This window comes from Ruegeria sp. CG3, assembly GCF_056537205.1.
Map to the genome: position 1 here is coordinate 343,360 of NZ_JBQFRC010000004.1, position 42,593 is coordinate 385,952.

30 protein-coding genes and 1 tRNA gene (1 of these 31 running past the window's edge) are annotated in these 42,593 nt (G+C 61.7%); 13 read left to right on the forward strand and 18 right to left on the reverse strand.

Annotated elements, in window-relative coordinates; genetic code table 11:
• On the reverse strand, positions 1-3,090 hold the 5' portion of the coding sequence (locus tag ACR0NB_RS17160; RefSeq protein WP_480776353.1) for an Ig-like domain-containing protein. It extends 735 nt beyond the left edge of the window; 3,090 of the gene's 3,825 nt are visible here — the first part of the coding sequence; its start codon is at positions 3,088-3,090; the stop codon falls past the left edge of the window.
• Between the two features lie 229 nt (positions 3,091-3,319).
• Here ACR0NB_RS17160 and ACR0NB_RS17165 point away from each other — a divergent pair, with 229 nt between their 5' ends.
• A complete protein-coding gene (locus ACR0NB_RS17165; protein ID WP_480776354.1) occupies positions 3,320-5,359 on the forward strand; it encodes a dockerin type I domain-containing protein in 2,040 nt (679 codons plus the stop codon).
• A 185-nt stretch (positions 5,360-5,544) separates the two neighbouring features.
• Here ACR0NB_RS17165 and ACR0NB_RS17170 read toward each other — a convergent pair whose 3' ends face one another.
• A complete protein-coding gene (locus tag ACR0NB_RS17170) occupies positions 5,545-6,420 on the reverse strand; it encodes a MurR/RpiR family transcriptional regulator (protein WP_093963099.1) in 876 nt (291 codons plus the stop codon).
• Between the two features lie 95 nt (positions 6,421-6,515).
• On the opposite strand from ACR0NB_RS17170, the gene ACR0NB_RS17175 reads away from it, so the two are divergent.
• The 7 genes from ACR0NB_RS17175 to ACR0NB_RS17205 all read left to right on the forward strand — a co-directional run bounded on the left by ACR0NB_RS17175 (position 6,516) and on the right by ACR0NB_RS17205 (position 14,400).
• Entirely contained in the window at positions 6,516-7,310 is a 795-nt protein-coding gene (locus ACR0NB_RS17175; RefSeq protein WP_480776355.1) for an N-formylglutamate amidohydrolase, read from the forward strand.
• 16 nt (positions 7,311-7,326) lie between these two features.
• Positions 7,327-7,845, forward strand: coding sequence for a TRAP transporter small permease subunit (locus ACR0NB_RS17180; RefSeq protein ID WP_170365895.1), 519 nt, complete (start codon positions 7,327-7,329; stop codon positions 7,843-7,845).
• Positions 7,845-9,170 (forward strand): TRAP transporter large permease, encoded by a 1,326-nt coding sequence (locus ACR0NB_RS17185; protein WP_480776356.1) that lies wholly within the window; start codon positions 7,845-7,847, stop codon positions 9,168-9,170. The genes ACR0NB_RS17180 and ACR0NB_RS17185 overlap by 1 nt, the downstream gene beginning before the upstream one ends.
• A gap of 70 nt (positions 9,171-9,240) precedes the next feature.
• A complete protein-coding gene (locus ACR0NB_RS17190) occupies positions 9,241-10,272 on the forward strand; it encodes a TRAP transporter substrate-binding protein (RefSeq protein WP_480776357.1) in 1,032 nt (343 codons plus the stop codon).
• A gap of 86 nt (positions 10,273-10,358) precedes the next feature.
• Positions 10,359-11,711: a glutamine synthetase family protein gene (locus ACR0NB_RS17195; RefSeq protein WP_170372531.1), complete on the forward strand. Its 1,353-nt coding sequence runs from the start codon at positions 10,359-10,361 to the stop codon at positions 11,709-11,711.
• 94 nt (positions 11,712-11,805) lie between these two features.
• Entirely contained in the window at positions 11,806-13,188 is a 1,383-nt protein-coding gene (locus tag ACR0NB_RS17200) for an aldehyde dehydrogenase family protein (protein ID WP_480776358.1), read from the forward strand.
• 66 nt (positions 13,189-13,254) lie between these two features.
• Entirely contained in the window at positions 13,255-14,400 is a 1,146-nt protein-coding gene (locus ACR0NB_RS17205) for an iron-containing alcohol dehydrogenase (RefSeq protein ID WP_480776359.1), read from the forward strand.
• A gap of 43 nt (positions 14,401-14,443) precedes the next feature.
• Here ACR0NB_RS17205 and ACR0NB_RS17210 read toward each other — a convergent pair whose 3' ends face one another.
• Positions 14,444-16,411 (reverse strand): RiPP maturation radical SAM C-methyltransferase, encoded by a 1,968-nt coding sequence (locus ACR0NB_RS17210; protein WP_480776360.1) that lies wholly within the window; start codon positions 16,409-16,411, stop codon positions 14,444-14,446.
• A gap of 6 nt (positions 16,412-16,417) precedes the next feature.
• Positions 16,418-16,699 (reverse strand): Os1348 family NHLP clan protein, encoded by a 282-nt coding sequence (locus tag ACR0NB_RS17215; RefSeq protein WP_170341400.1) that lies wholly within the window; start codon positions 16,697-16,699, stop codon positions 16,418-16,420.
• 151 nt (positions 16,700-16,850) lie between these two features.
• On the opposite strand from ACR0NB_RS17215, the gene ACR0NB_RS17220 reads away from it, so the two are divergent.
• Complete coding sequence (locus tag ACR0NB_RS17220; RefSeq protein ID WP_480776361.1) at positions 16,851-19,727, forward strand: ATP-binding protein; 2,877 nt, start codon at positions 16,851-16,853, stop codon at positions 19,725-19,727.
• Positions 19,728-19,777: 50 nt separating this feature from the next.
• Here ACR0NB_RS17220 and ACR0NB_RS17225 read toward each other — a convergent pair whose 3' ends face one another.
• The 14 genes from ACR0NB_RS17225 to ACR0NB_RS17290 form a co-directional block, all read right to left on the reverse strand.
• Complete coding sequence (locus tag ACR0NB_RS17225) at positions 19,778-20,536, reverse strand: maleate cis-trans isomerase family protein (RefSeq protein ID WP_170596281.1); 759 nt, start codon at positions 20,534-20,536, stop codon at positions 19,778-19,780.
• Positions 20,533-21,615 (reverse strand): pyridoxal phosphate-dependent aminotransferase, encoded by a 1,083-nt coding sequence (locus ACR0NB_RS17230; protein ID WP_480776362.1) that lies wholly within the window; start codon positions 21,613-21,615, stop codon positions 20,533-20,535. Before ACR0NB_RS17230 ends, ACR0NB_RS17225 begins: the two co-directional genes overlap by 4 nt.
• Complete coding sequence (locus ACR0NB_RS17235; RefSeq protein ID WP_480776363.1) at positions 21,612-23,261, reverse strand: hydantoinase B/oxoprolinase family protein; 1,650 nt, start codon at positions 23,259-23,261, stop codon at positions 21,612-21,614. Before ACR0NB_RS17235 ends, ACR0NB_RS17230 begins: the two co-directional genes overlap by 4 nt.
• Complete coding sequence (locus tag ACR0NB_RS17240) at positions 23,258-25,357, reverse strand: hydantoinase/oxoprolinase family protein (RefSeq protein WP_480776364.1); 2,100 nt, start codon at positions 25,355-25,357, stop codon at positions 23,258-23,260. Before ACR0NB_RS17240 ends, ACR0NB_RS17235 begins: the two co-directional genes overlap by 4 nt.
• A gap of 224 nt (positions 25,358-25,581) precedes the next feature.
• A complete protein-coding gene (locus tag ACR0NB_RS17245) occupies positions 25,582-28,242 on the reverse strand; it encodes a molybdopterin-dependent oxidoreductase (RefSeq protein WP_480776365.1) in 2,661 nt (886 codons plus the stop codon).
• Entirely contained in the window at positions 28,242-28,574 is a 333-nt protein-coding gene (gene nirD / locus ACR0NB_RS17250) for a nitrite reductase small subunit NirD (RefSeq protein WP_170582698.1), read from the reverse strand. The genes ACR0NB_RS17245 and nirD overlap by 1 nt, the downstream gene beginning before the upstream one ends.
• Positions 28,571-31,006, reverse strand: a complete 2,436-nt coding sequence (gene nirB / locus ACR0NB_RS17255; protein WP_480776366.1) for a nitrite reductase large subunit NirB — start codon at positions 31,004-31,006, stop codon at positions 28,571-28,573. Before nirB ends, nirD begins: the two co-directional genes overlap by 4 nt.
• A 4-nt stretch (positions 31,007-31,010) precedes the next feature.
• The gene (locus ACR0NB_RS17260; RefSeq protein ID WP_170365870.1) at positions 31,011-32,690 is read right to left on the reverse strand and encodes an ABC transporter ATP-binding protein; all 1,680 of its coding nucleotides are present in this window, start codon (positions 32,688-32,690) and stop codon (positions 31,011-31,013) included.
• A 5-nt stretch (positions 32,691-32,695) separates the two neighbouring features.
• On the reverse strand, positions 32,696-33,778 hold the full coding sequence (locus tag ACR0NB_RS17265) for an ABC transporter permease (protein WP_480776367.1): 1,083 nt from the start codon (positions 33,776-33,778) through the stop codon (positions 32,696-32,698).
• A 72-nt stretch (positions 33,779-33,850) separates the two neighbouring features.
• Positions 33,851-35,218 carry a CmpA/NrtA family ABC transporter substrate-binding protein gene (locus tag ACR0NB_RS17270; protein WP_480776368.1) on the reverse strand — a complete coding sequence of 456 codons (1,368 nt, stop codon included), beginning with the start codon at positions 35,216-35,218 and terminating at the stop codon, positions 33,851-33,853.
• A gap of 294 nt (positions 35,219-35,512) precedes the next feature.
• Positions 35,513-36,682, reverse strand: coding sequence for an ABC transporter substrate-binding protein (locus ACR0NB_RS17275; protein WP_480776369.1), 1,170 nt, complete (start codon positions 36,680-36,682; stop codon positions 35,513-35,515).
• Entirely contained in the window at positions 36,679-37,263 is a 585-nt protein-coding gene (locus ACR0NB_RS17280; RefSeq protein WP_170341425.1) for an ANTAR domain-containing response regulator, read from the reverse strand. The genes ACR0NB_RS17275 and ACR0NB_RS17280 overlap by 4 nt, the downstream gene beginning before the upstream one ends.
• 192 nt (positions 37,264-37,455) lie before the next feature.
• Positions 37,456-37,532, reverse strand: a tRNA-Pro gene (locus ACR0NB_RS17285).
• Positions 37,533-37,637: 105 nt separating this feature from the next.
• Complete coding sequence (locus tag ACR0NB_RS17290) at positions 37,638-38,750, reverse strand: THUMP domain-containing class I SAM-dependent RNA methyltransferase (protein WP_480776370.1); 1,113 nt, start codon at positions 38,748-38,750, stop codon at positions 37,638-37,640.
• 298 nt (positions 38,751-39,048) lie between these two features.
• Between ACR0NB_RS17290 and ACR0NB_RS17295 the strand changes: the two genes are divergently transcribed.
• The 4 genes from ACR0NB_RS17295 to ACR0NB_RS17310 form a co-directional block, all read left to right on the forward strand.
• Entirely contained in the window at positions 39,049-40,392 is a 1,344-nt protein-coding gene (locus tag ACR0NB_RS17295) for a Na(+)-translocating NADH-quinone reductase subunit A (RefSeq protein WP_480776371.1), read from the forward strand.
• Between the two features lie 5 nt (positions 40,393-40,397).
• Positions 40,398-41,606 carry an NADH:ubiquinone reductase (Na(+)-transporting) subunit B gene (locus tag ACR0NB_RS17300; RefSeq protein WP_480776372.1) on the forward strand — a complete coding sequence of 403 codons (1,209 nt, stop codon included), beginning with the start codon at positions 40,398-40,400 and terminating at the stop codon, positions 41,604-41,606.
• Positions 41,599-42,414, forward strand: coding sequence for a Na(+)-translocating NADH-quinone reductase subunit C (locus ACR0NB_RS17305; protein WP_480776373.1), 816 nt, complete (start codon positions 41,599-41,601; stop codon positions 42,412-42,414). Before ACR0NB_RS17300 ends, ACR0NB_RS17305 begins: the two co-directional genes overlap by 8 nt.
• Positions 42,414-42,593 (forward strand): Rnf-Nqr domain containing protein (locus ACR0NB_RS17310; protein ID WP_480776374.1); only part of this gene is annotated, 180 nt, incomplete at its 3' end. The genes ACR0NB_RS17305 and ACR0NB_RS17310, both read left to right, overlap by 1 nt.

The window sequence follows — 42,593 nt, forward strand, 5'->3', positions numbered from 1 at the left end:
GGTGTTTTCGACCTCGGATCCCGTGTCATAGGTCGCGACCGCGGGGTCAAAACCCAAGTTGGCCGTGAAAGCCATCCCGCTGGATATGTCCCGGTCCGCATCGGCATGTATTTCGAAAGCTATCGTCGACCCGCTCCGGCCTGCCTCGGAGATGAAATAGGCCGCTGGAACGTGAGCCGTCGCCTGGTCTGTCGCGGGTAGGGGGTTCGGTCCTCCGGTAACCGTCGCTGAAACCGAAAAATCCAAAAGGTCACCCGCCGTTGTACCCGAAAACGCCGTGGCAGGTACGTTCAGGCTCCACGTGCCGTTGGCCGCGACCGTGGCTGTTCCAACAGAGACCGAGTTCAGCATCACCTCAACGGTTTGTCCTGCGCCGAGACCTATGGATGAACCGCTGACCGTCAGGCCGCTGGATTGCGCGTCACTCAGCGAAACCGCGTCGTTGGTACCGACCTCATTCAAGGTCAGGATGGGTCGGTAGTCGGTGGTCACCGAGGCTGCCGCCTGAGAAGCGGGGTTGCCAGCCATGTCCGAAACCGATGCGGTGATAGAATAAGTTGCTCCGTCAGAAAGAGCGTTCAGATCAGCCGTAGGAATGGTGGTCGACCAGACCCCACCCAAAGCGGTGGCAGTATAGGTCTGCCCGTTCAGCCCGACAGTAATGGTTTGCCCGTCTTCGGCTGTCGTTGTCCCCGATACTGTCAGGTCGCTTTCCTTCTCGGTGACGTCTAGAACCGATCCAGTTCCCAGGGGGTTCAGTGAGATGGTCGGGGCGCTGAAATCGGTGTTGAACCCAGTCGAAGTCGTCTGTGTATTTCCGGCTGCGTCGCTGACTGACGCGGAAATCGTGTAGGATTCGGCATCTTGCAGGCCGCTAAGGTCGAGGGGTGAAGCGGTGTAGGTCCACGCGCCACTTGTCACTGTAGCGGTGCCTGAGACATCCACAGTCCCGTCCGCTCGTTGAACCTGGATCGAGACGACCGTTCCATCAGACGCGTCGGAAATGCCAGAGACCGTCATTCCGCCGGATTGCTCTGCCAGGTTCATGGTGCCCCCGGACGATACCGTCGAGATTGACAGAGTGGGGGCCGTAAAGTCCGTGTCGAAGCTGCCAGTGGCCTGTGCGGCCGGGTTCCCAGCAAGGTCCGAAACATCGGCGGTCACGGTGACGGTGGCTCCGTCGGAGAGGCCGGCCAGATCGGCTGCGGGAACGCTGACAATCCAGTTTCCACCTGAAACGGTAACGCTGTAGGTTTGGCCGTTCATTCCGATGGTCACGGTCTGGCCGTCTTCGGCGGTCGTCGTTCCGGATATACTGAGGTTGGTTCCCTGTTCGACCGCGTTCATGACCACGCCGTCCGAAAACGTGTCGATGCTGATCGTTGGGGCGGTCGCGTCTTTGGAAACTCCTGCACTCGCCTGCGGGGCCACGAGGCCATCGGCATCCGCCACGTCGGCGGTGATGGTGAAAGTTGCGCCGTCGGCCAGGGCAATCAAATCCGCGCTCGGCACGGTCACGCTCCACGTCCCTCCGGACACAGGGCCCGTGTAGGTCTGACCGTCCAAAGTTACGGTGACTGTCTGGCCATCGGTGACATTCCCGGTTGTGCCGCTGATCGTCAGATCTGCTGCGGCTTCGGCCGCGTTCAACACCGCACCGACGGATAAAGGCGAAATCGAGATGGACGGTCCGCTCAGGTCCACGGGCACCGAAACCGCAGCAGGCGTGGCCGGGTTTCCGGCGGCATCGCTGATCGCGGCACTGATGCTGATGGGGCTGCCACTGACCAGAACGCCGAGGTCGGCTGCGGGAACTGTCACACTCCAAACACCGCCTGAAGCCCTGCCGCTGTAAGTCTGGCCATTGAAGGTCAGCACAACCGGTTGGCCATCTTCGCCGGTCGTCGTGCCGGTAATCGTCAGGTCCGATCCGACGTCTACAAGATCGATCTGGCCGCCTGCGACAGGGTCTATTGTTATGGCTGGGGCGGAAAAGTCAGTATCAAAGCTGTTGGTGGCTTGAGCCGCCGGATTGCCTGCCCGATCCACCACATCAGCGGTCACAGTGACGGTCGCGCCATCGGGCAGAGACGCCAGATCGGCGGTCGGAACCGTGACGCTCCAAGTGCCGCCGGACACGGTTGCGGTATAGATCTGACCGTTCAACCCCACAGTCACCATCTGACCGTTTTCCGCATCGGTCGTACCACTGATTTCCAGATCTGACGCGCTTTCGGCCGCATTCATGACCGCCCCGTGGGAAAATCCTGTTATCGCGATGGCCGGAGCGATGGTGTCGATGTTGAACGTGGCTGTTTCGACAGCGATCTCACCTCCGGCTCCATCCAGGTGCCGGATCGTCACGGATGTGACCCCCTGAGGCAACCCTGCCGCCTCGATTTGGCTCAGCGAAACGCTCCAACTGCCGTCCGGCCCCGCTGATACGGTTTTGGTGACCGACCCGATGGTTACTTCGACCGAAACGGTGCCATCAGGTGCTGACGCCTTGGCGGTGGTGCTGTTGAGCGAATTTCCCTGCAACTGTGACAGGTTCAGACTGGGCGGGCGCGGAGATTCCTCGGGCGTCGCGGCATCTTCGCCGCCACCGCCGCCAGCGGCGGCCGCACCGGCCAGACCCAGACCACCCAGCACCGCGCCTGCGGCTCCCATGCCGCCACCACCAGCTGCCGCTGCTCCGGCGGCTTCAGCGGCCACTGCAAGCTGCGCGACTTCAACGGCCACGTCTTCGGCAATCATGATCGAACCGTTTTCCAGAACGTGCACGTTTTCTGCGGAAACCAGGACTGTGCGACCGTCCAAAAGCTTCAGTTGAACGTCGCCGTTTGGCAGCAGTTTGACCGACTGGACACCGGGCAGGACATCGGCAAACTGAAATGTGCTCAACTCCTCCTCAGTGGCTTGGGCCAGCGCCGGCAAGGCCAGAAGGGCAGAGGCCAAACCACCGCCGACGCCCGATCCGGCCCATCGGCGCAGACGCGCTTTGACCCATCTGCGGACATGCTTCTCATGCCCTGCATCTGGTGAGTCCTTCTGGATGGAGACTTCGTGCGAAACAGGTTTCATCGTCATCATGTCCTCACAATTGGTGGCCGCGGATACCCGCGCGGCAAGACCGAAGAAGCCAAGTTCTGTTCTTCTTTCCTGCTGCCGAGTTATTCATGCGGTCGGACCCTGAAAAATTGAGTTAATCTGGAGCCGAATTCCTCGTTTTCACCACAATTTCGTTCTCGTCTTTGCCTTGGCACCGCGTCACCCTTGAAAGGACTGCCAGCGATGGCATTGGGGGTGATCTGAGTTGATGCTTCAGTTCGAAAGAGTGGTTGCAACGGGGAGTCCGGCGCTCGATTCAGGTATCGGCGATACGGCTTTAAAAACGTTTAACGGTGTTACGTATCTGTACAGCACGACCCGGGCTGGCGGCGGCATCGTGGTCTGGCAGCTTGTGGATGGTGGGGCTCCGCAATTCCACGACGATCAGTATTTCAGCGGCACCATATCGTTGCAGGTCGGCAGCCTTGGCGCTCTGGTCGCATTGGGCGCAAGCGATCTGTTGGCACTGGACGTCGATACAGCCACGGGCCTTGTCGGGTACGAGTTGAATACGGATGGCACGATCGGGGCGCTGCAGGAAACGGCGGCGATTCCCGGAGGCGGTGATGTCACCGCATTGGCCCAGTACTCGGTGGGGGCGGTCGACTACCTGACGGTGGCCCATCAGGACAGTGGGCTCATCGGCACCTACGTGGTGAACTCGAATGGTTCGCTTAGTCATGTGGGCTCGGTCGCGGGTAATGCCGGGGCGATGCAGACCGCGGCGGTGGGCAGCAACCAGTATGTCGTCACCGCCAATGCCACCGACAATGCGATCCGGGTGTTCAGCGCCGATCAGGGAAGCGGGACGCTGATCGAGTTGGACAACACGGTAACCCAAACGCTTGGGATCAGTTCTCCGACAGCGCTGGAGACGGTTAATGCGTATGGACACACCTGGGTTCTGGTGGCCGGGTCCAGCAGCAACTCCATCAGTATGATGGAGCTGCGCGCAGACGGAACACTGATTCCACAGGATCATGCGTTGGACACGTTGGGTACCCGTTTTGGCGCAGTTCAGGACATGAAGGCCGTCGAAGTCGATGGACGTGTCTTTGTCGTTGCCGGTGGCGGAGATGACGGAGTGACCCTGCTGACGATGACCCCTGATGGCAAGCTGATCTACCTAGACAGCTTTGCGGATACGCTGGATAGCGGTCTTCAGAATGTTGAGACCATCGAGGTGGCCCATGTTGGCGACGACCTTCAGATCTTTGTGGCATCGCAGCAGGATGCAGGGCTAACCCAGCTGACAGTGTCTTTGGACTCCTTGGGCAATGTCATCGAGGGGAATGGAATCGTAACTGGAACCGCTCAGGACGACATGCTGAGCGCCGGCGTTCTGGACACTGATTTGCAGGGCGGTGCCGGTGACGACATTCTGATTGCCGGTCGCAGTGAAACCACCGTGCAGGGCGGTTCCGGCGCGGACATCTTCGTTATGCGATTCGGCAGTGGATTGACGACGATCACGGATTTCGAGGCCGGAACCGATCGGTTGGATCTGTTCGACTACCCGATGTTACGCAACCCCGGGCAGCTGACCGTGACGTCAACGGCACAAGGGGCTCGGATTGAGTTCATGGATGAAACCGTCGAGTTATGTTCGGCCGACGGTGGCACACTCACCAGCGCCGAAATCTTCGGGTCCGGTTTTAAGGGGCCGGATCATATCCCCGTTGACTTTGGCGTGCTCACGGAGCCCGAGGCCTCGGCCGGTGTGACGGGTCCAGTCACGGTAGAGTCTTCCGGTTCAAACCCCGCGCTGAGCGATGCTAAGATCGTGTTCAAGCCAGTTGGAAACAGCCCGATATCGGTACAGGCCGACGATCATGGCCAATTCGATCTTGATTTGCCATCAGGTTCGTTGCCGGGTCATGTGGACATCATCAAGTCCTATTCACATGCTAGCGGAGAGATCACGGCCCTCGATGCGCTGCAGGTTTTGCGGATAGCGGTCGGCTTGGGACCAACCTGGGGACCCGCAGCCCCCGAAAACCTCATCGCGGCCGATATCACCCAAGATGGCACCGTCAATGCACTGGATGCCCTGGCGATCCTGCAGGTTGCCGTTGGGTTGCCCACCGCACACGAGCCGGAATGGGTCTATCTGGACCAGAACGCCGATCTTTCCTCAATCACGCCCACGAATGTCGACTATCAAACCGGCGCTGCGGTTGCCGCCCTAGATGGGGTGTTCAGTGTGGACATGACGTCGATCCTGCTTGGGAATCTAGAGGCGGTGTGAGCTGGCTATTCGTGGAAGGCAAAACGTTAGCCAAAAGGTATCGTGCCTCCACGCAGACGTAGGCAAATCTTAGCAGAACAGCCTAGCTCGGTTTTTCTAGAGATTCCCCAATGACGTCCGCAATGTCGACCAAGCAGATGCGGGATTTCCAGCCAAAATCCGGATCAAAGGCGGTGGTTCGTTCGTCACGCCTCGTGGCTGCGGAAAATCCGTGTGGTCGAGAAATAGCGTTCCAACTCCTCTATACGCTCTTTGCTTTCTTCCCAGCGCGCTTCCTGAACCTCGGCGATCAGGGTTTCCGAAATGAGTTGAAGGGCGATCGTTGAATCCCAGCTTGATGGAGCTTCGACCAGAGCGTGAAAGGTATAGTTGGCCGATTTGCCGATGGGTGACCCCCATTGGTCGGTGAACAGCACGACGGTCACTCCGCGATCGGACGCAACTTGCGCCAGCTTCTCCAGATGCGCTTCGTAGCGGCGGATGTCGAAGATGACCAGAACCGAGCTTTCGTCCATGTCCAGCAGGTATTGCGGCCATACGTTGGCCGAGTTGCCCAGCATCGTCACGTTGGGCCGGATGATCTGCATGTGGTTGAACAGATAGTCGGCATTCGAGCGGGTGATGCGGCCGCCCACGACATACAAATGGCGCTCGGTATCGGCCAGCAACTGCGCCACCGCGTCGAACATCGACTTGTCCAAACGCTCCAGCGTGTGGCGCATGTTGGTCCATACGGCTTGGGCAAAACGCGTGATCGGATGCTCGGTTTCATCATCCACGATCCAGGCATCGCGTTTCGAAATCGGCTTTTGGATCTGTGCCGCAACTTCTTCGCGCAACGCCTCCTGCAACGCCGGAAACCCATCGAAACCCAGTTTTCGCGCCATGCGAATGACCGTTGGGGTGGACACTTGCGCCGCCGCTGCCAGCTTGGTGATCGATTGCAGCCCACCCATCGGATAATCCTGCAACAGGACCGATCCCAGCTGCCGTTCCGAGCGGGTCAGGCCTTCAAGTTCGTCCTGAATGCGTTGTTTGACCGTTTTGGCGACAGAGGCCATCGGCGCCCTCATATTATTCAATTTGCTACAGGATATGAGTGATTGTAATTTTGTCTACAGAAATTTTCTTGACAGGCCCAAGGCCGCTGTAACAAATGCTACGCATGCAGTCCAAGACCGAGTCATCCCTGTTATCCCCGCTGGAAGCGCCCGCCGCACGTGTGTTGAACGCGCGTGGCGTGGCGCGCGCGGTTTTGGTGTGCGAACACGCAAGCCGGTTCATTCCTGCGGCTTTGGATGGGCTGGGGCTGGACGACGTGGCGGCCCGTTCACACGCGGCCTGGGATATTGGAGCGCTGGAGGTTGCGGTTGAACTGGCCGGCGCCCTGGATGCACCTCTCGTACACTCGCGGGTTAGTCGGCTGGTCTATGACTGCAATCGTCCGCCCGAACGGGAAGACTCGATGCCGCCGCGCAGCGAGGTGTTTGCTGTGCCCGGCAATCAGGGTCTGACGGCGGAACAGCGCACCCAGCGAGTTCGCGACATTTATGAACCGTTCCGGTGTCTCTTGTCGCAAACGCTGGACCGCCGCCCAGAACCGCCTGTCCTGATTACGATCCACAGTTTCACACCAATCTACAACGGCAAGACCCGGGCGGTCGAACTGGGGATATTGCATGACTCTGATGAACGTGCGGCTCAGGTCATGCTGAACCATGCGGCGCATTGCGGGCTGAGAGTGGCGTTGAACGAACCGTATTCGCCAGAGGATGGTGTCACGCACACTCTGCGTGAGCACGGTATCGCGCGGGGCTTGCCCAACGTGATGATCGAGATCCGCAATGATCTGATCGACACGCCGACCGGGGTCAATCGGATCGTCGGGCTGTTGACGCCAATTTTGGCCGCCACGGTCGAAACCTTTTCCGACGCAGGGCAGAACACATGAGGGCAGGGGTGCAGGTATGAGTTTCATGCGGGGATATATTGCGGTCATCGACCGCATGAACCGCTGGATCGGGCGGGTCGTGATGTACGGTATCTTCGTGATGATGGGCATCCTGCTGTGGTCGTCGATCTCGAAGACCTTTTTCCTTCCGTCGCTCTGGACGCTCGAAGTCGCGCAGTTTGCGATGGTCGCCTATTACATTCTTGGCGGACCGTATTCGATCCAGATGGGTTCGAACGTGCGGATGGACCTTCTCTACAGCGAATGGTCGCACCGGCGCCGGGCCTGGACCGATGCGATCACCGTGCTGTTCCTGATCTTCTACCTGGGCGTGATGATCTATGGCGGGTTCGACTCGCTCAGCTATTCCCTGCAATATGGCGAACGCAGCCCGACCGCGTGGCGCCCTTATCTGTGGCCGATCAAGGTGATCATGGTCGTGGGGCTGATCCTGATGCTGCTGCAGGCCATTTCCGAGCTTTTCAAAGATATTCTGCGCCTCAAGGGCGATGACATCCCGCGCGAGGTGATCTGATGTCGTATGAGTTGATCGCCATCCTGATGTTCTCGACCATGATGCTGATGCTGCTGACCGGTCAGCGCGTGTTCGGTGCCATCGGTTTCGTGGCCGTGGTGGCGGCGCTGCTGCTGTGGGGCGACCGCGGCGGCTATGACATCGGCTTTTCGGCCGCGATGAAGCTGATGAAATGGTACCCGCTGCTGACGCTGCCGATGTTCATCTTCATGGGCTATGTTCTGGCCGAGTCCAAAATCGCTGACGACCTGTACAAGATGTTTCATGTCTGGATGGGTGGACTGAATGGCGGGCTGGCCATTGGCACGATCGGCTTGATGGTGCTGATTTCGGCGATGAACGGGCTCAGCGTGGCAGGCATGGCGATCGGGGCCACGATTGCGCTGCCCGAACTGCTCAAGCGCGGCTATGACAAGAAGATGGTGACCGGGGTGATCCAGGCCGGGTCGTCGCTGGGCATTCTCGTGCCGCCGTCCGTGGTGCTGGTTCTCTATGCGATGATCGCGCGTCAGCCGGTGGGTCAGCTGTGGCTGGCGGGCATCCTGCCGGGCCTGATGATGGCGGGGATGTTCATCCTGTACATCGTGATCCGCTGCCGGATAAACCCGGAACTCGGCCCGGCCCTGTCGAAGGAAGAGCGCGACGTGCCGATGGAGGAAAAACTGCGGCTGCTGCGCGCGGGACTGCTGCCGCTGGCGATTTTCGCGGCGATGATGGTGCCCTTCGTCAACGGCTGGACCTCGCTGGTCGAAAGCTCGGCCATCGGTGCGCTGACGGCTTTTGCCGCCGCCGTGCTGAAAGGGCGGATGACGCGCAAGGTGTTCGAGGTCTCGGTCCGCTCGACCCTGGGCATCACCTGCATGTTCATGTGGATCATCCTGGCCGCGCTGGCCTTTGGTGCGGTGTTCGATGGGCTGGGCGCGGTGCGCGCGATCGAGACCCTGTTCACCGAACGGCTGGGCCTGAACCCCTGGGTGATCCTGATCCTGATGCAGCTGAGCTTCATCGTGATGGGCACCTTCCTGGACGACACCGCGATGCTGGTGATCGTGGCGCCGCTGTACGTGCCGTTGGTGGGGGAACTCGGTTTTGACTTGATCTGGTACGGGGTGCTGTACACGATCACCACGCAGATTGCGTACATGACGCCGCCCTTCGGCTATAACCTGTTCCTGATGCGGGCCATGGCCCCGCCCGAGATTTCGCTGCGAGACATCTATGGCTCGATCCTGCCCTTCGTGATGGTGATGACGCTGGCGCTGGCCATCATCATGACCTTCCCGCAGATCGCGCTGTGGCTGCCCGACTACATCTACAACAAATGACCCCGGACATACCGGGGCACCTGCGAGAGGTTGGTCTCTCGCCCATCGAAACCGACAACGGAGAGAGAAGATGACGAACAGACGCACATTCCTGAAAGGGGCCGCCGCAGCCCCGGCAGCCGCGCTGGCCACGCCCGCGCTGGCGCAATCCACGATCCGCTGGCGCATGCAGACCTATGCCGGCCCCGCATTGGCCGAGCATGTGATCGATCCCGCCATCAAGATGTTCAACCAGATCGCCGGCGACCGGATGCAGATCGAGCTGTTCTATGCCGATCAGTTGGTGCCCACGGGCGAGCTGTTCCGCGCCATGCAGCGCGGCACGATCGACGCGGTGCAGTCGGATGACGACTCGATGGCATCGCCCACCGAAGTAACCGTGTTCGGCGGCTATTTCCCGTTTGCCTCGCGCTATTCTCTGGACGTGCCGGTCCTGTTCAACCAGTACGGCCTGAACGAGATCTGGGACGAAGAATATTCCAAGGTGGGCGTCAAGCACATCTCGGCCGGCGCATGGGACCCGTGCCATTTCGCCACCAAAGACCCGATCAACAGCCTGGCGGACCTTCAGGGCAAGCGGGTGTTCACCTTCCCGACGGCGGGCCGGTTCCTGTCGCAGTTTGGTGTGGTCCCCGTGACCCTGCCGTGGGAGGACATCGAGGTTGCCGTGCAGACCGGCGAGTTGGACGGCATCGCCTGGTCGGGCATCACCGAGGACTACACCGTCGGCTGGGCGGATGTGACCAACTACTTCCTGACCAACAACATCTCGGGCGCTTGGGCCGGGTCGTTCTTCGCCAACATGGACTGTTGGAACGAACTGCCCGAAGATCTGCAGACCCTGTTCCGCGTCTGCACCGACCAGTCGCATTACTACCGTCAGTGGTGGTATTGGGGCGGCGAGGCATCGCTGCGCGTGAATGGCGACAAGATGAAGCTGACTTCGATCCCCGATGAAGAATGGGCGCAGGTCGAAGCCGCCGCAGTGGCCTTCTGGGATGAGATTGCAGCCGAGTCCGAGACCAAGGCCAGGGTTGTCGAGATCATCAAGAAGTACAATGCCGACATGCAAAAGGCTGGCCGTCCCTACCGGTACGGCTAAGGTGAAACCGGCCTGCCCTCATACCGGGGGCAGGCCGTTGAAAACGTCAGTCCGGCAGGTGGCGCCGGCGCAGAAATAGGTGGCTCATGCTCAACTTCGACACGCTCAAGACCCAGGTTGCCGAAGGCTCGGTCGATACGGTTCTGGTCTGCATGGTGGACATGCAGGGCCGCTTGATGGGCAAACGATTCCACGCGGGTCATTTCGTGGCCGGGGCCTGGGAAGAAACCCATTGCTGCAACTACCTGCTGGCCACCGATCTCGAGATGGCGACGCCGGACGGCTATGCCTCGACCAGCTGGGAGCGCGGCTATGGCGACTATGTCATGAAGCCCGACCTCAGCACCCTGCGCCCGGTGCCGTGGCTGGAGGGCACGGTGATGGTGATGTGCGACGTGCTGGATCACCACACGCACGAGGAGGTGCCGCACGCGCCTCGGTCAATTTTAAAGGAGCAGGTCAACCGGCTGAAGGCCATGGGCTATGACGCGATGTGCGCCACCGAGCTGGAGTTTTTCCTCTTTGAGAAGAGCTTTGACCAGATACGCAAGGAAGGTTTCCGCGGTCTGGAACCGATCTCGGGCTATAACGAGGATTACCACATCCTGCAGACCACCAAAGAAGAGCATGTGATGCGGCCGATCCGCAATCACCTGTGGGATGCGGGCATTCCGGTCGAAAATTCCAAGGGCGAGGCCGAGGCCGGGCAGGAAGAACTGAACATCAAATATGCCCCGGCCATGCAAACGGCCGAGTATCACTCGATCGCCAAGAACGCGGTCAAGGAGATCGCGTGGCAGTACGGCCATGCAGCGACCTTCCTGCCGAAATGGCATCATGACCGGGTCGGGAGTTCGTCACATGTGCATCAGTCGCTGTGGACGGACGGGCAACCGGCCTTCTATGACCCGGCCGATCCGCTGGGCATGTCGGACCTGATGAAAAACTACATGGCGGGCCTGTTGAAATACGCGCCCGACTATACCTGTTTCATGGCGCCGTACATCAACAGCTACAAGCGGTTCATGAAGGGCACCTTTGCGCCGACGCGCATCATCTGGTCGGTGGACAACCGCACCGCGGGGTTCCGGCTGTGCGGGGATGGCACCAAGGCCGTGCGGGTGGAATGCCGGATTCCGGGCTCGGACATGAACCCCTATCTGGCCATCGCCGGAATGCTGGCCGCCGGAATCGCGGGCATCGAGGAGGGGCTGGAGCTGCAGCCGCCCACCAAGGGTGATGTCTATCAGGGGGATACCGGCATGATTCCGGGCAATCTGCGCGCGGCGCGGGATGCGTTGCACGGGTCGTCCATGCTGCGGGCGGCCATGGGCGATGATGTGGTGGACCACTATGTGCGCGCCGCCGAGGTCGAGATCGAGGAATTCGAGCGTGTGGTGACCGATTGGGAGATTGCCCGCGGGTTCGAGCGGGCGTAGAGGGCGGATGTGAGGGGCCAGCCCCTCACGCTCCCCGGGATATTTTTGGCCAGATGAAGCAGCGGGCCTGCTTTGCTTGAGGATGGAGTGACCAATGGGTCAGGTGTTGAAATGTATCTCGCCGATCGACGGATCGGTGTTTGCCGAGCGGAACACGCTGGATCGTGACGCGGCATTTGCCGCAGCGGGCCAGGCGCGGGCGGCGCAGGCGGATTGGGCAGCGCGGCCCCTGCAGGAGCGCATCGATCTGGTGATGGCCGGCGTTGCCGCCGTGGGTGCGATGAATGACGAGATCGTGCCGGAACTGGCCCGGATGATGGGGCGGCCGGTGCGTTATGGCGGCGAGTTCGGCGGTTTCAGCGAACGCGCGACCTATATGGCGGGCATCGCGCGCGATGCGCTGGCTGATATTGCCGTGGGCGAGGACGAGACGTTCAAGCGATACATCAAGCGCGTGCCGCATGGCGTGGTGTTCGTCGTGGCGCCCTGGAACTATCCGTACATGACGGCGATCAACACTGTGGCGCCGGCCTTGATCGCGGGCAATACGGTTGTGCTGAAACATGCCACGCAGACCTTGTTGGTGGGCGAGCGGATGGCGCGGGCCTTCCACTCGGCTGGCGTGCCCGAGGACGTGTTCCAGAACCTGTTCCTGAGCCATGACGTGACCAACGATCTGATTGCAGGCAAGGCGTTCGATTTCGTGAATTTCACCGGCTCGGTCGCCGGAGGGCAGGCGATGGAGCGGGCGGCGGCCGGTACCTTTACCCCCGTCAGCACCGAGTTGGGGGGCAAGGACCCGGGCTATGTCATGGAGGACGCCGATCTGGACGCGGCGGTCGACACGCTGATCGACGGGGCCATGTTCAACTCGGGCCAGTGCTGCTGCGGGATCGAGCGGATCTATGTGCATGAAAGCCTGTATGACGATTTCGTCGCCAAGGCGGTCGAGATCGTCAGGGGCTACAAGCTGGGCAACCCGCTGGATCCGGAGACGACGCTGGGGCCGATGGCCAACGTGCGTTTTGCCGACGAGGTGCGCGCCCAGATCGCCGAGGCCGTGGCCACCGGTGCAGTGGCGCATATCGAGACCTTTGCCGGAGATGACGGCGGCGCCTATCTGACGCCGCAGATCCTGACCAACGTCACGCACGACATGCGCGTGATGCGCGACGAAAGCTTCGGCCCGGTCGTGGGGATCATGAAGGTGTCTTCGGATGACGAGGCCATTGCCTTGATGAACGACAGCGAATTTGGCCTGACCGCCTCGCTGTGGACGCGCGATGTGGCGCGGGCCGAACGCATCGGAGACCGGATCGAAACCGGAACCGTGTTCATGAACCGGGCCGACTATCTGGACCCGGGTCTGTGCTGGACCGGCTGCAAGAATACCGGTCGTGGCGGCGGCCTGTCGATCATCGGATATCACAACCTGACACGTCCCAAATCCTACCACCTGAAAAAGGTGACGGGCTGAGGACGATTTGCCTGCCCCGGACCGACCCCCTCGCCGGGGCAGGCCTTAGACACAAGGAAAGCTGACATGAGTCTTGTTGGAAACTGGTCCTATCCGACCACGATAAAATTCGGCGCGGGCCGCATCAAGGAACTGCCCGAGGCCTGCGCGGCGGCTGGGATCAAGCGCCCGCTGCTGGTGACCGACCGCGGCCTTGCCGATCTGCCGATCACCGCCGCGACGCTAGACATTCTTGAGGTAGCAGGGTTGGGCCGGGGTCTGTTCAGCGACGTGGACCCAAACCCGAACGAAAAGAACCTCGAGGCCGGTGTGGCCGCCTACAAGGCGGGGGAACATGACGGTGTGATCGCGTTTGGCGGTGGTTCGGGGCTGGATCTGGGCAAGATGGTTGCCTTCATGGCCGGTCAGAGCCGGCCCGTCTGGGATTTCGAGGACATTGGCGATTGGTGGACCCGCGCGGATGCCGAGGCGATCGCGCCGATCATCGCGGTGCCGACGACGGCCGGCACCGGCTCGGAAGTCGGCCGCGCCAGCGTCATCACCAATTCGGAAACCCATGCCAAGAAGATCATCTTCCACCCCAAGGTGCTGCCGACCGTGGTGATCTGCGACCCTGAACTGACCGTGGGCATGCCGAAATTCATCACCGCCGGGACCGGACTGGATGCGTTCGCGCATTGTGTCGAGGCCTATTCCAGCCCGCATTACCACCCGATGAGCCAGGGCATCGCGCTGGAAGGGATGCGGCTGGTCAAGGAGTACCTGCCGCGCGCCTATGCGGACGGCACCGACATCGACGCCCGCGCCCAGATGATGAGCGCGGCCGCCATGGGTGCAACGGCTTTCCAGAAGGGGCTGGGCGCGATCCACGCCATGAGCCACCCGATCGGCGCGGTGTTCAACACCCATCACGGCACCACCAACGCGGTCTGCATGCCTGCGGTTCTGGAGTTCAATGCGCCTGTAATCGCCGACCGTTTCGAAGCAGCCACAGCCTATCTGGGCATTTCGGGCGGGTTCGACGGGTTCCGGGCCTTCGTGCAGGAGTTCAACGACTCGCTGGGTATCCCGCGCAAGCTGTCCGATCTGGGCGTGACCGAGGATGCGATCCCGGAGCTGGTCAAGGGTGCGATCATCGACCCCTCGTGCGGTGGCAACCCCATCGAGTTGACCGAGGAAAACCTGACCGGATTGTTCAGGGCCGCTCTATAAGTGTTAGTCGGATCCGGGGAATTGATACGCTCCGGGTCCGGTCTCATTCCGCGGGTTGTGGTCCCGCTACCTGTTCACTTGCGAATTCTGCGGGAAATTGAGCGGCGAAAGCACGTTCTGGCTCATTGCGGATCTCGGACCAGGTCGGCGCCCGCTGGAAGCCAGGAGATCTGAGGGCCAGGGACAGCACGGATTTGTCCTCGACATAAATCAGCCCAAGCTTCTCAAGGCGGTCCATCGCAGAGTCAAAAGCGTCCACCCCGTACAAGTCGGATACCTGATCACCAAGAAGCGCCCTGCCGATGATCACTGGGCTCAGGTCAAGGATGGCCCGAGCCGCATCGTCCAATTGGTGAACAACGCGTTTGCCTGACGCTCGCCGGTCGATCACCGTGTTGCCCTCGACGTAGAGGGCTGACGTACCGGCCTCGCTTTGCCATGCAGAAAGAGCATCCAGCGTCGACGCCGCGCGCTGCGCTGGCGGGCTTGGACCGTTGTCGACGATGTCGAAATGGTAGGCGAAATTCCAGACTTCTTCGGGCGGCAGGTCGAATATGAAGGAATACGGCTTCGCTGGTTCGACTTCGACCCCAAATGCTTCGGGGTGTTCAAAATACGGGCTGAACCGATCCGCTCGCACGGGTCCAATCGAGCCGGGTGGTTGCAGGTGATGCAGCAGCGGAATGAGCTTTGCCATCCGTTCGAAGGCCTCGGGGCTTTCTCCGGGAAACCCGTAGAGGAAACACCACTCGACAAAAACTCCGGCCTCGGCACACAGCTTCAGCGTCTGGATGTTCTGAATTCCGCTGACCCCTTTCCTCATATGCGCAAGGGTCGGAGTATCGAAGGTCTCGATCCCCGGCTGGATCTTTCGAACGCCGGCGTCGGCCAGACGGGCGATCACGGTCGGCGAGAGGTTTGATTTGACCTCGTAATGCATCAGGAATGGTCTCGTGTCCTGCGCAAGTTTCGGGATCAGGGTCTTGAGGTAGCGGTGATCCAGAATGTTGTCGACCACGACAAGATCCGGGCCATAGAGATCGGCAAGCGTGCAGAATTCGGCATAAGCCCGCTCGGCTGACTTGCTCCGGTAGGTCATCGATTGGCCGTTCAGCCCGCAGAAAGTGCAATGGTGTTTCGCTCCCCACCAGCAGCCACGCGATGTTTCGATCGTAGCAGATGGCACAAGGCGCTCTGATAGTCCCGTAGTGTTTTGAAATTGATCAAAGAAGGCGTTGAAGTCCGGTATGGGCAGCTTGTCCAGATCCGTGGTCAGGCGCGGTCGAGACTCCTCCAGCGGGTTATCCAATTGGCTCCGGTTCAGAAACCCCTCGACCACGGGCAAGGGTCTGCTTGGCCCCAGGGCTTTCAGAAACTCGGGAAAGGCATGGTCGCCTTCGCCAATGCAAACCGCGTCCAGTTCAGGATGTGCCTGTATAAGCGCGCGCCCGAGCGGCCCCTCGCAATTAGCGCCGCCCATCACTATGATCACGTCGGCTGACCGTTTCCGCACAGCCCGGGCCAGTGCGATCGAGGCCATGACCTGTTGGAACGACGACGTAATCCCGATCACGGTCGGGTTCTGTTCCACCACCGCATCGGCGCAACGTTCGACAAACGCTCCGGCTTGCTTTCGGGCTGCGATGGCGTTTTGCATGAACGCCAGCCACTCGACTCCGGATACATAGTCACCAAGCACCGTGGTCAGGTAGTCCATCGCGTCCAGATCGCTGCGCGGGTAGATCAGATCGCTGAATATCCATTCACCCAGCAGCGCCTGATAGCAACGGCCATCAGACAGCATGAAATACTCGTCGAGGCCGATCACCTCGGCATAGTCGAAGCTGAAGTACTTCTCGGTCGTCGCAAAGCCGTTGTCCCGCGCCAGTTGCGCGAGGAGGGACATCCCAAGCCCGGGATGTTGCAGGGAAGAAAACGGCATGGACACCAGACACAGCTGATGCAGGGCTGCGCCTTGGTCGTGACTGGAGACGGCCGCGCTTTCGCTCATGCGAAGTTACGCGCAGCGGGGCCGGATCACACCGTCGGACGTATCTTCGTAGGCATTCTTGATGTCTTGCATCGCCGACTTCAGGTCGGATTCACCGGAAAAGACGTTCCCAATCGCGGCCAACAGCTTGCGCGCCTCGCCATCCTGATCGAGCGAGATTCCCAAGCGGTTTACTACGCCTTCGGGGTTGTCGATGAATTCTTTTCGAAAGGCCTCGTCAAGGATGCCGCGGCCAATGATCTGCTGAACATCTTCCAGGGTCAAACCCCGAGTATGGTGGTCACTCATAATTGTTCCTTTCGCAATACAAGGCCAATTGTTAATAGTTTTTTTACTCAATATCAATGCCGTGGATGGTTCGCGCCACCCTTGCGTGGTGTCTGGAAAAAGGTCGGGATCAGCGACATACTGAACTCGGGCAGTCGGGGGGCGCTTGAACATGAGGAAACAGGTCCAGATCGAACCGACCGAGCGCAGAATGTGCACGGTTCTGTTCGCCGACATTGTTCGTTCGACCATGATGATCGGCAGTTTGGATCCCGAAGACGCCGTCAGCCATCTGGGCCCTACCATCGAACTGATCATGTCGATCTGCGAAAAGTTTGGCGCAACCACGTTGTTCACCGGCGATGGCGCGCTCGCGGTTTTTGGATCACCGAACGCGGACGAGGATCACGCGGTCAAGGCAATAGCCAGCGCCCAGCGGATCATCGACCGCATCGGCAAGCTGGACGATCGGCAGTTGGATGTGCGGGTTGGCGTTCATTCCGGCGAACTACTGGTGGGCCAGTTGCAACATACCCTCGGGGAAGAGCAGGCCTTTCTAGGGCCAGTCATGAACATCGCCAGCAAGATCGAGGCCGCCGCCAGAAAGAACGTGGTCACGGTTTCCGGTCAGGTTTTGGAGAATGCCGGTGATCTGTTCGACCATACACATGTGGGCGATCTCGAGCTGGACGGGGGTGCGGGGCCGATCCAGCTGTTCGAAATCACCGGCCGCAAAGAACAGGTGTCGCGCTGGATGGCGCGGGCGCGTCGCGAACGTTCGCCATTTGTCGGACGCGAAAGGGAACTGGCCGAGCTTGTTGCGGCGTGGAATCAGGCGCGTGACGGCAAAGGCAACTCGGTTCTGTTGCTGGGGGCGGCCGGCGTAGGCAAATCCCGGCTGCTGCATGAGCTGGTCGAGAACTGGCCCCTGGGCACGCACCAGGTTCTGGAGTTCAATTGCTTTTCGCTGGATCAAGAAGCTGCGTATCTGCCGATCACCCGCGTGATCAATGCCCGGTTGGGACTGTCGGACACCAAATCCGATGCCGAACTGGACCAAAAGCTGTCCGAGGTTCTGGGCGGGACCAAGTTCCTCGATGCGCATACCCGATCGGCCTTGTATTCGCTGTTCAGCCGTTTCCAAACGGAACCGGCGCTTTCGGCTGTAGATCCGTCTCGCCGACGGAGGCAGTTGAACCAAATGCTGTCGCGGCTGGTTCTGTCGATGAAACAGGACAAGCCCCTGCTTCTGTTGTTCGAGGATTTGCATTGGGCCGACCAGGGAACTCTGGACGTCATCGACAACCTGCTGGGTCAGGTGCGGGGAACGAATGTTCTGATCCTCCTGACATCGCGCAACGCGAACCTGTTCACGAACGACCCGATGGGCTTGCTCAAGGTCGTTCCGGTCGCCCCGCTGGGCGAGGCGGCTTGCAAGGACCTGATCACGCGCTTGCTGGGCCAGAGCGACATCGATGGTCAGTTGGGCTCATACATCGAAGCCATGAGCGGCCGCACACCGCTTTTCGTTGAAGAATTCGCTCACCACATGCGGGACCGCATGTCGCAAGCCGGGTTCAAGGACGGAGCGATGGACAGCCTGGGCGACATCGAGATCCCCGCCCGGGTTCAACCGTTGATCGCCTCCCGGATTGATGCCCTGCAAAGCGAGGACCGCAAAGCTCTGCAGCTGGTTGCCGTCGGCGGGTTGCAGTGGACGTGGGGCGTTCTCGCCGACACGCTTCAACGGCTGGGCTTCGACGCCAAAGCCCAGATTTCGACCTTGGTGGAACGCGGTTTTCTTGAACTGCCGGAATCTCAGGACGGCCAGCAGCTGCGGTTCAGTCATGCGTTGGTGCAGAAGGTCGGGTATCGCAGTATTCCACGCCAGCGCCGCGCAAGGCTGCACCGTGCGATCCATGAAACTCTGCTGAGCCGCGGCACATCCGACGATTTGGACGTGGCACAGTCCATCGCCCGTCACGCGGACAAAGGCGAGTTATGGCTGGAGGCCGCCGAGGCTTATACGCGGTGCGGCGAGATGTCGATCAAGCTGTTTTCATTCGAGGCTGCCGTTTCATATTTCGAAAACGCCCTGCGGTGCATCGACCAAGTTCAAAAGCGGACCGGTACTCAGGTGGCTGTTGACCTCGGGCTACGTGCCCGACGCGGTCTGCGCGTTTCGCTGGTCGCCAGCGGCAACTTCAACCGCATCCTGACCATCTCACGCGAGGCGGAAGCCTTGTCCGACGCGTTGGGGGACACATCCGCGCGCGTTGCGTTTCAGGTCGACCAGGCGATCATGCTGACGATCTTGGCGGATGTGCGGCAAGCAATGGAGGTGTCTGAGCGCGCGCTGCGAACCGCAACCGACGCCGAAGATCCGCGCCTGCAGGCAAACGCGGCCTTTGCACTGGCGCAGGCTGCGTGGTTTCACGGCAACTTCGCGGCCGCACGGGCGGCGATTGATCAACATGCGGATCTGTTCCAGACGATGTTCCGTGTGGCCGAAGCGGGCACCACCGGGTCGATTTCGGTGCTCGGGCTTGCGACCCGTGCCAACGCCAACAGCATGATGCATCGGTTTGACGAAGCGGATACCGGTATCCGCGAGGTGCTGTCGATCGCCGAAGAAACCGGCAAGGCCTATGACCTGAGTTTTGCGCTGATCGCGCGGGGGATCTGGTGCTGGCAGCGAAACGAACCGGCTGACGCCGCCATTGCGTTGCGCCGCGCCTTGCGCGTGTCGGACGATGCTGGAATCGATGTTCTGTGCTGTTTCGCAGCGGCTCCCCTGGCTCGGGTGCAGTCGGTGTTGGGTGAACTTCCGGATGCCCGGCTGGTCCTGAACCGAGGTCTTGAACTGGCGCGTGACATGGAGATGGAAGCCTTCGTCGCCTGGCTGCTGTCGGCCGAAGTGCAGGTTCTGGTGCAGGAAGGCAGAACGAAAGAGGCCAAGGAACTGCAATCCGATTTGAACGACCTGTGTGACCGCAACGGGTATTTTCAGCACGAGCAATCCAAGGCATTGAGGGCGTTTAAGATTTGAACACCCCAAAAAGCCTCGGCTGAAAATACTGCGCATTCTGGCGCTCGACCTCAGCGTTGCAGGTTCAGCATCAGCCGGCCAAATCCGGCCGGTGGTGTGGTGATCCCGGCCATTTGCATTGCTTGGAATGCCATCGCCTGATTTGAAGTTAGAACGGGCTTGCTAACAGTTTTTTCAAGCCGGTCGATGATTTCCACGCTGCGCATGTCCGTACAGGACAAAACCAACACCTCGGCCTCGGGGCAGTCTGCGGCCAAACCCAGGTCAAACACCGCCTGCGGGGTCAGGGCGCCTTGGCCGTAATTGTCCAGCTGGCCTGTCACTTCGGACCGCGACACGGTTGAAATGCCAGTCTCGGCCAGGAACCGGATTGCCAAGTCATTGATGTCTGCGACATAGGGAGAGGCAAAGCCGATGCGTGTCGCCTCCAGCGTATGCAGTGCATGCACCAAGGCGCCCGCGGCCGTAACGGTCTGCGCCCCGCTGCTGGTCCTGATACGGTCGGCAAGTTCGCGATCGAAGGCCGGGCCATGGGTCAGCGTTGCCGAGGTACACCCATAAAGAATGACATCCGGCCGGACACCATGCAAAAGCCTGAGCGGCTCATCCAGATCGGCGGCGCCAAGACCGTGCATTTGGGCAGCATCGGGTATTTCTTCCTGATCATAGCCACCCATTCGGGCAAAGTGCAGTGAAACGCCCTCGGGCCGCAGCATCGTCATGTCGGGTTCGAGATTGGTGTTCGTGAACGGCACGAGAATACCGAAACGGGACCGGCCCCTAGATGGGTGGAAATTTCTCTGCGTCATGGCTGAAACTCCTCGGCCCAACGTTCCAGAACCGCGGCCATGAGTTCGAGGTCTGCAGTCTGACCGATGGTGGCACGTAGGCAATTGGCAAGTCCCGCGCCGGATTGAGGTCTCAGGAAAATGCCTTTTTCCCGCAGAGCTTTGTCGGCTCTGGTCGCGGTGGATTGGTCCGCAAAGCGGATCAGAAGAAAGTTGGTATGGCTCTTGGGAACGTCGAACCCGGCGGACCGAAGGCGATTGGCGAACCGGTCGCGCAGCTGGGCAGTGAGGGCACATGTCTCGCGCATGTAGCTCTGATCGTTCAGAGCGACCAAGGCAGCCGCCTGTCCGCACACCGACACGTTGTTTGGGCTCATCACCTTGCGTATCTGGACGGCGATCTGCGGCGGGAACAGGCCCCAGCCCACGCGAAACCCGGCCAGCCCGTAGGCCTTGGACAGAGTTCGAAGAACGACCGTGTCCCCCCGCGCGACAAGGTCGAACATCGGCTCGTTCAGATCATCGGCGAACTCGCCATAGGCCTCGTCGATCACTAGCAGGGTGTTGTCCCGCAACCCTTCCCGAAGCCGCAGCAGATCGCGGCGGGAGATACGGGTGCCTGTCGGGTTGCCGGGATTGGCCACAAACACCAACCTGGTATCCGGTTGCACGGCCGCCAGAAGCGCGTCGACGGATACGCATCCGTCCACCTCGGCGGCAGTGTCGAAACGGGCGCGAGCCAACTGAGCCACGGTACGAAAAAACGGGTATGCGTTCGCAGGGGCAAGAACGGCGGCGTCTGGTCCGGCAAAGGCCAGCGCCAGACCGGCAATCAGATCCATCGACCCGTTCCCGCACAACAGACCTTGCTCGGGCAGGCCATGAAGCTCCGCCAGTCGCGCACGCAATGCCGTCCAGTCCGGGTCCGGGTAGAGGTGCCCGTTCGCGGCCGCCTCTGCGACGGCCTGTCCGACCAAGGGACTTGGCGGGCGCAGGCTTTCGTTCTGCGACAGCGAAACAAGGCGCTGTCCTGCCGGCGGATCCAGCTGAGCCAACGCATAAGGTGACATGGCAGCGACATGGGAAACGGGACGGATCATGGCTTTACCCCATAGACATGCTGCGCGGCCCGGGCGCTCACAAGCTCGTCCCGCACATCCTGTCGAACAGCCAAGGGTGACCTTTCATCGGGTGGCCCAAATCCGCCGCCGCCCGGAGTTTGGAAGATCAGCGTTTCGCCGCCGCCAATTCGCACCTCGCCCTTGCCCGGCAAGTCCGGGCCGTCGGGGCCGAGACGGATGCGACCGGGCGCGCCCGCCAGTCCGCCGTGCCGTCCCTTGGCTGGGTTTGCGATGCGTTCGACCGAAAGGAACAGCATGAAATCCTCGCCGGTGGAGGAGCGTATTTCGATGTCCTGCCCCAATCCGCCGCGGAGGCGACCGGGGCCACCGCTGTCCTGGCGCAATTCGCGACGCGTGATCAGGACAGGCGCGACAGCCTCGGTTGTCTCGACCTGGCTGCCCCAAACACCCGAGGGGAAGGCCGTCGCCGACAGGCCATCCAGGCTTGGCCTTGCGCCGGTTCCGCCGCTGAACACCAATTCCAGAGCAAACTGCTTGCCACCGCGGGAAACCGCCTCGGGTGCGTGGCGCAGAGGCAGGTCGTACATGCACGAGGCGCCTTCGGCCGGCACGGCGTCCGGCAGAGCCTGCGACAGGCAGCCATAGACCAGATCCGGGGTCATCTGTCCCAACGTATGGCGCATGGCCACCGGAGCGGGTGGCTGCGCATTCAGGATGCAATCCGCCGGTCCCGTCACGTGGAATGGCGCCAAAGAGCCTGCGTTGTTGGGGATGTCTGGGCCGATGATGCAGCGCAGGGCAAATACCGTATAGGCCGTTGCATAGTTGAGCGGCACGTTGATGCCTTTGCGCGACAGGCCCGATGTGCCCGAAAAGTCGACCAGAACCCGGTCGTCCGTGATGGTCAGGGCTGCGTGCAAATCGATCTCGCACTCGTATCCATCGACGGTCAGCACATTGTGCCACGTGCCCTTCGGCAGCGCCGAAATGGCCTCGATCGTGCCGCGGCGCGAGGTTTCGATGATGTAATCGGCCAGGCTGTCCAGAGTATCGATGCCAAACTCGACCATCATGTCGGCCAAACGCGCTGCGCCTGTTTCGCAGCATGCGATCAATGCGTAGATGTCGCCCTCATTGGCGATGGGCTCGCGCGAGTTGGCTTTGACGATATCCATCAGCAGCGCGTTCAACTGACCTTGGTCGACCAGTTTGCACGGCGGGATCCGAAGCCCCTCATCAAAGATATCCGAGCCCTCGGGACCCATGCCCAAACCGCCAAGGTCGACCAGATGCGAGGTGCAGGCCGTAAACCCAACCACATTGCCACGATGAAAAACCGGCATCATCAGCAGGAAATCGTTCAAATGGCCGGATGCGATCCAAGGATCATTGGTCAGAAAAATATCGCCCGGGTTCATTTCGGAGCTGGAGTATCGCCCGCACAGGGTCTTAACCGCTTCGGCCATCGTGTTGATGTGGCCCGGCGTTCCGGTAACGGCCTGGGCCAGCATACGGCCGCGTACATCAAAAATGCCGGCGGATATGTCGCCGCATTCACGAACGATCGGAGAAAAGGCGGCGCGGATCAGCGCCTGGCCCTGTTCTTCGACCACCGCTAGCAGCCGGTTCCACATGACCTGCAGACGGGTATTCGTCGTGTTCATTCGGCGTCCTCCTGTATCCGGTTGAGCCAGAGATTGCCGCCGCCATCGACGCTGGCCTGAAAATCCGCGCTGACGAATGTGGTGGTTTGAGGCTCGGTAATCAGCGCCGGACCGCGCAGCCAATCGCCGGGTTCAAGACCGGATCGATCGTAGATACTGGCGTCGCACCAATGCCCGCTGACATCACAAAGAATGCGTCGATGGTCGCACGGCCGCGCCGTGCGCTGTTGGGCTACGTCAGGAACCCGGCTGAGGGCAGGGGCGGGTGACGACACCTCGACGGACCAGTTGAGAATCTCGATCGCCATTCCCGGTACAGCGCGGCGGAACAACCGGCTGTACTCGGATTCGAAATCCCGGCGCAGGGTTTCGATGTCTGCAGGCCCAAGTGCCCGATCCGGAAGCGCGATCTCGATCTCATGACCCTGGCCGTGGTACCGCATGAAAGCCTGTTTTCGGATCGACAACTCGGCTTCAGGTGCACCGGCACGGACCACGGTCAGCGCCTCGGCTGTCATTTCGTCAAAAAAAGCGTTGAGACCGTCGAGATCCGGCTGATCCAGCGTGGCATAGCGCGACCGGACGATTTCGAAGGCGACCGGCGCATATAGAAACCCGACTGCTGACCCCACGCCCGGGTCCTTCAGGATCACGATTTGGTCGACCTGACACCGCCGGGCCACTCGCGTTGCGTGCAATGGCCCATTGCCGCCAAAGGCGATCATCACTCGGGTTGCCAACTCTTTTCCGGACTCGACCGCGTGCATCCGACCTGCGGCGGCCATGCTTTCGTCGACGATTTCGCTGAGACCACGTGCGGCAAGGTCCGGCGCAAAATCCAGTGCGCTCCCGATTTCCACGGTGATGGCCTGTTCGGCGGCTGCCGTGTCAATCGTCAGGCGGCCTTCGGCAAACCGGCCGGGTTCGATCAGGCCCTGCACCACATCGGCGTCTGTCACGGTCGCCGCCCTGCCTCCATTGCCGAAGGCGGCAGGGCCTGGCTGTGCGCCGGCACTTTCGGGGCCAACCTGCAGGCGACCCAGCCGATCGACCCTGGCAATCGAGCCGCCGCCTGCGCCGATTTCGATCATCTCGATCACGGGGATGCGCACCGGCATGCCCGAGCCCTTGATGAAGCGCGCGGCCCTTGCGATTTCGAACCTGCGCGCGGTCTGCGGGCGGAAAGCATCAATCAGACACAGCTTGGCGGTCGTCCCCCCCATGTCAAAGCTGGTTACGGCGCGCGCACCGGTTTCAGCCGCGATCCGTGCTGCAAGGATGGCCCCGCCGGCCGGGCCGGATTCGACCAACCGGATCGGCAGGCGGGCGGCCGTTTCCAGGGTTGTCATACCACCACCGGCCGTCATCATGAGAATGGGACAGCTCAGCCCCTCTGCGGCGAAGCGGGATTGGAACTCGGTCAGATACCCGGCCATCTGGGGCTGGATATAGGCGTTGGCGATGGTGGTGCACAGGCGGTCAAATTCGCGCGCCTCGGGGCTGACTTCGTGCGAGAGCGAGATGGCCAGGTCGGGGAGAGCCCTGAGCAACTGGTCCCGCAGAGCCAGCTCGTGCTTTGGGTTGGCATAGGAATGCATCAGGCACACCGCCACGGCCTGGGCGTCGCTATCCGCAATCTGGCGCACCAGATCGTCCATTCCCGCGACATCCAGCGGTGTCAGTTCGTCACCACGTGCATCCATTCGCCCGCCGATCGTGAAGGCACGAGCGCGTGGGACCAGCAGGTCGGGCTTGACCAGATTGATGTCATACTGGCTGTAACGACGTTCATACCCAATCTCGAGTATGTCCCGAAACCCGTCGGTGGTTATTGTCGCAACCGGGGCACCGCGCCGCTCGATCAGGGCATTGGTGGCCAGAGTGGTGCCGTGAATGAACCCGGAAACCTGCGAGAAACCGGCATTGGCGTCATCCAGAACGCGCTTTGCACCAGTCAATGCACCGACGGTTGGGTTGTCCGGTGTCGTCGGAGTTTTCGTCGTTGCGAGGATATTGGATTGCCCGTCCATCAGAACGGTATCGGTAAATGTGCCGCCAATATCGACGGCCAGCCGAAGCCCAGCGTGATCGTGCATAAAATGAAGCCATGGGCAGAAGTTTCAGATCGGTCCGGGCTGCTGGTTCAGCATCCGGAGACTGCGAAAACCCGTCCCTCGTCAGACGACGAGGTTGCAACCGGTTGCCCGGCGGCCTTGGGTATCTTTGGTGCAGTTAATCACGGCTTGATCACTCTGATTGTCGATCCGATAGAAAAATGCTGCCCATCGCGGGATCACCTGTCAACAGAAATGCGACAGGGTTAGGCGACGCCTCCCTGCAATTGTAGGCTTAGGTTGTCCGCGGCATCCGGGGAATACCGGTCGATCAGGGCACCCAATTCAGGCCGGCAAGACCCGCAATTTGTTCCGGCGCTCAACGCCGCGCCGATAGCGTCGACACTGATCGCTTTCCCGCACGAGATCGCGTCAACGATCGTCTTCAACCCGACGCCAAAACAGGCGCAGATGATCGGTCCGGTGTCCTTGGCATCTGCGGGTGCGCGGCCGGTCAGAAACTGTGCGGGTGGTATGTCCGGCATCGACGCAAGATAGTCCCGCATCAGGGGCAGCGGGCGCGGCGACACGAACAGTGCCGCTTGCAGGCATCCGTTCTGCGACAACGCAATGCGAAATGAACCGCGGGCCGGATCACCTGCCGTGACCGCGTCCGCATCGGTCAGCGCAAACCATTCGCGGGCGGTTTTTTCCCAATTCAGTATCCGGGAATGATCAGCCAGCTCTGTCCTGTAACCGTTGTCCGTTCGAACCGTCGCGCGGTAGGCGACCGAGGGGGTCAGGAGTTTCCTGGAGACGGCAAAGGCGTACCACGCCGCCTGCATGACCGAGATCGAAACAGGTGTGGCCTTGCTTTCGGGTTGTCCGGAAATCGGATCAGTGGTGCCGGGAACCAGCATGTCCACCCGACCCGAAGGCGCCGTTTCCGCAGTCCAATGGATCGGAGCAAAGACGTGACCGATGCGAACATCTTGGGTGATGCGCGCGCGAAAAATACCACACCCAGTGGGACTGGTGACCTCGACAAGGTCTGCGCTGGATATCCCCTCGCGGGCGGCGTCCTGGGGATGAATGTCCACAAACGGCTCGGCAAGATGGGCGGACAGGCGGGCCGAAAGACCGGTCCGGGTCATGGTGTGCCATTGATCCCGTGTGCGTCCGGTGTTCATCACAAAGGGATATTGCTGTCCGGGTAGGGCTACCGGAGGTCGATGGGCAACGGGAACGATCCGGGCCTTCCTGTCGGAGTGAAAGAAGTGTCCGTCACCAAAAAACCTCCCACCTGCACGCTTGCGACCCAATGGCCAGCGGGTGGGTTCCAATTCGGCATAGCTCGCCTCGTCAATTTCGGAGAAGCCCGAAATGTCGAAGTCTTTCCCGAACCGCGCGGCGATTTGGGACATAGCAGCGTATTCGCGGAATATTTCGGCCGGTGAAGCGTAGTCGAACGCGGTTTTCCATCCCATGCGGCGGCCAACTTCGCCTAAGATGTCCCAATCCGGGCGCGCTTGGCCCGGTGGCTGCAAAACGGCGCGTTGCCGGCTGATGGTTCGGTCGGAATTCGTGACTGTTCCGTTCTTTTCGGCCCACCCGGCGGCAGGCAGCACAACGTCGGCCAGACGTGCCGTATCGGTGTGCAACGTCAGGTCACTGACGACCGTGAACGGGCAGGCGGCGATTGCGCGGCTGACCCTGTCAGCTTCGGGCATGGTTACCGCCGGGTTGGTGTGAATGATCCAAAGGGCCTTGATCTGCCCATCTTCGACCGCGCGGAACATGTCCACGGCCTTCAGCCCCGGAGACTGCGGTATTGCAGGGGATTGCCAATACGCCTGAACCGCGGCGCGATGATCGGCGTTTTCGATGTCCAGATGGCAAGCCAGCGTGTTGGCCAGACCACCCACTTCGCGCCCACCCATCGCGTTGGGTTGGCCGGTGACCGAGAACGGGCCCATTCCCGGCCGCCCGATCCGACCGGTGGCCAGATGGCAGTTCAGGATGGCGTTTACCTTGTCAGTCCCGCTGGAAGATTGGTTCACTCCCTGGCTGAAGACCGTCACCACGCGCGGGGTATTGATCCATAGATCGAAAAAAGCGGCGAGTTTTTCGGCAGGCAGGCCGGTTTCCGAGATCTGGTCGTTTCCGGCCGTTTCCAGTGCGGCTTCCAGACCCGAGGTTAGCCTCACGAAGTCCGGGTCCACGGCCCCGCGCCGATGAATCTCGGTCAGCAGCCCGTTGAACAGCGCCACGTCGCTGCCCGGATTCAGCGCCAGATGCAGATCGGCCTGATCGCAGCTGGCGGTGCGGCGCGGGTCGATCACCACGATCCGGGTGCCGCGCGCCTGCCGTGCCGCCAGGACGCGCTGGTACAGAACCGGGTGGCACCACGCCAGGTTCGACCCGACCAGCACCACCAGATCGGCCTGATCCAGATCCTCGTAGGTGCCGGGCACGGTGTCGGTGCCAAAGGCCCGCTTGTGCCCGGCCACGGTCGAGGCCATGCACAGCCGCGAATTGGTGTCGATATTGGCCGATCCGATGAAGCCCTTCATCAACTTGTTGGCCACGTAGTAATCCTCGGTCAGCAACTGCCCCGAGACATAGAAGGCCACGCTGTCGGGACCATGCGCCGCGATCGTTTCGCGGAACCGGTCGGCCACCAGCTGCAGCGCGTTGTCCCAGCCCACGTTCCTGCCAAAGGCGCGCGGGGTCAGCAGGCGGTGGCCCAGCCCGACCGTTTCACCCAGCGCGGTGCCTTTGGAACACAACCGTCCGAAATTCGCCGGGTGGTTCGGGTCGCCCCGCACGGTCAGACCTCCCGCCCCGTCCGGGCGCAGCAGCACGCCGCAACCCACGCCGCAATAGGCGCAGGTGGATCGCACCTCGGGCAGGTTCGAGCCGTCCATCACGCGGCGCTCCGCTCGGTGACGGCGCGGGCGTCCAGCAGGATGCGCCCGGCCTCCAGCCGAACCGGATAGGTGTCGATCCGGCCTTCATCCGCGCCTTGGGCCTCGCCCGTGTTCAGGTCGAACACCCAGTTGTGCAGCGGGCAGGTCACCGACTGGCCATGCACGATGCCTTCGGACAGCGGGCCGCCCTTGTGGGGGCAGGCATTGCTGGCCGCGAACAGTTCCGCCTCGGCCGTGCGGAAGATGGCGATGCAGCCAAGACGGGTTTTCACCAGACGTGCGCCACGCAGCGGCACGTCGTCGATATGTCCGATGTCGATCCAGCTCATTCCGCGGCCTCCAGGGTAAAATCTGCAATCGGGGCATAGATCGGCACCTTGTCGCGGACATGCTCGGCCCAAGGATCCTTGCGATAGATGCTCTGCGACAGTTCGAACCGCTCGACCAATGCCCGCCGGTTTTCGAGGTCGTCGACCACATTGGCCCTGACCCAGTCCATGCCGACCTTGGCCAGCCATTTGTACAGCCGGTCCAGATACTTGCCGCCCTCGCGATAGGCCTGGGTGACGGCCATCACCACCTCGATCGCCTCGTCCTCGGTCGGGACCTGGCACAGCAGTTCGGTTTCCTTGACGTCCATCCCGGCCGCCCCGCCGATGCCGATCTGATAGCCCGAGTCCACGCAGACCACGCCGATATCCTTGCAGGTCGCCTCGGCACAGTTGCGGGGGCAACCCGAGACCGCCAGCTTGAGCTTGTGCGGTGTCCACGATCCCCACAGGATCTGTTCCAGCTTGATGCCAAGGCCGGTGCTGTCCTGGGTTCCAAAGCGGCAGTGATCGGTGCCGACACAGGTTTTGACCGTGCGCAGACCCTTGGAATAGGCGTGCCCCGAGACCAAGCCGGCCCGGTTCAGATCGGCCCAGATGGCGGGCAGGTCCTCGCCCTTGACGCCCAGCAGGTCGATGCGCTGACCGCCGGTGACCTTGACGGTGGGCACGTCGTATTTCTCGGCTGCGTCGGCGATGGCGCGCAGCTCGGCCGGGTTGGTGATGCCGCCCCACATGCGGGGCACGACGCTGAAGGTGCCGTCCTTCTGGATGTTGGCGTGTTTGCGTTCGTTGACGAACCGGCTTTGCGGGTCGTCCTGATACTCCAGCGGCCAGTCGGCCAGCAGGTAATAGTTGATCGCCGGCCGGCAGACATGGCAGCCATTGGGCGTTTTCCAGCCCAGCTCCTGCCAGACGGCGGCCTGGCTTTTCAACTCTTGCGCCTTGATCAGGCGGCGCACGTCCTCGTGGGTCAGATCGGTGCACCCGCAGATCGGTTGCGCCGCCGGGATCTGGAACTCATCGCCAAGCGTGACCTGCAGGACCTGTTCGACCAGACCCGTGCACGTTCCGCAGGATGCGCTGGCCTTGGTGCTGGCGCGCACGGCGGCCAGATCGGTGGCCCCGGCGGCGATCGCCTCGACGATGGTGCCCTTGCATACGCCGTTGCAGCCGCAGATCTCCGCCTCAGGCGGCAATGCTGCAACGGCTGAGAGAGGGTCCGCGGTGTCGCCTCCCTTATAGGCCGGGCCGAAGATCAGCGTGTCGCGCATCTCGTCGATGTCGGTGCCGTCCTTGATCAGGCCGAAGAACCAGCTGCCATCGGCGGTGTCGCCATACATGACCGCGCCGATCAGGCGGTCGTCTTCGATCACCAGCCGCTTGTAGACCCCGCGCGCCGGGTCGCGGAACACGATGCCATCGCGTCCCTCGCCCTCGGCGAAGTTTCCGGCGCTGAACAGGTCGCAGCCGGTGACCTTCAGCTTGGTGGCCAGTTCCTTGACCACGAAAGCATCCGGCTGGCCCAGCAGGGTATTGGCCACGACCTTGGCCTGATCGAAAAGCGGCGCCACCAGGCCGAACAGGTGGCCGCCGAATTCGACGCATTCGCCCACGGCCATCACATCCGGGTCCGAGCTTTGCATCTGCGCGTTCACCTCGATCCCGCGGGCAACGTCCAGCCCGGCATCGGTGGCCAGACGGGTTTCGGGGCGGATACCGACGGCCATCACCACCAGATCGGCTGGCAGCATTTCGCCGCTTTCCAGCAGCACCGCCTCGGCACGCCCTTCGCCCAGAATGGCCTTGGTCGAGGCCTGAGTCCGCACGGTGATGCCGCGGCGTTCCAGATCCTTGCGCAGCAGGTATCCGGCGGCCTCGTCCAGCTGCCGTTCCATCAGATGGCCCATCAGGTGCACCACGGTGACGGTCATGCCGCGCTCGGCCAGCCCCGCCGCGGCCTCGAGCCCCAGAAGCCCGCCGCCGATCACCACCGCGTTGCCACCCTTGGCGGCCGCGTCGATCATCGCGTTGGTGTCGTCCAGATCGCGATAGGAGATGACGCCGGGCAGGTCCTTGCCCGGAACCGGAATGATGAACGGGGCCGAGCCGGTGGCGATCAGCAGCTTGTCATAGGGCACATGACCGTTTTCGCCCTCGACCACCTTCATCTCGCGGTCGATCTTCACCACATGCTCGCCAAAGCGGCAGGCGATGCCCCGTTGCGCGTACCAGTCGCCGTCATGGGTGACGATGTCCTCATAGGTCTTCTCGCCCGACAGAACCGGGCTGAGCATGATGCGGTTGTAGTTTCCGCGCGGTTCGGCGTTGAAAAGCGTGATGTCGAACACATCTGGCGCGGTCTCGGTCAGATGTTCAAGCACGCGGCCCGACGCCATCCCGGCACCGATCACGACAAGTTTCTGTTTCATGGGGTCACTCCGCTGCAATGGCCTTGGGGGCGGGCGATTTCGGCTTGGCGCCGTGTTCGTATTCTTCGAGGAAATCCAGAACTTCCTGCCGGTAGGCGTAGTAGTCGGGATGTTCGAGCAACGCCTTGCGGGTGCGCGGGCGCGGCAGGTCCACGCGGGTGATCTTGCCGATCGTAGCCTGCGGGCCGTTGGTCATCATCACCACCCGGTCGGCCAGCAGGATCGCCTCGTCCACGTCATGGGTGACGCAGATCGCGGTGACCTTGGTGCGCGACCAGACCTCCATCAGAACCTCCTGCAGCTCCCAGCGGGTCAGGCTGTCGAGCATCCCGAAAGGTTCATCCAGCAGCAGCAGCTTGGGCGACAGGGCAAAGGCGCGGGCGATGCCGACGCGCTGTCTCATGCCGTTCGACAGGTCGCTGGCCTGCTTGTCCATCGCATCGGCCAGGCCGACGCGTTCCAGGTAGTATTCCACCACGTCCTGCCGTTCGGCCTGGCTGGCGTTCGGATAGACCTTGTCGACCCCGATCGCCACGTTCTCTTTCGCGGACAGCCACGGGAACAGGTTGGGTGACTGGAACACCACCGCGCGTTCAGGGTCGGCGCCTTCGACGTGGCGGCCATCCAGCTTGATCGCGCCCTTGGAAATCTCGTTCAGCCCCGCCGCCATGGTCAGCACCGTGGATTTGCCGCAGCCCGAATGGCCGATCAGCGAGATGAACTCGCCCTTGTCGATCTTCAGATCGAAGTCCTCGACCACGGTCAGCGGCCCCTTCGGCGTGGGATAGACCTTGTGCAGTTGCGAGAAATCCAGGAACCGGCTGTCGATCATGCCCTTCTGCGCCTCGGTCACGGCGGTGGGCACGCCGTGGATCGGCGTGACCTCGGGCAGGATGCGGGTGCCTTCGACCTTGGCCTCGATCCCCACATCCATCAGGTATTTGGTGACCTCGGCGCGCAGGCGTTTGAAGGTTTCATCGGTGTTCATCGCCGCCCGGTCGCGCGGGCGCGGGATCGAGACGCGGAACTCCTGCCCCAGCGTGCCGTCGGGGTTCAGGGCGATGATCCGGTCGGCCAGAGTGATCGCCTCGTCCACGTCATTGGTGATCAGCACGCAGGTCTTGCGGTCGGCTTCCCAGATGCGCTCGATCTCGTCGGCCAGGTTGGCGCGGGTCAGCGCGTCCAACGCCGACAGCGGCTCGTCCAGCAACAAGACCTCGGGGTTCATGGCCAGCGCCCGGGCCACGTTGACCCGCTGACGCATCCCGCCCGACAATTCGGCCGGACGGCGCGTCGCCGCGTGGCTGAGGCCGACCATCTTGACGTAATGCGCCACCTTCGCGGCCTTCTCGGCCTTGGGCAGGCCCGGAAAGACCGTATCGACCGCCAGCCCGACATTGCCGCTGACCGTCAGCCACGGCATCAGCGAGTAGTTCTGAAAGATCACGCCGCGTTCCGGCCCCGGCCCCTTGATCGGCGCGCCCTTGAAGGTGACCTGCCCGCGGCTGGGCATGTCCAGCCCGGCCATCAGGTTGATCAGCGTGGTCTTGCCGGTGCCGGAAAAGCCCAGGATCACCAGGAACTCGCCCTCCTGCACCTGCAGGTCGATGCCGTTCAGAACATCGGTGCGCCCGGTGCCTTCGCCGAAGGATTTCGAGACGTTTTCGAAGCTGAGGATGCTCATCACGCTCACCGGTTGTTGGTAAAGGTAAACAGGGACTGCAGCGCGTACATCACCCGGTCCAGCAGGAAGCCGATGATGCCGATGGTGAAGACCGCCACCATGATCCGGGCCAGCGAGCTGGACGAGCCGTTCTGGAACTCGTCCCAGACGAATTTGCCCAGGCCCGGGTTCTGCGCCAGCATTTCGGCCGCGATCAGGACCATCCAGCCCACGCCCAGCGACAGGCGCAGCCCGGTGAAGATCAGCGGCAGCGCCGAGGGCAGCACCAGCTTGGTGATCTTGGTCCAGGTGTTCATCTTCAGAACCTTGGGCACGTTCACCAGATCCTTGTCGATCGAGGCCACGCCCAACGAGGTGTTGATCAGCGTGGGCCACAGCGAACACAGCGTCACCGTGATCGCCGAGATCAGGAAGGATTTCGCGAACCAGCCGTCATTGGTGACATAGACGGCCGAGACGATCATCGTCACGATCGGCAGCCAGGCCAGCGGCGAGACCGGTTTGAACACCTGGATCAACGGGTTCAGCGCCGCATTTGCGGTCGGTGACAGCCCCGCTGCGATGCCAAGCGGCACCGCCACGACCGTGGCAATCAGGAACCCGAAGAACACTGTTTTGATCGAGGTCCAGATCTGCTGGTAGTAAGACGGTGCGCCGGTATAGGCGACCTGCTTGACCTCGTCCGCGCGGCCGGCCTCGATCAGCTTCTGGTTCCGCTTTTCGACCATCGCCTCGAACTTGGCGCGTTTGGCGGCCTTGGCCTGCGCGTCCTGATTCAGGTTGACCATTTCCTCCCAGACCTGCGCCGGGCCGGGTACCGCCCCCAGCGAGGTCTGCACCTTGGGCGCCAGCGTCGCCCACAGCAGCAAAAAGGCACAGATCGACAGGATCGGCACGATCAGCAGCCGCCAGATCTCGGCCATCTGGGCGCGGGGGTTGTCGCCGGCGGCGGCCTTCAGAACCGGGGTGGCCCAGCTGAGGCCCAGCACCTGGAACCATTTGTCGGCGGCGTTGATGCGGGTGAAAAGACGGGCGCGGCGCGCGTCCCGTGCGGCGTCTGCGTTGAATTCCGGATCGACCGTTGTCATCTGATGCGTCCTTGCGATGGCGGGGCGTTTCAGGGGCCCTGCCCGACCGCAGCCGGGCAGGGCGGTTCGGGGTCAGCCTTGGATTTCGGTCCCGACGACCTTCTGGTCGCCCTTCAGGCCGATCGGCAGGCTTTCGAGATAGGCGTTTGGCGCGCGGCCATCGAAGGGAATACCGTCGATGATGTCCTCGGCCGGGGTGGGCGCCTTGTAGCCGTCGCTGTCCCAGGGAAAGTCGGCCTCGTCCGCCAAGCCTTCCTCGACCAGAAGGCGCGCGGCCTGCAGATAGATCTCGGGCTTGTAGACCGACTTGGCGACCTCGTCATACCAGCTATCTGCCTTGGCTTCGGGGATCTGACCCCAGCGGCGCATCTGGGTCAGGTACCAGACCGCGTCGGAATAGAACGGATAGGTCGCGTTGTAGCGGAAGAACACGTTGAAATCGGGCACCTCGCGCTTGTCGCCCTTTTCGTATTCGAACGTGCCGGTCATCGAGTTGGCGATCACCTCGTAATCGGCCCCCACATATTCCGGGCGGCTGAGGATCTCGACCGCCTCGGGACGGTTGGCATTGTCGTTCTCGTCCAGCCACATCGCCGCGCGGATCAGCGCCTTGGTCACGGCCAAGGTCGTGTTGGGGTATTCCTCGGCGAATTCGGCGGTGATGCCGAATACCTTTTCAGGGTTGTTCTTCCACAGCTCGTAGTCGGTGATGACCGGAACGCCGATGCCCTTGAACACCGCCTGCTGGTTCCACGGCTCGCCTACGCAATAGCCATGGATCGTGCCGGCCTCGAGCGTCGCGGGCATCTGCGGCGGCGGGGTGACCGACAGGAACACGTCCGCGCCGATCTGGCCGGTCACGTTTTCGGGGCTGTAATAGCCCGGGTTCAGGCCCCCGGCGGCCAGCCAGTAGCGCAGCTCGTAATTGTGGGTCGAAACCGGGAACACCATGCCCATGTTGAAGGGCTTGCCCTCGGCCTTGTACTTCTCGACCACCGGGGCCAGCGCGGCGGCGCTGATGGGATGCTGCGGGCGGCCGTCGTCCATCACCGGGATGTTGGGCTTCATCTCCGCCCAGACCTCGTTGGATACCGTGATGCCGTTGCCGTTCAGGTCCATCGAGAAGGGCGTGATGATATGCGCCTCGGTTCCATAACCAATGGTCGCCGCCAGCGGTTGACCGGCCAGCATATGCGCACCGTCCAGCTGGCCGCCGATCACGCCGTCCAGCAGAACCTTCCAGTTGGCCTGCGCCTCGAGCGTCACGAACAGGCCTTCGTCCAGGAAATACCCCTGCTCATAGGCCACGGCCAGCGGCGCCATGTCGGTCAGCTTGATGAAGCCGAAGGTCAGTTCGTCCTTTTCCAGCTCCAGCATTTCTGCGGTGGCCGGCGCAACAAGGGCTGTCGTCGCAACAAGACTCAGAATGAGTTTTTTCATCTTTGTTCCTTTCGGTCCGGCCCAAACCGGGCTGGGTGGCGACCCGAGCAACGTTCGGGCCAAAAAAAAGCCGCCGACACACACCGCCGGAAGGAGAAGGCGGTTGGTCGAGCGGCTTTGCTCAGAAGTTTTGCCCAAGACATCGGGCGAATTCCTACGGTGGGCGACGTTGCCTGCCGTTGTCCTGATAAAGGCACCGGTGAGCAGATGAGTCATCCGAAATTGACGGCCATCAGGTGAAAATTCTGCAACGCAGCATAATTTGACGCTGCAGTGCAAAAAAATTAGGCGCACTTACTGGGAAGGCTCAAAAATCCGACTGTCGAAAAAGACATTTCGCGGCAACATCAGCTTTCCACCCGGGCCGGCCATTAGCGTCGGGTCGTCGCCGGCACCCTCGGGCTTTTCAGATTCGATGGGCATGACAACACCGATTCCCTGCAGCTCGCGCCGATACAGGTCACTTTGGAACACATCGGCCGCCGTACGCTCGGCATCTGACGGATCAAGACCATATCTTCGCGCCATGTGATGCGCGATCCATTTGGCCTGACTGCGCCAAGGAAAGCCCGTTGCGCCTTCATGAAAAGTGACAAACCGGTCGACCTGACGCTGGTCTCCGCGCGCTGAAATCGCAAATTGTCCGGTCAATGCCCGGTCGACCAGGTCCGCGGGAACATCCAGATAGAGCCTCTGCGCCAGCATCTCCGACGCCGTGGTCAGGCTCTCGGGATTTGAAAGCCATCGGCCCGCCCGCCAGATCGCCCGCAGCAGCGCGCCCGTCAGATGTGGTTCCGTCTGTGCCCAATCCGTTCGCACGGCCAGCACCTTTTCCGGGGCACAGGACCAGATCGCGTTTCCCGGCAGCAGGAGCGCACCCACCCGGTCGTCGACGGAAAATGACCCCCACGGCTCACCTACGCAGAAAGCATCGATCTCACCGGCGGCCAGGGCCTGGGCCATCAACGGTGGGGGAACGGTGCGGATCTCAACCTGGGTCGAAGCGAGTTCCGTGCCGCTGACCCAATATCGCAGCAGTTCCACATGCATGGAAAACGGAAACGGAACCCCGAAGGTCAGCGTTCCACCGGCCGCCTTTGCCAAGGCCGCTCCGGCCGCAAAAGCATCGCTGAAATCGAAGGCATAGCCATTTTCGCGCAGCCGCGCTTCCAGTTGGCGGCCGACGCCGATCACGTTTCCATTTACCGACAGGACCGATACGGCCGAAAGGGGCGTGACGATCCCCCCAAGCCCCAGCGCCATGGCCACCGGGACAGGAGACAGCAGATGCGCCGCATCAACATGCCCGAAGGCCAGCATGTCCCGCAACGAGGACCAGGACGAGGCAGGGCGCAGGTCCAGAGAGATGCCCTCGGCCTGATCATATCCCATCTCGTGCGCCACGATCAGGGGGGCCGCATCGACCAACGGCATATAGGCCGCTCGGAGCGAGACCGCCCTCATGACAACAGCCCCGAAGCGGTCACCAATGCCTCGGCAACATCGGCCACCCGACGATTCTGATTCATGGCGGTCTTGCGCAGCAGGGCATAGGCTTCATCTTCCTGAATGCCCTTTGCTTTCATCAACAGCCCTTTCGCGCGGTCGATCACCTTGCGCTCTTCCAATGCGCGTCTCGTTTCGGCCAACTCGGTCCGCATTTGGCGCAGCACTTGGAAACGGGCGATGGCGGTGTCGATGATGGGCTTGACCCTTTCGGGATGCAGACCGTCGACGACATAGGCCGAGACACCTGCTTCGACCGCAGCTTTGGACAGGCCGCCTGCAGCCCCGGATACGAACATGGCAACCGGCCGCTCCATCGGGCCGGAGGCGGTTGTCAGTTCTTCAAGCATGTCCCGAGATGGATTGTCGATGTCGATCAGAACGACATCGGGATTGTGGACAGCAATCTTGCGCGGCAATTCAGACACGCCATCGATCACGTGCGCCTCGACGCTCCCTGCCGCTTTCAGGGCCTCGAGGATCGCGTCGGCGCGGTCCGGGTTCTGTTCGACAACAACAACGGTCAACGTTTGGTTCATAACACCGAACTGACCAAGCCGGCAGAGCGAGGCAATGCCACCCTCGGAGCGCTGCGCTCAATTCTCTGGAAAGCGCCTATCCAGATGGCAGACCGTGCGCAGATGCCGAATAATTCAGCACGTTGCTGCCCCGGACATATTTGGAGATACGACCAACCAACAAAAAAGGCGCCACAAGGCGCCTTGCTTTATTGGTCGGAGTGAGAGGATTCGAACCTCCGACCCCTGCCTCCCGAAGACAGTGCTCTACCAGGCTGAGCTACACTCCGACCGTGGCGCGTGATCTATACCCAGTGGATTTGATGCGCAAGAGGGATTCTGTGTGCTTTTTGTCCGAACTGACTCTGCCGCTTGGACCCACAGGAATTAACGGGTCAGGGCAGGACCTCGGTTTGATAGAGGCGGATCTTCGTGCCGCCATGATCGACGATCGGACCCGGAGGCAGCAACGGCAGGCGGGTGGCGCGCGCCAGGGACTGGTTGCTGGTGACGACGCCGACACGCCAGCCGGAAAACCTGGACAACATCACCTTGCCAAAGCTGCCATACAGCGACCGCAGGCGTTTTTCATCGCCGATGCGTGCCCCATACGGTGGGTTGACGATTACCAGGCCCGGCCCGCCCATGGGCGGTTTCAGGTCAGCGACTGCGCGTTTTTGGAATTGCGTCGCGCCGTCCACCCCGGCGCGGCTGGCATTCGCCTGCGCGGCCGCGATCGCCCCGTCATTCCGGTCCGAGCCATGGAACACGGTATCTGTCTGCGTCGCGACCCAGTCGGCGCGGAGTTCCGCCCAAGCCTTGGGGTCGAATCCGGCAAATTCCTGAAAGGCAAAGGCTCTGTCGCGGCCGGGCGGCAGGCCCATCGCGATCTGCGCGGCTTCGATCACGAAAGTGCCCGAGCCGCACATCGGGTCCAGTACCGGCTCCGATCCGTCAAAGCCGCAATTGCGCAGAAACATCGCCGCCATCGTTTCGCGCATGGGAGCCTTGGCGACCGCTTCCTTGTGCCCGCGCTTGTGCAGCGCTTCTCCGGAACTGTCGAGGGAAAATGTGCAGATGTCTTTCTCGATTCGCAGCAGAACACGGACCGTCGCCTCGGACGAGATCGGAGCCCCCAACATGTCAGAGATTGCGCCTTCAATCCGTTGCCGTGCGGCGCCAGCGTGATAGATCCGGGATTTTCGGCTGGTGGCCTCAACCCGAACCGGGACGTCGGGTTTCAGAAAATCTCCCCACGGAAACTTTCGTGCCCGCTTGTCCAACTGAGCCAGATGCACAGCCGGGAACGAACCCACCCGAACCAACACCTTGTTGGCCCCGCGCAACTGGAGATTGGCACGCCAGACCTCGCTCAGGTTGCCACGAACCGTGACACCACCGGGCGCCAGCCGGGCCTCAGCGAATCCGGCCTCCTGCGCTTCGGCGAGGAGGGGAGCCTCCAGACCGGGTGTCGCGACCAGAAAAATCTCAAGATCGGTATTCTCCATTCCGGCTGCTTATATCAGCAGGGCCATCCGTGCGACACGAAATTTCCTACCAAGTTTTTGGTACTCCGCCCGTGGTTTCGGGTAAAAATAGCTACACGACGCGCGATTTGGGCGGTAACAGGTTTGCGTTTGGCCGCTTCGCCGCGTAAAGGGGCCGTAATCAGAGAGACGCCCGCGGATTTCGGCCGGTCCTCGTCGTTTTTACGACGGGCTTGACGAAACTCCGCGCTATTCAGTGCCCAAAGCAAAGGGCCCTGTATGACGGGCGCAAGAAAAAGGCTTGGAAGAACGTAGCGACATGCAAACTTTCAAACTGAAAAAGGGGCTGGACCTTCCGATCGAGGGATCGCCTGAACAGGTCATTCAGCCGGGGCCAGCATATTCTTCGGTTGGCGTGCTGGGTGGAGACTATATCGGGCTCAAACCACGGATGCTGGTGCAGGAAGGGGACACTGTCCAGCGCGGCACGCCGCTGTTCTGCCACAAGGACGCGCCCGAGGCGATGATGGTTGCGCCGCTGACCGGCAAGGTCGTGGCTATCAACCGCGGTGCGCGGCGCGTGTTGCAGAGCGTCGTCATCGAAGTGTCGGACCCCAACGACCCCGGTGTCGATTTCTCGGGCGTGGGCGATGCCGAGACTGCGCAGGGCCTCACCGCCAAGCTGTGCGCCGCCGGCCTGTGGACTGCCTTCCGCACGCGGCCCTATTCCAAGATGCCGCAGCCGGGCACCGCGCCCGCCGCGATTTTCGTCACCGCCATGGACAGCGAGCCGCTGGCTGCCGATGCCGCGCTGATCATCAATGACGCGAGCGAGGCCTTTGCCGCCGGTCTGGCCGCCGTGGCCAAGCTGACCGAAGGCAAGACCTATCTGTGCCAGAAGGATGGCGACACGATCCCCGGCGCCGATCTGCCGGGCGTCGAGGCCGCGGCCTTCAGCGGCCCCCATCCGGCGGGCCTGGCCGGGACGCATATCCACTTCCTCGAACCCGTGACCGCCGAGAAAACCGTCTGGACCATCGGCTATCAGGACGTGATCGCCATCGGGCGGCTGCTGCAGTCGGGGCATCTGGACCCGAACGTGGTGGTTGCTCTGACCGGTCCCGGCGCCCGACAACCGCGTCTGATCCGCACCGTCATGGGCGCTTCGACCGAGGATCTGACCCGTGACGAGATCAATGTTGATGGCGAAGCACGGGTCATTTCGGGTTCGGTCCTTTCGGGTCGTCACGCCACCGGGCCGTTCGCCTATCTGGGACGCTTCGCGCGCCAGATCTGCATCATCCGCGAGGATCACGACCAGATCCCGATGGGTTGGATCCGTCCGATGCCGTCGAAATACGCGGTGCAGCCGGTTCTGGGTTCGGCCTTTGCCAAAAAGCTGTTCGCCTTCACGTCGAACCTGAACGGTGGGCGCCGCGCCATGGTGCCCACCGGCACCTTCGAAGAGCTCATGCCGCAGGATTACCTGCCGACGCAACTGTTGCGGGCGCTGTTGGTGATGGACACCGACACGGCGCAGGCCCTGGGCGCGCTGGAGCTGGATGAAGAGGATTTGGGCCTTGTGGGCTTTGCCTGTCCGGCCAAGTATGAATACGGGCTGGCGCTGCGCGACTGCCTGACCAAGATTGAAAAGGAGGGCTGATCCACATGGGTTTGCGCAACTTCTTTGACCGGATCGAGCCGAACTTCACCAAGGGCGGCAAGTACGAGAAGTTCTTCCCCATCTACGAGATGGTGGAAAGCTTCATCTACACTCCGAAAACCGTAACATCCGTGGCACCGCATGCGCGGTCCTACGTGGATATGAAACGGATCATGACCTATGTCGTGATCGCCACCATCCCCTGCATCCTGTGGGGCATGTACAATACCGGGTTCCAGGCCAACTCGGCCATCGCGACGCTGGGCCCGGAGTCGGCAACCGGTTGGCGCATCGCCATCCTGCAGGCATTGGGCATTTCTCTGGACCCGTCCAGCATCTTTGCCAACTTGATGCACGGGCTGATGTATTTCCTGCCGATCTATATCGTGACACTGGTCGCGGGCGGCACCTTCGAGGTGATCTTTGCCACCGTGCGCGGGCATGAGGTGAATGAGGGCTTTCTTGTCACCTCGATGCTGTACACGTTGATCATGCCGGCCACCGCGCCGTTGTGGCAGGTGGCGCTGGGGATCATCTTTGGTGTGGTCATCGGCAAGGAAGTGTTCGGGGGCACCGGCAAGAACTTCCTCAACCCCGCGCTGGTGGGGCGGGCCTTCCTGTATTTCGCCTATCCCGCATCCATGTCGGGCGACGCGGTCTGGACCCCGGTCGACGGCTTTTCCGGCGCGACCGCGCTGGCCGTTTCGGCCGCTGACGGCTATCAGGCGCTGGCGGCCGAGGGCATCACATGGTGGAACGCCTTCTTCGGCTCGATCCAGGGCAGCTTTGGTGAGACATCGACCCTGGCATGCATGATCGGGCTGGCCTTCCTGCTGATGACCAAGATTGCCAACTACCGCCTGATCGTGGGCTGTCTGGCAGGGACCATCGGCTTTACCCTGCTGCTGAACCTGATCGGGTCGGACACCAACCCGATGTTCGCGATGCCTTGGTACTGGCACGTCGTGCTGGGTGGTTATGCGTTCGGTCTGGCCTTCATGGTGACCGAGCCGGTCTCGGCCAGCCACACCAATATGGGCCGCTATATCTATGGCGCGCTGATCGGGGTCATGGTCGTGATGATCCGGGTGGTGAACCCGGCCTTCCCCGAAGGCATGATGCTGGCCATCCTGTTCGGCAACGTCTTTGCGCCGCTGATCGACCACTTCGTCGTTCAGGCAAACATCAAACGGAGGGCGCGTCGCCATGTCTGATACGCAATCCCCTGAACCCAAAGGCGCCATCGCCCGGTTCCTGGCGGCCTCGCCGGACTCGGTTGGCAAGACGATCTTCATCGCGGTCGCCGTGTGCCTGGTTGCTTCGATGATCGTGTCGGCCGCGGCGGTCAGCCTGCGCCCGGTGCAAGAGGCCAACAAGCTCAAGGACAAGCAGATCAACGTTCTGCAGGTCGCGGGGGTCTATGAGCCGGGCATCGACGTGGCCGAGGCTTTTGCCGCTTTCGAACCTCATGTGCTGGAGCTGGCGACGGGTGAATTCGTCGACGACCAGTTCGACCCGGCCACGTTCGACGACATTGCCGCCGCCAGTGACCCCGAGTTGAGCGAGCCGCTTGTCGACGACCCTGCCGGCATCGGCCGCAAGGCGAAATACCGCGTGATCTACCTGCTGCGCGACGAAAACGGCGCGCTGGACAAGGTGATCCTGCCGGTCCACGGCTATGGGCTGTGGTCCACGCTCTATGGCTTCATCGCGCTCGAAGCGAATGGCAACGACATCTTCGGGCTGCAATTCTATCAGCACGGGGAAACGCCGGGCCTGGGGGCCGAGGTGGACAACCCGCGCTGGAAAGCCCTCTGGAGCGGCAAGAAGCTGCGTGACGATGCGGGTGATCTGCAGATCACGGTTGCCAAAACCATGCCCGCCGCAGGGCCCGACTTCTATATCGATGCGCTGGCTGGCGCGACCCTGACGACGGTCGGCGTCGACAACCTGGTGAAATTCTGGATGGGGGACGCGGGCTATGCTCCGTTCCTGGCCAAGCTGCAAGCAGGAGATATCTGATGTCACAGACCAAGAAAGATCTGCTGGTCGACCCGCTTGTCGACAACAACCCGATCACGTTGCAGGTGCTGGGCATCTGCTCGGCGCTGGCGGTAACTTCGTCGCTGCAAGTGGCCTTCGTGATGTCGCTGGCGGTGATGTTCGTGACGGCGTTTTCGTCCTTTTTCATCTCATGCCTG

Bases quoted from the DNA above. Each gene is read 5' to 3' on its own strand.
- ACR0NB_RS17195 (WP_170372531.1), top strand. From the start codon at position 10,359: ATGCTCAACTTCGACACGCTCAAGACCCAGGTTGCCGAAGGCTCGGTC.
- ACR0NB_RS17175 (WP_480776355.1), top strand. From the start codon at position 6,516: ATGCTACGCATGCAGTCCAAGACCGAGTCATCCCTGTTATCCCCGCTG.
- ACR0NB_RS17300 (WP_480776372.1), top strand. From the start codon at position 40,398: ATGGGTTTGCGCAACTTCTTTGACCGGATCGAGCCGAACTTCACCAAG.
- ACR0NB_RS17220 (WP_480776361.1), top strand. From the start codon at position 16,851: ATGAGGAAACAGGTCCAGATCGAACCGACCGAGCGCAGAATGTGCACG.
- ACR0NB_RS17275 (WP_480776369.1), bottom strand. From the start codon at position 36,682: ATGAGGGCGGTCTCGCTCCGAGCGGCCTATATGCCGTTGGTCGATGCG.
- ACR0NB_RS17280 (WP_170341425.1), bottom strand. From the start codon at position 37,263: ATGAACCAAACGTTGACCGTTGTTGTTGTCGAACAGAACCCGGACCGC.
- ACR0NB_RS17265 (WP_480776367.1), bottom strand. From the start codon at position 33,778: ATGACAACGGTCGATCCGGAATTCAACGCAGACGCCGCACGGGACGCG.
- ACR0NB_RS17230 (WP_480776362.1), bottom strand. From the start codon at position 21,615: ATGATCCGTCCCGTTTCCCATGTCGCTGCCATGTCACCTTATGCGTTG.
- ACR0NB_RS17270 (WP_480776368.1), bottom strand. From the start codon at position 35,218: ATGAAAAAACTCATTCTGAGTCTTGTTGCGACGACAGCCCTTGTTGCG.
- nirB (WP_480776366.1), bottom strand. From the start codon at position 31,006: ATGAAACAGAAACTTGTCGTGATCGGTGCCGGGATGGCGTCGGGCCGC.
- ACR0NB_RS17210 (WP_480776360.1), bottom strand. From the start codon at position 16,411: ATGAGCGAAAGCGCGGCCGTCTCCAGTCACGACCAAGGCGCAGCCCTG.
- ACR0NB_RS17240 (WP_480776364.1), bottom strand. From the start codon at position 25,357: ATGCACGATCACGCTGGGCTTCGGCTGGCCGTCGATATTGGCGGCACA.
- ACR0NB_RS17305 (WP_480776373.1), top strand. From the start codon at position 41,599: ATGTCTGATACGCAATCCCCTGAACCCAAAGGCGCCATCGCCCGGTTC.
- ACR0NB_RS17205 (WP_480776359.1), top strand. From the start codon at position 13,255: ATGAGTCTTGTTGGAAACTGGTCCTATCCGACCACGATAAAATTCGGC.
- ACR0NB_RS17245 (WP_480776365.1), bottom strand. From the start codon at position 28,242: ATGGACGGCTCGAACCTGCCCGAGGTGCGATCCACCTGCGCCTATTGC.
- ACR0NB_RS17170 (WP_093963099.1), bottom strand. From the start codon at position 6,420: ATGGCCTCTGTCGCCAAAACGGTCAAACAACGCATTCAGGACGAACTT.
- ACR0NB_RS17190 (WP_480776357.1), top strand. From the start codon at position 9,241: ATGACGAACAGACGCACATTCCTGAAAGGGGCCGCCGCAGCCCCGGCA.
- ACR0NB_RS17260 (WP_170365870.1), bottom strand. From the start codon at position 32,690: ATGAGCATCCTCAGCTTCGAAAACGTCTCGAAATCCTTCGGCGAAGGC.
- nirD (WP_170582698.1), bottom strand. From the start codon at position 28,574: ATGAGCTGGATCGACATCGGACATATCGACGACGTGCCGCTGCGTGGC.
- ACR0NB_RS17235 (WP_480776363.1), bottom strand. From the start codon at position 23,261: ATGAACACGACGAATACCCGTCTGCAGGTCATGTGGAACCGGCTGCTA.
- ACR0NB_RS17180 (WP_170365895.1), top strand. From the start codon at position 7,327: ATGAGTTTCATGCGGGGATATATTGCGGTCATCGACCGCATGAACCGC.
- ACR0NB_RS17200 (WP_480776358.1), top strand. From the start codon at position 11,806: ATGGGTCAGGTGTTGAAATGTATCTCGCCGATCGACGGATCGGTGTTT.
- ACR0NB_RS17295 (WP_480776371.1), top strand. From the start codon at position 39,049: ATGCAAACTTTCAAACTGAAAAAGGGGCTGGACCTTCCGATCGAGGGA.
- ACR0NB_RS17290 (WP_480776370.1), bottom strand. From the start codon at position 38,750: ATGGAGAATACCGATCTTGAGATTTTTCTGGTCGCGACACCCGGTCTG.
- ACR0NB_RS17165 (WP_480776354.1), top strand. From the start codon at position 3,320: ATGCTTCAGTTCGAAAGAGTGGTTGCAACGGGGAGTCCGGCGCTCGAT.
- ACR0NB_RS17215 (WP_170341400.1), bottom strand. From the start codon at position 16,699: ATGAGTGACCACCATACTCGGGGTTTGACCCTGGAAGATGTTCAGCAG.
- ACR0NB_RS17185 (WP_480776356.1), top strand. From the start codon at position 7,845: ATGTCGTATGAGTTGATCGCCATCCTGATGTTCTCGACCATGATGCTG.
- ACR0NB_RS17225 (WP_170596281.1), bottom strand. From the start codon at position 20,536: ATGACGCAGAGAAATTTCCACCCATCTAGGGGCCGGTCCCGTTTCGGT.